Source organism: Mycobacterium neumannii (assembly GCF_048452905.1).
GTDB classification, from domain to species: domain Bacteria; phylum Actinomycetota; class Actinomycetes; order Mycobacteriales; family Mycobacteriaceae; genus Mycobacterium; species Mycobacterium neumannii_B.
This window is the reverse complement of record NZ_JBCGVF010000008.1, coordinates 332,801-388,323: the sequence shown is the minus strand read 5'-3', so window position 1 is coordinate 388,323 and position 55,523 is coordinate 332,801. Positions and strand designations below refer to the sequence as shown.

The following is a 55,523-nucleotide window of genomic DNA, read 5'->3' as shown; positions in this document are numbered from 1 at the left end:
ACCGCTGCGACACAGGCGGCATGGGCGGCGCTGGCCGCCTACTACCACCGGTTACGGACTGGAACAGGCGATTACATCGACTTCTCGCGATTCGAGGCGGTGCTCCAGTCGCTGGATCCGCCGTTCGGATCAGAAGGTCAGGCGGCCGTCGGCGTCAAGAAGACCACCGAGATCTGGCGCGGCAGGCCACGTAACCAGAACATCTATCCGATCTTCGCCTGCAAGGACGGGCATGTACGGATCTGCCTGCTGTCCCCGCGTCAGTGGCGGGGCATGCGCGCCTGGCTGGGTGAACCCGAAGAGTTCGCCGACCCCAAGTTCGACACGATCGCGGCGCGGTATGCGGCATCTCGCGAACTGAACGCCCTGATCGGCGATTTCGTCGCAACCCAGACCATGGACGCTCTGGTCACCGAGGGACAAGAGCAGGGAGTTCCCATCGCGGCCGTGCTCACCCCCACGGAGACGCTGGCCTCCGAGCACTTCCGCGTGGTGGGTGCGCTGACCACCGCCGAGTTCGCCCCGGGCGCGGATGTCGTCGCCCCGGTGGGGCCCTTCGTCGTCGACGGCCGTCATCGCGGCCTGAGGTGGTTGGCCCCCGCTCCCGGCGCTGACGAACCTACCTGGGCCACAACGTCATCGGTGATGGCATGGCAGGGCACGGTCGCGCCGGAGCGTCCTTTCGAGGGGATGCGCATCCTTGACCTCGGCGTCATCGTCGCCGGGGGCGAGCTGGGCAGGTTGTTCGCCGACCTCGGCGCCGAGGTGGTCAAGATCGAGAGCGCCGCCTATCCCGACGGGCTGCGCCAAGCGCCGCCCGGTCAGGTGATGAGCAGGTCCTGGGCGCTGACCCACCGCAACGAGCGGAGTCTGGGGCTCGACCTGCGGACCCCCGCGGGCGCCGACGTGTTTGCCCGCCTGGTCACAGGTGCCGACGCCGTGTTCGCCAACTTCAAGCCGGGAACGCTTGCGTCGCTGGGGTTCTCCTACGACCGTCTGCGGGAGCTGAATCCGCGCATCGTGCTCGCGGAGAGCAGCGCCTTCGGTGCGACCGGTCCCTGGAGCTCGCGCATGGGGTACGGGCCGCTGGTTCGCGCCACCACCGGGGTCACCTCGCTGTGGGCGTCTGCCGACGGCGGCTTCCACGATGCGACGACGATCTTCCCGGACCACGTGTCGGCGCGGCTCACCGCGATCGCCGCACTGGCTGCGCTGATCCGGCGTGACCGAACCGGACAGCCCGCCCACGTACACGTCTCGCAGTCCGAGGCCGCGGTCACCCAACTCGCGACCCGCTACGTCACCGAGTCCGCGCGTGCGGCAGGCCTCCCCGTCGTCGACGACACAGCCACGCACGGTGTGTACCCGTGCGCCGGTGACGACGAGTGGTGCGTGATCTCGCTGTGCTCCGAGAATGACCACGCCGCACTGGAATCGGCCACCGGCGGCGTCGACACCGCGGAATGGACCCGCACCCGCGACAAGACCGCGGTGGCACGCACCCTGCAGGACGCCGGGATCGCCGCCGCGCCGATGAACCGTGCCGTCGATGTTCCGGCCGATCCGCAGGTGCGTTACCGAAAGCTGTACTCCGACATGGAGCATCCGCTGTTCGATACGCCCATGCTCACCGAGACGGGACCGGCGCCGTACACGAACATCCCTCCCGCCCTGCTGACGCCCGCGCCGATGCCGGGGGAGCAGACCAGAGAGATCTGCCGGCAGATCCTCGACATCTCCGCCGGAGAGACCGATCGGCTCATCGCCGACGGCACGCTCTTCGCATACCGAGAAAGGCCGTGATGGAAGACAGGACGCCGGTTTTGGTCGGCTACGGACAAGTCAACCAGCGCGACGAGAACCCCGACGTTTCGCCGATCGACCTGATGGTCGCGGCCGCGCGCCAAGCAGCGGACCCCAGGGTCCTCGAGGCAGCCGACTCGGTTCGGGTGGTCAATCTTCTTTCGTGGCGGTACCGCGATCCGGGATTGCTTCTCGCGCTACGCCTCCACGCCGACAACGCCGCGACCCGCTATACCGGGGTCGGCGGTAATACGCCGCAGTCGCTGGTCAACGAGGCGTGCCGAGACATCCAGAGCGGTCGGGCCGAGGTGGTTCTGATCGCGGGCGGTGAGACCTGGCGCACCCGAAGCCGGCTGCGCGCCAAGGGCGTGCGGCCGGACTGGCCGCGCCAGAACGAATCCGTCCCGATGGCCGAGGGCGCCGACGAAGGGGTCCCGATGGCCGGGCCCGCCGAAATCAAGATCAGCCTGGACCGGCCTGCCTACGTCTACCCGATGTTCGAGCAAGCCCTGCGTATCGCTGCGGGCGAGTCCGACGAGGAGCACCGACGCCGGATCGGTGAGCTGTGGGCACAATTCAGTGCGGTCGCCGCCGGCAACCCGCACGCGTGGGTCCGAGACGCGGTGCCGGCCGAGCAGATCTGGCAGGCCGGACCGGGCAACCGGATGATCAGCTGGCCCTATCCGAAGCTGATGAACTCCAACAACATGGTCGACCAGGCCGCGGTGCTGGTGCTCACCTCGGCCGAGAAGGCCACGCATCTGCAGATCACCCGAGACCGTTGGGTGTTCCCGTACTCGGGCACCGACTCGCACGACACCTACGCGATCGGCGAGCGCGCGGAGTTCTACACGTCCCCTGCCATCCGGATCGGGGGGCGGCGGGCCCTGGAGTTGGCCGAGGTCGGTATCGACGATGTCGGGCTCGTCGACGTCTACTCGTGCTTCCCTTCGGCGGTTCAGGTGGCTGCCAATGAGCTCGGCCTCCCGATCGCAGACCCCGCGAGACCGCTGACGGTGACCGGCGGGCTGACCTTCGCGGGCGGACCGTGGAACAACTACGTGACCCACTCGATCGCGACCATGGCCGAACGGCTCGTCGCCGCCCCCGGCCAGCTCGGGTTGATCACCGCCAACGGCGGATACCTCACCAAGCACAGCTTCGGCATCTACGGCACCGAGCCGCCGCCGCATGAGTTTCGTTGGGAGGACGTGCAATCGGAGGTCGACCGCGAGTCGACCCGAACGGCGCTCGTGGACTGGGCCGGGGTGGGCACCGTGGAGACGTGGACGACGCCGTTCGACCGCGAGGGCTCACCGGAGAAGGCGTTCCTCGCGGTTCGTACCCCCGACGACGAGCGGGTGCTGGCGGTCATCCCAGATGCGGCGGGGGCGGCGGCGACGGTCGACGAGGACATCGCGGGCGCGAAGGTCCAGGTCAATCCGGACGGAACGGCCGCGTTGCTGTAGACGGTACGGCCGCGTTGCTGTAGTCAGTCGAGGTCTGCCAATAGCGCGTCGACGCGCTGGCGGGCCGCCTTCGCCGCATCCGGGCCGACGACGGCATGGACCCGGCCCGCCTCCACCGCGGCGATCGCGGCATCGGCGACCACGGCGGGGCTGATACCGCCGCGCATCGCGTCGTCGTCGCGGTCGTTGGGGACGCTGACCGCCCCGGGCGGGGTCAGGCCCGCCGAGTTGGGCCCGAGAGGCGTGTCCACCATCCCCGGGCACAGCACGGTGGCACCCATATCGCTTGAGACGGAGCGCAGTTCGATGTCGAGCGTCTCCGTCAATCCGACGACGGCGTGCATGGTCGCGTTGTACGGCCCGAGGTGGGGCAGCGGGATGAGCCCGCCCGCGGACGCGGTGTTGAGGAAGTGCCCGGACCGTTGCGCGATGAACAGGGGAGTGAAGGTTTTCACCCCGTGTACCACACCCATCAGCTTGACGTCGATGAGCCACCGCCACGTCTCGATCCGCTGCTCCCACACCGGCGTCTGTTCGCACACCACCCCGGCGTTGTTGCACACCAGATCGACGCGTCCGAAGCGGTCCAAGGTGTGCGCCGCCAGCGCATCGACATCGGCCGCGTCACGCACGTCGATGCGTACCCCGGTCGCTGCCCCCTGCTGACCGGACAGTGCGTCGATCGCTTCGGGTATCGCGTCCTCACGGATGTCGGCGATCACCACGTCGACGCCGCGACGCACCAGATGCGTGGCGAGCGCCAAACCGATTCCACTGGTTCCGCCGGTGACGACGGCGACCTTTCCGGGCTCGATCCTCATGCGGGCCTGCCTTCCTCGTCCCTACGGTGCGTTGGCGGGCACCTCGGTGTATCGCGGCTGAAAACCCTCGGGGGCGAAGGTGAATCCCTTGCCCGTCACCTCGCTCATGCACGAGACGCCCGCGTCCTGCACGTTGCAACGGAACCCGGCGACAGCCAGGATCCGATTGAACTCCAGCACCTTCGCGTCGTCGAGGACGAACTGCGGCTGTTCGAATGCCGCGAAGCGGGGTTCACCCTCGCGTTCGACGGTGATCGCGTTCGGCGCGACCTGCTCGCCGGCGCCGTTGTCCACCGTGTCCGGTTCGCCGGTGATGTTCATGCTGGACAGCGGAGAGGCGGCCGACTGGCAGCCCGCCTTGTCACGCGGTACGACGGCGCACGCCCAGCGTCCACTCGGCGTGGTGAAGAAGTACACGGCCGACCCGTCCGGATGCGCGACGTAGTCGAATGCGTCGACCAGGTGTGCGCTGTTCGGTGGGGGGGGAGGCGGTTCGGAGGTCGTGGAGGTCGGCGACGCCACGAACGGTTCGTCGGTGGTGACAATCCGCTCGGCCGAGCAACCCGCGGCCAGGATCGCGACGGCCGACATCAGACATAGGACACGCATCTCGGGTCCCAAGCGTGCCGGAACCGGTTTTCGTCCGCGCAGCGGGGTGGCGGATCAGCCGGCCAGCATCGCCTTGAGCGTCTGCGCGTTCCAGACCGCGTGCCCACCCAGGTCGTTGTTGAAATAGACCAGGGTCCGTCTGCCTTCGCTCTCCCAAGCCGAGATCCGGTCGGCCCAGCGCCGCAACGCGTCGTTGGGGTAGGAACCCGCGTACATCGAATCCTGGTCGGGGCCGTGCATCCGCACATAGACCAGCTCGCTGGTCGCCCGCGGAACACAGCGCAGACCCGCACCGCTCATCACCACGTAGGCGGCGCCATGGCGCTCCAGCAACGTGTAGACGGCCGGGTCGTCCCACGACGGATGCCGCAACTCCATCGCCACCGGAATGTGATCGGGCATGAGCTTGAGGAAGTGCTCCAAGCGGGCGTCGTCGCGCTCGAGTTCCGGGTGCAGTTGCACGAGCAATGCTTCGCTGCGGTCGCCGAGCAACTCCCAGCACCGGTCGAAGCGTTCGACCCACGGCTCCGGCTCCCGCAGCCGGCGGTAGTGCGTGAGTCCGCGCTGGGCCTTCACCGACATCGTGAACCCGTCGGGCAGCCGCTGTCGCCAACCGGCGAACGCGCTGTCCTTCGGCCAGCGGTAGAAGCTGGCGTTCAGTTCGACCGTATCGAACTCCTCGACGTAGCGGGCCAGCCGTTTGGCCGTCGGCAGTCCCGCCGGATACAGGACGTCCTTCCAATGGTCATACGACCACCCGGAGGTGCCGATCCGGATCACCATCGCGTCATTCCCGCGCCATGACGGCGTTACGCAGGTCGTCGTCGAGCGACACCTTGACCAAGGCGCCGGCGAGCTTTGCACACTTTCGCGGCGCCAGCGCGGCGAGCTCGTCGCTGGCACTTGGCAATCCGAGCTTGCGCGCCGTACTGCTGGCGCGCGCGTCGAAGTAGGGGCGGATCCATGTCCAGGTGTCCTGGACCTCCCGCAGGAAGATGTCGGCACCGGTGTCGCCGATACCCTTGAATCCCTTGAGCGAACGCGTCAGCGCGGTCGCGTCGTGATCCTCGGTCCCATCGAGATTGCGTAGATCCCCACCGTGTTCGTCGACAACGCTCTTGGAAATATCGGTGAGCCTGGTCGCCGAGCTTTCGTCGTACCGAACGTAGTGAGCACGGCCGAAGGCGCGAATCATTTCGGCGCGGTCGGCGTCGAGGACGGCCTTGGGGGTGCGCAGACCCGCGCGGAACAACTCCCGCGCGGCTTCGACCGCGATCGAGGCATCGATCGGTTTGCTCGACAGCATGCACAGGGTCAGCAGCTGAAAGAGCGGCATCGGCTTGTCCGCCAACCGGATACCGGCGTCTTCGGCGTAGGTCGTGCCCGCCTGCTCGAGGAGGCGCTTGACCAGCTTCTTACGTGCTGCGGCGTCCACGTCGGCTGGCGTACCCGCGCTGTTTCGGAGGCAAACTCCTGGCGAAATCGACACCACGGATGACCCACGGCCGCAGTTGCCGCGTGGTCCTGACGCCGTCGGCGGTGATCAGCACCCACCCGCGCATCTCGCGGTCTGCCATCATCATTGGCTCGACGAACCGGCGCGACAGCAACTTCGGGTACTCGTCGAGCGCCACCCGGACCATCAGACCGCCGGTCCCGCTGACGGCGACCGCCATATGGCCGTCGACCAGAAAGGCCAGCCCGCCGAACATGGCCTTCTCCTCGACTCCTTGTTCACCGCTGAGCAGTTCACGAATGCGGTGAGCCAGGTCCTCGTCGTACGCCATGCGACGACGGTAACGCTCAGGGTCGTGACCTGCGATCGATCGATCACGACCCCGAGCGCGGTCCTGTGGTCAGGCGGCCGCGGTCGCCGCCACCTCTGCGGGCTGCAGAGCCTGCGCGACGATGTCGGCGACATCGGTCATCGGCTTGACCTCCAGCGCGTCGAGCACGTCGGCGGGGACGTCATCCAGGTCGGGCTCGTTGCGCTGCGGGATGAAAACCGTTGACAGTCCGGCCCGTTGCGCCGCCAGCAGCTTCTGCTTGACGCCGCCGATGGGCAGCACTCGACCGTTCAGCGTGACCTCGCCGGTCATCCCGACGTCCGCACGGACCTGGCGGCCGGTGGCCATCGACACCAGCGCGGTGACCATCGTCACGCCCGCCGACGGACCGTCCTTCGGCACGGCGCCCGCGGGCACGTGCACGTGGATGCGGCGATCCAGCGCCTTGGGGTCGACGCCCAACTGCTCGGCGTGCGAGCGCACGTAGGACAGCGCAATCTGCGCGGACTCCTTCATGACCTCGCCCAATTGCCCGGTCAGTTGCAACCCGGGCTCACCGTCGGTCGCCCCGGCCTCGATGTAGAGCACATCGCCGCCGAGGCCGGTGACCGCCAACCCGGTGGCCACCCCCGGAACCGCCGTGCGCTCGGCCGATTCCGGCAGGAAGCGCGGACGACCCAGGTACTCAACGAGATCCGGCTCGTCGATGGTGAGGGTGGTGATGTCGCCGGCAGCCAGCTTCGTCGTCACCTTGCGCAGCGCCTTGGCCAGCAGCCGCTCGAACTGACGCACCCCCGGCTCGCGGGTGTAGTCCGCGGCGATCTTGCGCAACGCCGCCTCGGTCACGATCACCTCGTCCTCGGTCAGCGCCGCCCGCTCGCGCTGCCGGGGCAGCAGGAAGTCGCGGGCGATGGCGACCTTGTCGTCCTCGGTGTAGCCATCGATCTGCACCAATTCCATGCGGTCCAGCAGGGCCGACGGTATGTTCTCGATGACGTTGGCCGTCGCCAGGAACACCACATCGGACAGGTCCAGATCCAGGTCCAGGTAGTGGTCGCGGAACGTGTGGTTCTGCGCCGGGTCCAAGACCTCCAGCAGCGCCGCCGCGGGGTCCCCGCGGAAGTCGGAGCCGACCTTGTCGATTTCGTCGAGCAGCACCACAGGGTTCATCGAACCGGCCTCGCCGATGGCACGCACGATGCGGCCGGGCAGCGCACCGACATAGGTGCGTCGGTGGCCGCGGATCTCGGCCTCGTCGCGCACGCCACCGAGGGCGACGCGAACGAACTTGCGGCCCAACGCGCGTGCGACGCTCTCACCCAGCGAGGTCTTGCCGACACCGGGCGGACCGGCCAGCACCATCACCGCGCCCGAACCGCGGCCGCCGACGACCCGCAAGCCGCGCTGGGCGCGGCGCGCCCGCACGGCCAGGTACTCGACGATGCGGTCTTTGACGTCTTCGAGGCCGTGGTGGTCGGCGTCCAGGATCTCCCGCGCCGTCTTCAGGTCGGTGGAGTCCTCGGTGTGGACGTTCCACGGCAGGTCGAGCACGGTGTCCAGCCAGGTGCGGATCCAACCGCTCTCCGGGCTCTGGTCGCTCGCGCGCTCGAGCTTGCCGACTTCGCGCAGCGCGGTCTCGCGCACCTTCTCGGGCAGGTCCGCCGCCTCGACACGGGCCCGGTAGTCATCAGAAGACCCCGTGCCGTCGTCATCTCCCAATTCCTTGCGGATGGCGTTGAGCTGCTGGCGCAGCAGGAATTCCTTCTGCGTCTTCTCCATGCCCTCGCGCACGTCTTCGGCGATCTTCTCGTTGACCTCGACCTCGGCCAGCTGAGCACCAGTCCACTCGATCAGCGCACGCAGCCGTTCGGCCACGTCCGGCGTCTCGAGCAGCTGACGCTTCTGAACCTGGGTCAGGTACGACGCATAACCCGCGGTGTCGGCCAGCGCCGACGGATCGGAGAGCTGGTTGACGAAATCGATGATCTGCCAGGCCTCACGCCGCTGCAGCATCGCCAGCAGCAGCTTCTTGTACTCGGCCGCGAGCTTGGAGGCCTCCTCGGTCACCTCGGATTCGTCGACCACAGTCACCTCGACCCACAGCGCCGCGCCGGGTCCGGTGGCCCCGGTGCCGATGTGGGCACGGCTCTCGCCCCGCACCACCGCGGCGGGTCCACCGACCATGCGCCCGATCTGCACGATCGAAGCCAGCACCCCGTGCGAGGGATAACGGTCCTCGAGGCGGGGAGCGATCAGCAGTTCTCCGGACTCGCTCGCGCGCGCGGCGTCGACCGCGGCGCGCGCGGCCTCGTCGAGCTCGATCGGCACCACCATCCCGGGCAGCACGATCGACTCGCTCAGGAACAAGACCGGAACAGTCTTGGCTTCAGCCATCAATCCTCCAAAGTTTGAGTCTGTTGCGCTCAACCTTGGGATGGGCTGATTTGTTCCCTCACCCGTCGCGCGGTGTACGCGCACCGCGAAACACCCCCGAGACGGCAGGGAGCCTGCCGTTCGGGGTAAACGGCAGGCTCCCTGTGTGGGTGGATCTACGCGGTGCGGTTACGCACTGGCCTGTGCACCCAGCACCCGCTGGATGTCAGGCTTCATCATCTCCAGCTGCTGACCCCAGTAGCCCCAGCTGTGAGTCCCCTGTGCCGGGAAGTTGAACACCCCGTTGGTGCCACCCGCCGCGACATAGTTGTCCTTGAAGGTGACGTTGGTCCGCAACGTGAAGCCTTCGAGGAACTGGGCCGCCATCAGGTTCTGGCCGGCCGCGCCGCCATCGAGATCCGACGGCGTACCGGTGCCGCAGTAGATCCAGATGCGGGTGTTGTTTGCCACCAACTGGTTGATGTTGATCATCGGGTCGTTGCGCTTCCACGCCGGATCCGATGACGGACCCCACATACTCTCGGCGTTGTACCCGCCCGCGTCTTGCATCGCGAGACCGATCAGCATCGGCCACCAGCCCTCGGACGGGTTGAGGAAGCCCGACAGCGAAGCGGCGTAGATGAACTTCTGCGGGTGGTAGATCGCGTACGTCAGCGCGCTGCTGCCGGCCATCGAAATACCCACCACGGCATTGCCGTTCTGCGACACGCCCCTGTTGGCTTCCAGCCACGCCGGGAGTTCCTGGGTCAGGAACGTCTCCCACTTGTAGGTGTAGTCCTGGCCGTTACCCCGCGACGGCTGGTACCAGTCGGTGTAGAAGCTCGACTGTCCGCCGACCGGCATGACCACCGAGAGCCCGGACTGGTAGTACCACTCGAAGGCCGGGGTGTTGATGTCCCAACCGTTGAAGTCGTCCTGGGCACGCAGGCCGTCGAGCAGATACACCGCATGCGGCCCACCGCCCTGGAACTGGACCTTGATATTGCGGTTCATCGCGGGGGAGAACACGTCGAGATACTCGACGGGTAACCCGGGCCGCGAGAACGCTCCGGCAGTGGCCGAACCCCCGGCGAAGCCGATCAGCCCGGGCAGCGCCGCCACGGTGAACGCCGCCACCGCCATTCGGCGAAACAGTTTTGTACCGGTACCCCGGCACCTCTCCAGAATCTTCATAACGGCAACCAACCCACCTTTCATCGCTTCCACAAGCAATTGCCGTTTGCTGTGCGTGGGTAATGAAACACGTACTCGCGCCGCTAATGTCGACCCGACATGCGGTTGCCACATCGCGGTTGGCTAACGATTACGACTCAGCGGGGACTCACGACCACCGAAAACCGGCTGTGACCTGTGTGGCCAGAGTGACTCAGGCGAAATCGCGCGGCGGGTCCGCCATGCCGGGCCGCAGCCGGTGCAGCTGCGTGACGTGCCGCGGGCCGAGCTCGCTCAGCGACCTCACCCCGAGTAGCTGCATTGTCCGGCTGACCTGCTGCGAAAGGATCTCGACGGCCCGGTCGACACCCGCCTCGCCGCCGGCCATGAGCCCGTATAGGTAGGCGCGACCCACCAGCACGAAGCGTGCACCGAGCGCAATCGCAGCGACGATGTCGGCGCCGGACATCACCCCGGTGTCCAGCAGAATCTCGGTGGTGTCGCCGAGCTCGGCGGCGACACTGGGCAGCAGATGGAACGGCACCGGCGCGCGGTCGAGTTGGCGGCCACCGTGATTGGACAGCACGATGCCGTCCACTCCCAGTTCGGCGACGGCCCTGGCGTCGTCGAGCGTCTGAATTCCCTTGACCACCAACTTGTTCGGCCACTGCTTCTTGATCCACACCAGATCGTCGAAGTTCACTGTGGGATCGAACATGGTGTCGAGATACTCGGCAACGGTGCCCGGCCATCGGTCCAGCGACGCAAAAGACAACGGTTCTGTGGTGAGTAGGTCGAACCACCACCGCGCGTGGGGAATGGCGTCGAGCACCGTTCGCAGCGTCAGCGTCGGCGGGATCGACATGCCGTTGCGGGTGTCGCGGTGGCGCGCCCCGGCGACCGGCACGTCGACGGTGGCGAGCAGCGTGTCATACCCCGCGGCGGCGGCCCGTTCGACGAGGGCCATCGACCGGTCCCGGTCCTTCCACATGTACAGCTGAAACCAGTTGCGTCCGTGCGGGTTGGCCTGTTTGACATCTTCGATCGAGGCGGTGCCCAGCGTCGAGAGTGCGAACGGGATGCCGGCCCGCGCGGCGGCGCGGGCGCCTGCGTTCTCGCCCGCGGTGTGCATCAGCCGGGTGAAGCCGGTGGGCGCGATGCCGAACGGTTGCGCGACGGGCCCGCCGAGCACCGTCGCACTGGTGTCGACGCTCGACACGTCACGCAGGATGGTCGGGTGAAACTCGATGTCGCGGAACGCTTGTCGGGCACGAGCCAGCGACAGCTCGTCCTCGGCGGCGCCGTCGGTGTAGTCGAACGCCGCCTTAGGGGTCCGTCGCTTGGCGATGCGGCGCAGGTCCTCGATCGTCAGCGCCGACGCAAGCCTGCGGTGCGTCGCGTTCAGTTGGGGCTTCTTGAACTGCAACAGCGGCGCCAGGTCCCGCGGATGTGGGATGCGACGGCGCGTCATGTTGGCGCCCCTGTCGGCGTGCCGCTCATAGTCGTCATTGAATCGCACAGGTTAGCTTGTCAGACTGGCCGATGACATGGCTAAAGACAGATCGGCATCCGGCGACCCGTTCGACCTGCAGCGCTTCGTCGACGCCCAGGAACGCGTGTACGCCACGGTGCTCGATGAACTGCGCGCGGGCCGCAAACGCAGCCATTGGATCTGGTTCGTGTTCCCCCAGTTGCGCGGGCTCGGTAGCAGCCCGACCGCGCAGCGGTACGGGATCGGGTCCCTCGCCGAAGCCCGGGCGTACCTCGCCCATGACGTGCTGGGTCCGCGCCTGCGGGAGTGTGCGGACGTGGTCGCCCGCAGTGACCAACCGTCGGCCGACGGCTTGTTCGGGAGGCCGGACAACGTCAAGGTCCGATCGTCGATGACGTTGTTCAGCCGCGCCGCCGACGAGCCCGATGACGAGGCGCTGTTCAACCGCGTGTTGACGAAGTACTACGACGGCGATCCGGACCCGATGACCGTCGAACTCCTCAGCGAGGACCGATGACCAGCCAGCCGTGCGGCGCGACCTCGTAGGTGGTGACGACCTCGGACGGCGGTGCGCCCGAGCCCGCGAGGACCTCAGCCCGATCGAATCCAAGGTCGGGCAGCGAGATGGCCAGCGGTTCGTCGCCAATGTTGAGCGCGACGATCAGCGACTCGGCTCCGGCGCGGCTCTGGTAGATGTACTGGCGGTTGGTCAACAGCAGCGGCGAGGTGCGCGCTGTGTGTAGCCACGCGTGGCGTCGGCGCAACCCGATCAGGAACTTGTGCAACCGGAAGACGTCGACGCCGTGTTCGTCGACGTCGAGCGGGGGAGTCGCGAATTCGGGGCGCACCGCGTCGTCGCCGCCGAAACGTTCCTCTTTGATGCCCTGGAACGCGAACTCGTCGCCGGCGTAGATACTTGGCGTACCACCGGTCGTCATCTGCAGCACCAAGGCGTGGTCGAGGTGGCGGATGTCGTCGAGTTGGCTGGCGATCCGGGTGACATCGTGGTTGCCGATGAAGGTCGTGGGCACGAAGGTGTCCAGAAACTCGTTGTGCCGCACCAGCGCCCAGTCCAGCTCGTGGAAGTTGCCGTCGTTGAGCGCGCTCCACGCGGCCTTCCACAGTTCGTACTGGGTCACCGAGTCGAAGCCGGATTCACGCACCTGGTGCGCGTAGTCGCCGTGGATGATCTCGGCGAGGAAGTACGCATCGGGGAACTGTTCACGAACGCGTGGAAGCACCCGTGCCCAGAACTGGTCGGGGACCGCGTAGGCGGCGTCGAGGCGCCACCCATCGGCGCCGTGCCGCAGCCAGTGCGTCATCACGTCGACGACGTAGTCGGCCACCGCCGGGTTGTCGTGGTCCAGCGCCACGAGGTCGCCGTGCCCCTCGAACACGTCGACGCCGTCGCCTCGAGTGCGCAGCCACTCCGTGTGGGCGAAATGGGTTCCCACATGGTTGAAGACGCCGTCGAGCAGGATCCGAAGTCCGCGGCGCCGTGCCTCTTCGACCACCGTGTCGAAGTCGTCGTCGACGCCGAGTCGCGGGTCGACGTGGAGGTGGTCGGTGGTGTCGTAGCCGTGGGTGCGTGAGGAGAAGATCGGTCCGAGCGCGAGCCCGGACGCGCCGAGTTCGATCGCGTGATCGAGCCAGTCAAGGATGCGCAGCAGCCGATGCTCGTCCGGGCCCGGGGGCGGGTCGGCGGGATGCGCGCCGACGAAACCAAGCGGGTAGACATGCCACCAGATCACGTGCTCGACCCAACCCGGTTCGGAGACCGCCGCGGTGTGCGAGAAATCCGTCATGGCTTGAACTTCGCTTCGTAGAGGGTCTTCATCGCCTCGCTGAACTGCTCGGCGGGCCCGTCCACCTCTATGTCGGGGGCGATCGTGGTGATCGGCAGCGACACCACCGGCGGTGGCAGCGCCCCCCAATCGGCCAGCCATCTTGTCAACTGCTCCGACGACGTGGCATATACGATGCGGCCGAGCCCGACCCAGGCGTGGGCCGCCGAGCACATCGGGCAGTGCTCGCCGGAGGTGTAGACGGTGGCGAGGGCCCGCTCTTGCGGTGTCAGGTTGGCTGCCGCCCAGCGCGCGATCGCGAACTCCGGATGGCGCGTGCGGTCCCCGTCTTTGACGCGGTTGCGGTCCTCGAACAGTGTGCGTCCTGCGTCGTCGACGAGAACGGAGCCGAACGGCTCGTCGCCGCCTTCCAGCGCTTCACGCGCCAGCTCTACGCAGCGGCCGAGGCGGGCGAGATCGTCATCGCTGATGGCCACATGTCGGAGTCTACGGATCAGTCGCAGCAGTCCGGGGGCACGTCCAACCGACAGGCGCAGGACGCGCGGACCGGAACGTCGGCGCGCGCCGCTGCGAGAGTGAGCTGTTGGCCGATGATCGCCGCCTCGGCCTCGCGGCCCAGCCGCTGCAGGCATTCGTGATAACCGTGCAGGCTCCACACGTTGTTCGGATGCTGGCACGGCCGGGGCAGCGTGGGATCGAGACCGAGGTCGGCGGCATAGACCGCAGCGGCCTCCTCGACGCGACCCTGTTCGAGCAGCAGCGCACCGTAGGCGTGACGGGTCGGCTGCATCCAGCCCCAGGGTTCGTCGTACGGCAGCGCATCGTCGAGTTCGATCGCCCCCCGCATATGCGCGAATGCGGCCTCGTAATCTGCTGCACGGTAGGCGATCTCACCGTCAAGCATCTCGGCGGCGATCGCCAGGATGTCGATCACGGTGTTGTTGAACAGGTATCGGCTCTCGGGTATGCGGTCGTACGCTTCGGCGAACGCCTCGCGCTCGGCGCGGGCTTGTTCCGGGTTGCCCGTGGCGGCGTGCGCGACGCCACGCCCGTAGTGGATCGTCGCGACGGTGCTGCAGTACAGCTGCCGGTCCTCGGGCAGGGGTTGGGCTATCAAATCGTCCCAGCGGCCGAACCTCACCATCACGTGGGTGCGCAACGGCACGAACGCCTCGAGCCAGTCAGCCATCGGCGGGGACTCGATCACCAGCAGGTCGGGGCTGAGCTGGGCGGCCAGCTCATCCGCGGCGGCGAACGCGGTGCGTGAATTACCTTCGAACATCGCCGAATACACGACGAAGTGCAGGTTGTGCGCCCGGTACAGGGAATAGAAGTTCAGCGGCCCCTCGTGTTCGACGAACCTTCGGTCCACGAGTATGGCCGCCTGATTGGCCACCACCGAGTCGCGGTAGTTGCCGCACAGCACATCGATGTGGCTGGGCATGTGCTGCAGATGGCCGGCGTCGGGCACCAGATCGCGCAGCAGGTCCGCGGCGGGCAGCGCATCCTGCGGGGCCGCCGACATCTCCATAGTGTGCACGTAGAGGTGCAGGACGCCGGGGTGGTTACGGCCCGCCGCGGTGGCCAACGCATCGTCGAGGATCCGTTTGGCCGCCACCACGCGTGAGCCGGGTGCGGGCTCACCGGTTCTGGTGTCCCACAACGCCCATGCCGTCACGTTCACCAGTGCGTCAGCGGCCAGTGCCTGCACATCGACGTCGTCGGGATAGGCCTGCGCCATCGCCGCCATCGTGTCGGCATACTGCGCGCCACCGGTTTCGAGCGCCTGGGCGTCGTCGGGGTCGTCGGTGGGGAATCGGGTCTGCAGCGCGGTGATCAGGCCACGCTCGACGGGTGATGCACGATGCTCGGCAGCCAGTCGCAACTCCATCCTCGCGCGTGCCAGCGACGCCGCCGCATCGACAGGATCGAAGGCGTCCCAACCCTTGTTGTAGTTCGGCCCGACCGCGTACGCGATGCCCCAGCGGGCGATCCCCAACCCTGGGTCCAGTTCAAGTGCCCGCTCGAAGCAGCGGATGGCTTCCTCGTGGTTGAACGCGTAACTCCACACCATTCCGCGGTCGAACCACAGCTGCGCCTGCGGCGACGGGGTGTCAATCCGCCGGTGATACGACCCGAGGTCGTAGTAGGTCTCGTCGCCGAGCGAGATGCTCATGAACGGCACGATAATTCACCCGCGCAGCTGCCGAGCATCTTCTGGGGCCTCAGCGCACGCCCTTGTACGGTTCCCGGGCTGAGATCCGTACCAGCTTGAGCGCTCGCGCGCAGGCGGACGCGTGATTCGACAACCCACACTGCAACGTGTTCTAGTTCTTGCGTGGTGGAGTTCATCGACATCGGCGATGTGTCCGCAGCGGAGATCGACCGGCTGCGCGGTGTCTACGGCCCTCTCGCCGAATCGGTCCGACAGTTGATCGACGCGACGATCCGCACCGAAGTGGACGCCGACACGGTCGCGGCGATCCGCGAGCAGATCGACGGCGCGACAGCTGCTCTACGGTCACGGCAGATCGACGGACCCTTCGGCGTGCGCTTCACCACCGGCGGCGAGCGGCTGCCGTGGGGGAACCCGGTGATCGGACTGCGCAACCCGATCGCACCACCGTTGACCATCGAGCACGGTGACGACGGAACCGTGTACGCCGACTTCGAACTCGGTGCCGCCTATGAGGGCCCACCGGGACATGTACACGGCGGGATCTCGGCGCTGATCCTGGACCACATCCTCGGCGAGGTCGCCGCCAACTCGATAAATCCCCGGTTCACCGGCACCATCACGCTGCGGTACCTGCGCCCGACGCGCCTCGGGCGTCTGCACGCCGAGGCGATGACCACGAGGTCCGAAGGCATCAAGTCCTATGCGACGGGCTATCTCGCCGACGATGAGGGTGTGACGGTGGAAGCCGAGGGCGTGTTCATCGAGCCGAAGTGGGCTCGCGGATAGCGGCGATCCCCGACAAGGCGCGAGTGATCGTGCCGATCTCGGCGACCAGTACGCGCGCGGCCCCGTTGTCACCGTATAGTCCCTCGGCCTTCTCCCGCACCTGCTGATGGGCGGCGGACACGGCCGCGATGTCGCCCGTCCACGGTGTCCCCGGATTCGGCGGCGCCCCTCGCAGCGCATCGACGAAATCGTCGACAGCGGCGACGAACTCAGGAGTCAACGTGGGTGGCGGCCGGTTCGGCAGGTTGGCCTCCAGCGCGGTGCACGAAATGGTGACCGCGTTCAGCGCGGTGCGGTACGACCGCAGCCACCGGCGCAGCTCGCGGGACTCCATCCGGGTCGCACCCGATGCGGCTTCGAAGCCGGCGCGGGCGCGGTACGCGTGTTGCCACGCCGATGACACCGCGTCGGCCGGACGATCGAGGGGATGGACGTAAGCCCTGACCACCGTTGCGGCGTAATCGATCTCGGTTTTGAGGAGCTCCCCGGCGCGGTGATGCAGCCGGGTCAGCGCGTGGTCGGGCAACGCGACGTGCGCCACGACCGCGAGCCCGCCGCCGACGACGATCGAGAACAACCGGTCCTCGAGCGTCGCACCGGAGGTGATGGCGTCGATTTCGAGGAAGAACACGACGGAAGCAGCCACGGCCGCGCTGGTGGCGATGTATCCCGTCCTGGTCGCGGCATACGTCGCGGCGAGGCCCAGCGTGGCGAGTGCGGCAGCGATCAGACCCGTGGGATGGCCCAGCATCACGATCACCGACGCGACGACGACCCCCGTCGCGATGCCCGCGAGCCGACCGACGCAACGCGTATAGGTGTGGGCGGTCTCCGGCCGCAGCACCATGAGCACGGTCAGCGCGATCCAGTAGCCGTGCGCCACGGGAGCGAGTCGGTCCGCGCAGGCGGCGAGCGCGACCGCCGCCGACAGCCGGACAGCGTGACGGAACAGCGGTGACGTCAAGCTCAAGTGGAAACTGACGGAGGTCAGCGCCCCACGCGCGGGGCTGATCAGGTCGGGCCGATACAGATCGGGAAACCGCAACTCCGCAGCTTCGTGCAGTTGCTGGGAAAGCCGTTTGACGTCAGGGCTTTCCGGCTCGTCCAGTGCGGCCGCCGCGGCATCCAGCCGGACCAGACCGTGCTCGGCGTTACGCCGCGCGACGTGGGTGTGGTCGGCGATCGCGTCGAGGATCTCGGCCGCGGCCGCCAACACCCGGGAGACGTCGCCGCGGTCGCCCGCCGGGGTACCACGCAGCATGCGCAGCGTCGCCATGATCCGTTCAGGCAACCGGTGCCCACCTCGGTACGCCTCGGGTCGCCGGCCCGCCTGTGTGTCGATGAACGCATCGCGCAACGACGGCTTCAACGTCGCACCGGTGGGTACCTCCGCGTCGTGGGCGAGCCGGCGCGCATCCGTGGCCAACGCCCCGTATGCGTCGGCAAGGGCTTCGCGTTGAGTGCGCCATCGCTGCGGCGGCCAGAGCGCGATCAACCCCGCCTGCAGGGCACCGGCGACGATCGTCAGGGCGGTCGGGACGAGAACCGACGACACCGACGGGGGCAGCGGCGGCGCGATCACGAGCAGCGCTCCTCCCGCAGCCGCCACCATGCCCGCGTTGTTCCCGACGGCCCATTGCAAGCCGGCCCCAAAGCACCAGAGCGCCAGCACGACGATGAACACGACGTCGAACGAGGAGAGCAAGGACCCGAGGAAAACGGCCGCGCCCATTTGCACGGCGACGACGAGCACTCGGGCGATCCGCCCGCCGGGACTGTCCTGCAAGGCCACAGCGCCGGCGACCGCGCCCGCACCGGCGGCCCAGACCGCGGCGGCCCCGGAGTCCCACAGCAGCGCGATCGAGGCCACCGCCAGCACCCCGAGCAGGCTCCTGACCACCGCCCACGGTTCGGGCATGGCAGGACGGAGGGCCTCGATGACCCTGCTGCGGGTGCTCACCTACTCATTCTGACCCTTGCGCACGGCATCGAAGGGACATCACACGCGTCAATTTATCGATGTTGCGGGGATGTAACCGGCCACTGCCGCGCAGCCCGGCGGCGGGACCTCAAACTTTATGTGCCACAGCACAAACCAGTTCCCGGCGAGAGCTGATCGAAGTCGTCGATTCACCTGCGCCGGCGCGGGTTCGGCGTTAGAGTCAGCCGACGGGTGGGGCGACAGCATCGGAGGTGCCGGTGGCGCATATCGCTGTCGCGCGCGAATCGACAACCGATGCCGGCCCGCGGTTCCGTATCACGAGCATCCCGCCTCATGAGAATCACCGAGTTGATCCGTGCACGTCGACGGTGGCTCGGCCAGGGCAACGAAGGGAATCGTCATGAGCACCGCGGCCGAGCGAGCAGCACAACTCGATCTGGTGGCCCGGTTGAAATCAGCCTATCCCGAACTACCGGATGCGCCGACGCCGGATCTGCTCGATCACAACCGGATCACCGCATATCTGAAACCCGTTCACGACGTCGGCGGGGAACCGGATGCGCCGATGAAGTACGAGAACAAGCAGTACGAACTCTGGGAGCACATGACCTATGTCATCTGCGAAGTGCTGGCCTGGCGGGGCATCTGGCTTTCCGAGGAGCGCCGCCGAATAGGCAACGTCGATGTGGGCCGAGCCGAATATCTGGGGCTGCCGTACTACGGCCGCTGGCTGTTGGCCGTCGCCCGCGTGCTCGTCGAGAAGCACCACATCGGCCTGACCGAGTTGAGTGAGCGGATGGCAGAGGTCAAGACGCGCTACGAAGGTGGGCTGGCAGGCAAGAAGCTGGAGGCCAAGCCGAAGTTCGAAGGCGACGGAGCAGACGTCAAGCGCAACACCCACCACAAACACGCGGTGGGCAAAGGCGACCCACAGGTCTATGCCGGGCAGGCCGACGAACCGAAGTTCAAGGTCGGCGATGCGGTGGTCGTGCGCGAACTACCGGTGATCTTCTACACCCGCACACCCGAATACGTACGCGGCGCACGCGGCGAGATCGCGACCGTCGCCTACGAAAGCCCGGCGGCAGAGGACGAGACGTGGGACCGTCCTGCCAAACCGGAATGGTTCTACGTCGTGCGGTTCAACATGTCGGAGTTGTGGCACGGCTACACAGGCACCGGCGACGACGTCATACAAACCGAGATTCCCGAGCACTGGTTGGAGGCCGCCTCATGACAGATCACGGTCACGATCACGATCGCACGGTGGCGCCGATGGTCGACGAGATCACCGACTTCGAGGTCCTCGAGATCGCGTTGCGCGAACTGTGCATCGAGAAGGGCATCTTCACTGCCGAGGAGCATCGCCGCTTCACCGAGTTCGCCGAACAGATCGGGCCGACGCCGGCGGCCACGCTGGTCGCCAGAGCGTGGCTGGATCCCGAGTTCAAAGAGCTCGCGCTGGCCGAACCCATGACCGCCAGCAAGGAGGTCGGTGTCGACTGGATGGAGCCGACCGGCTTCGGAACACCGAGCGACTTCACGGCTTTCGAAATTCTCGCCGACACACCCGACGTGCACAACGTGATCGTGTGCGCGCTGTGCTCCTGCTATCCGCGGCCGATCCTGGGCAACTCACCGGAGTGGTACCGCACGCCCAACTACCGCAGGCGGATGGTGCGCTGGCCGCGTCAGGTGCTGGCGGAGTTCGGTTTGTATCTGCCCGACGAGGTGACCGTTCGCGTGCAGGACTCCAATCAGAAGCACCGCTTCATGGTGATGCCCATGCGTCCGGAGGGCACCGAGGATTGGACCGAGGAGCAACTCGCCGAAATCGTCACGCGTGACTGTCTGATCGGCGTCGCCCTGCCCAAGGCGGGTGTCACCACCAACGTCATCACCGACACCCGTCCGGCCGTCCATCCGGCCTCGGAAGCATGAGCGGCACACCGGATCCCGGTATCGAACAGACCACGGTCGCTCCCCTCGAAGAGATCGTCGAACGCAATCAGGTCTGGTCTCGGATGGCGGCGAAGTACGGGGTGGAAAATCCTGTGCCGCCGTGGAAGACGAGCCTGGACGGGCTGTGCGACGCGCTCGACCGGGCGGCGTGCGATGCCGATATCCCGGACTTCAAGGCGCGCCGAGACGAAGAGGACGTGTTGGCGGCGACGCGCTACGCCCAGTTGCCCTATCCCGAGAGCCAACTGGTGGCGCTGGCGCACTCGCTGGTCGCCCGGGGCGTCATCGACGAGAACGAGCTGAGTCAGCGACTGGCCGGCATCCGCGAGCGGTTGGAGACCTGACCGCTGCGACGCGGTAGGTTCCCGTCGTGGAGAAAGTCGTCATCACGCTGCGCGGGGCCAACACCGACGACACCTGGTGTGCGCGTCTGCACGACCAGCTCGTCCCGGATCTGCTGAGCCTGGGCATTCCGGGTCTGACGGTGAACGTGCGCGACGGCGTGGTCCGCGACTCGCTGATGACCCTGACCACGCTGGATCCGCCGGTTGTCGGTTTGGTCAGCCTCTGGACCCAGCAGTCGTACGGCGAACAGGTCACCGCCGCCCTGGCCAGACTCCGGCAGGAGGCCGACGACGTGGCCGCCTACCTGGTCACCGAATCGGTCCCGATGACTCCGCCGGACACCGCGCCGGGGGAGCGGACGGAGGGATTCGCCAACGTCGCACTGCTGCGCAGGCCCGCCGACCTGGACGAGACGACGTGGTTGACCCGCTGGCACATCGACCACACACCCGTGGCCATCGACACCCAGTCCACATTCGGCTACACGCAGAACGCCGTCGTGCGGGCCGTCACGCCGGGGGCACCGCCGGTCTCGGCGATCGTCGAGGAGCTGTTCCCCTCCGCCGCGCTTTCCGATCTGCACGCATTCTTCGGCGCGGACGACGACGACGAGTTGCGCAGGCGCATGGAGCGCATGGTGGCCAGTACGTCGGCATTCGGCGCGAACCGCAACGTCGACACTGTCCCGACCAGTCGCTACGTGTACCGGACGCCATTCGCCAAGCCCCCTGCAGCACAAGGAGAGTCATGACCACACTCGACGATGCCGTCGCGCTGGCCGCGGCCGAGAGCGGGCTAGCCGTGGTGTCGACGTTGCGCGCCGACGGCACGATTCAGGCCTCACTCGTCAACGTCGGCAAGCTGACACATCCGGACACCGGGGCACCGGCGCTCGGTTTCGTCACCTACGGCAAGGTCAAGCTGGCCAACCTTCGTGCGCGCCCGCAACTGGCGGTGACCTTCCGCCGCGGGTGGCAGTGGGCGACCGTCGAGGGCAACGCCGAGCTCGCCGGTCCCGACGATCCTCAACCGTGGCTCACCGGCCCCGACAGGTTGCGGTTGCTCCTGCGGGAGGTGTTCCAAGCCGCGGGCGGAACCCACGACGACTGGGCGGAATACGACCGCGTCATGGCCGAGCAGCGCCGCACCGTCGTGCTCGTCACACCCACCCGCGTCTACAGCAACGCCTAACGCTTAATCTGCTGCGGTGGCTGAAACGACCCTGCGGATCGCCGATGACAGCCGGATTCGCACGCTTACCCTGAACCGGCCCGACGTGCTCAACGCGTTCAACGAAGAGTTGTACCTCGTGACCGCGACCGCGCTGAGGGATGCGGCCGCCGACGACGAGGTCGCGGTCGTCCTGCTGACCGGGGAGGGACGCGCGTTCAGCGCGGGCAACGACCTGAACGAGATGCACAGGCGGATCACCGATCCCGCGTTCAACGAACAGGGCAGCCACTTCACCACGATGATCGACGCGCTCGCCGATTTCCCAAAACCGCTGATCTGTGCCGTCAACGGTGTCGGCGTCGGCATCGGGGCGACGATCCTCGGCTACGCCGACTTGGTTTTCATGTCGGCCGACGCGCGGCTCAAGACGCCGTTCACGAGCCTGGGTGTGGCGCCCGAGGCGGCGTCGTCGTATCTGTTGCCGCGGCTGATCGGTCGGCAGAACGCCGCATGGCTGCTGATGTCGTCGGAATGGGTGGACGCGGCCGAGGCGCACCGGATGGGCCTGGCCTGGAAGGTGTGTCCACCCGAGGAGTTGTTGGCCGAGGCACGCAGGCACGCCGAAGTCCTCGCTTCGCGGCCCATCGCAAGCCTCATGGCGGTCAAGCAGACGATGACGGAGCCGACCCGGGAGGGGATCGACGCCGCGACGGCAAGGGAGAACGAACATTTCGCGGTGTTGATGGGCGCGGCGGCGAACGCGAGTGCGTTGGCCGACTTCACCGGCAAACGCGACCAGTGACGCGACGCTAGTGATTCACCGCTCTGGGCGCCGCGTCGTCGGCTTCGCAGTGCGCCGCGATGATCGCCCGCAGGGTGCGCCGGCACCGCCCGCAGTCGCCGCCGGCGCCGCAGGCCTCGGCGACCTGCTTCGACGTGCGTGCGCCGTTGGCCACGCATTCGGTCACGTCGTGGCTGGTGATTCCCATACACAGGCAGACAAACATCGCGCCCCGTCACCCCTGCCCGTCGATGCTCATCAGGTGGGCGAACCGACCGATGAAGTGGCTCGGATACGGACCCAGTCCCGAGCTGGTCATCCACTCCGCCGCCGCGTCTGGGTGATCGATCCACTGCCGGGCGGCGGCTTCATCCTCGATCTCCTGCAGGATCATGACTTCCTGCCCGTCGTCGAGCGCACGGTAGACCCAGATCTTGCGCACCCCGCCGCGCTTGAAGCGTTCGACGCCGTCGTGGATCTTGACCATCAGGGCCGACACGTCCTCGACCGACGACATGACGCCCACGACCACCCGGCCGACGTGATCTGCGGGCGAGGGCGGGTAGAGGTCGATCTTCTCGACCACTTCGCCACCGAAGATCGGCGGGATGTCATCGACCCCGGCGATGTCGAACCACTCGAAAACCGGCGATGACCGAAGGACGTCACGAATCGACCGCGCATTACGAATTCCAATTGTTACCAGGACGCGGTTGGGCTCCCAGATCGACTCATATACGACGACATGATGGGCACCGATTGATTGCAAATTATCGCGACGCTTTTTGAGCCATTTCCACATTCGCTCGACATCGGCGACGCGAAAGTCGCACGCCAAAATCAATGAGTGCAGATCGAACTGACCCATCGATTCTTCCCGTCTCGCTCGTATCCTCGCCAATGGTTAGCGCAGTCTAACCTTACTTAGCCTAGGCAGTCCAGACTAGGCCCCGGATCTGCGCCTCGAGTCGCCGGAGCGGTTGAGAATCCACGCAAAAACACGCGTTGCGCAGGTTTTAAAGCGCGCTTGCGCGGCGTAACTGCACTAGCGTTGAAGGTGCACGACCGACAGCGAGTCTTGACCAGCCCTCAAGTGCCTAGGAGCGATCATGCAAGGCGATCCGGACGTCCTCAAACTGCTCAATGAGCAATTGACGAGCGAACTGACGGCCATTAACCAGTATTTCCTGCATTCGAAGATGCAGGCGAATTGGGGCTTCACCGAACTCGCCGAATACACGCGTAAAGAGTCCTTCGAAGAAATGAATCACGCGGAGGACATCACCAACCGAATCCTCCTCCTCGACGGGCTGCCCAACTATCAGCGACTGTTCTCGCTGCGGATCGGCCAGACCCTGCGTGAGCAGTTCGAGGCCGATCTCGCCATCGAGTATGAGGTGCTCGAGCGCCTGCGCCCGGGCATCATCATGTGCCGCGAGAAGGGCGACGCGATCTCGGCGACTCTGCTCGAGAAGATCCTCTCTAACGAGGAGGAGCACATCGACTACCTCGAGACGCAGCTGCAACTGATGGACAAGCTGGGCGACGAGCTCTACGCGGCCCAGTGTGTGTCGCGCCCGCCGACCGCGTTGTAGCGCACCCACCCGCTCCCGCGCACTGCCTCCATGGGGGCCTCCATGTGGCGCGAACGTGCGCGTATGCACAAGACACGCCGCGCTTTTACAGCGTTTTGTGCACGCTCGCGGCGGCAATTCTCACCCGGTGCGTAACTTTCATAGCCTTTCTAACGATATGGCTGAAGGGTTCGCATCGGAAGGGAAGCAGTGACGAGTCACGCCAGGACATCGGCCGCCGATCCCGCTGCCGGCGGCACTGAGATCGGCCCGCGGCGCCGCAACGCCATCTTCGTCGCGGTGCTGCTCGGGATGCTGCTGGCCGCACTGGACCAGACGATCGTGGCGACCGCACTGCCGACAGTGGTCGCCGACCTCGGCGGCGCGGGCCACCAGTCGTGGGTGGTGACGAGCTACCTGCTGGCGTCCACCATCGTCACGGCCGTCGTCGGCAAGCTCGGCGACCTGTTCGGCCGCAAGAACGTCTTCGCCGCCGCCGTTCTGTTCTTCTTGGCCGGTTCGGTGCTGTGCGGGATGGCCGGTTCGATGACCATGCTCGTCGCCTCCCGGGCTCTGCAGGGCGTCGGCGGTGGCGCCATCATGGTCACCGCGATGGCGTTGATCGGTGAGGTCATCCCGCTGCGCGATCGCGGTCGCTACCAGGGTGCCCTTGGCGCGGTGTTCGGTGTCACCACCGTGATCGGACCGCTTCTCGGCGGATTCTTCACCGACCACCTCACCTGGCGGTGGGCGTTCTGGATCAACGTGCCGGTCGCGCTGGTGGTGCTCGCCGTCGTGGCGGTGGCCATCCCGCCGCTGGCCAAATCCGGCAAGGCCGTCATTGACTATGCGGGCATCGTATTCGTCGGACTGGGCGCCTCCGGGCTGACGTTGGCCACGAGTTGGGGCGGCAGCACTTATCCGTGGTCCTCGGCACCCATCATCGCGTTGTTCGTGGGCTCGGTTGCGGCCCTGGTCGTCTTCGTGTGGGTGGAGCTTCACACCGCCGAACCGATCCTGCCGATCCGGTTGTTCGCCAGCCCGGTGTTCTCCGTGTGCTGCATCCTCGGGTTCATCGTGGGGTTCGCGATGCTGGGGGCGTTGACGTTCCTGCCGACCTTCATGCAGTTCGTCAACGGCGTCTCGGCGACGACGTCGGGTCTGCGCACGCTGCCCATGGTGGCGGGCATGCTGATCACCTCCATCGGAAGCGGCCAGATCGTCGGGCGCACCGGCAGATACCGGATCTTCCCGATCCTTGGCACCGCGACCATGGCGGTTGCGTTCCTGTTGCTGTCGGGTATGGATGCTGCGACGCCGACCTGGCAGCAGTCGCTGTATCTGTTCATCCTCGGCACCGGGATCGGCCTGTGCATGCAGGTGCTCGTCCTCGTCGTGCAGAACACCTCGAGCTTCAGCGACCTCGGCGTGGCCACCTCGGGGGTCACCTTCTTTCGGACCATCGGAAGTTCTTTCGGCGCAGCGATTTTCGGCAGCTTGTTCGCAAACTTCCTCGCGGACCGCATCGGGCCCGCGCTGGCCGCCAGCGGTGCACCGCCGCGCGCAGCGGAGTCACCGCAGCTGCTTCACACGCTGAGCTCGCAGATGGCCGCGCCGATCGTCGACGCATATGCCGACTCGCTGGGTCGCGTGTTCCTGTTCGCGGTGCCCGTCGCGGTCGTAGGCTTCGTCATCTCGCTGTTCCTCAAGGAAGTTCAACTGCGGGAGGTCGAGACGGTGTCGGCCTCGGACCTGGGTGAAGGTTTCGGCATGCCGAGCACCGAATCGCCCGAGAAGATTCTCGAAGTGGCCGTCGGCCGGCTGTTCCGCGACTCGCCGGAGATCCGGCTGCGCAGCCTGGCCCGGGAACCCGGATGCGACCTCGACGTCAGCCAGATGTGGGCGCTGCTTCAGATCTACCGGCAGAACCAGGTATTCGGCTCGGCGACGCTGACCGACATCGCCGAACGACTCCGGGTGCCGCAAGAGATCATCGAGCCGACGTTCGACGATCTCTTGCGACGCGGCCTGGCGCTTCGCACCGACGGACGGCTCTGGCTGACGCAAAACGGGATCCGGCAGGTCGACGCCATCTCGACGGCGATCGTGGGCCGCATCGTCGAGAAATTGGGCACCTCGCCGTCCTTCGAGGGGCGCCCGGACCGGTTCCAGGTCGAGGCCGCACTGGAGCGCATTGCGCACCGAATGCTTCTGCAGCGCGACTGGACCGACGACCGCGCCCAGCTGGTCACCACCGGCTGACTGTCCAGGCTCCCGAAACTAGAACGCGTTCCAATTCGACCGCGGCGAGCGTACGATGCGGCCATGAGTCGAATTGGGGATTTCGCCGACGATGACGCTGCCGCCTGGGTGACGACGTCGCCGGATATCGGCATCGCGATGGCCGGCTTCACCAATGCGGTTTACACGAAGAACCGGCTGCCGATGCGGGTTCGCGAACTGGCGCGCATGGTCATCGCTCTGGACAACGAATGCGTGGTGTGCCAGAACACCCGTGACTCCGAAGGTCTGGCGGCCGGTGTCGACGAGGACCTCTACGACCACGCCCACGAATGGCGAACCTGGCCGGGCTACACCGCGCAGGAGCGGATCGCCGCAGAGTTCGCCGAACGGTTCGCCAGCGACCACACCGGCCTGCGCGACGACGAGGACTTCTGGCAGCGCTGCCGCGAGCACTTCTCCGACGAATTGCTCACCGATCTGGCGCTGTCGTGCGCGATGTGGCTGGGCATGGGCCGCATGCTGCGCACGCTCGACATCGGCCAAAGCTGCAAGATCACGCTGTAAGACACACCGAGTCCGCGCACAATGGCTGTCGTGAATCCAGTGGCAGCCAAACCCCTCGCGGCCGCGGCGATCGCCCAACTCGAGGCCGACGGGGTCGTAACCCTGATCGGTACGGTCGTCAACCCAGCGGGGCTGACACACGCCAAGACGGTGCCGCTGCGGCGGATGGGCACGTTCGCCGACCCGGGCCTGGGCGCCAGTCCCGTTTGGCACGTCTTCGCGATTGATCAGGCCGGCATCGTCTTCGGCGACGCGATCACTCCGGTCGGTGATCAGCGGGTCCGCATCGACCTGGGTGCACTGCGCATCCTCGGCGACGGATTGGCCTGGGCGCCAGGGTGTTTCTACAACGAGGACGGCTCCCCGGACCCGTACTGCAGCCGGGGGGCGCTTCAGCGGGTGGCAGACAGGCTTTCGGATGCGGGCATCAGCGCCGTCGTCGGCCATGAGATGGAGTTCGTGCTGGTCGGTCCCGACGGCAGCCGTCTGCCATCGCATCTGTGGGCGCAGTACGGCTTGGCGGGCGTGTTGGAGTTCGAGGGTTTCGTGCGCGACGTCACCAACGCAGCGACCGCATCCGGGGTCGCCATCGAACAGTTCCACCCCGAGTACGGGGCGAATCAGTTCGAGATCTCACTGGCCCCGCAGCCACCGGTCGCGGCGGCCGATGCGCTGGTGCTCATGCGCATCATTGTCGGGCGGGTCGCGCGGCAGTACGGGATGCGGGTGAGCCTGTCGCCGGTGCCGTTCGCTGGTGGCGTGGGATCCGGTGCACATCAACACTTCTCGCTCAAGCGTGGTGACACGCCGCTATTCTCCGACGGAACGGGCAGTAACGGGATGGCCGCCGACGGCGAGTCGGCGATCGCCGGGCTGGTCGCCGGGCTGCCGGAGGCCCAGGGGGTGCTGGCCGGATCGGTGGTGTCCAGCCAGCGGATGCAGCCCGGAAACTGGGCGGGTGCATACGTCTGCTGGGGTACCGAGAACCGGGAAGCCTCGGTGCGATACCTCGCCGGCGGACCGAGCAATCCGTACGGCGCCAACATCGAAGTGAAAGTCATTGACCCATCGGCAAACCCGTACCTCGCGACCGCCACCATCTTGGGGCTCGCGCTCGACGGGATCGAGCGCAAACTGCCACTGGGACCCGAGACGACGGTCGACCCCGCGACCCTGACCGAGGCTCAACGCCGGCAGGCCGGCATCGCACTGCTTCGCGAAAAGCAGTCCGCAGCACTCGACGCGCTCGACAAGTCCTCACTGATGCGGACGATCCTCGGTGACGCGGTGGTCGATTCCGTGGTCGCTGTGCGGCGCTACGAGCAGAAGAACTACGGTGACCTCAGCGTGCAGGAGACGGCGGACAAATTCCGGTTGGCCTGGAGCGTATGAGTTCTGCGCTGCGCGAGCACGTCGACACCGTGCCATTGATCGATCATCACACGCATGGTTGTTGGCTGCAGGCCCAGGAAAGACCGCGCTTCGAGAACGGGCTCAACGAAGCGAACACCGAGCCGCTGGGCGCCTTCGACTCGGCCTTCGACACCCAGTTGGGATTCGCGGTGCGGTCGCATTGCGCCCCGATTCTCGGTGCGCGACGGCACGCGGACGCCGACGTTTACTGGGCGCGGCGCAGCGACTACACCGAAGCCGACCTGGCGCGGCTGTTCCTGTCGGCCGCGAACGTGTCGCACTGGCTGGTGGACACCGGGTTCGCCGCCGACGTTTCCGATCTCGGCGGGCTCTCCGGCCTGGGGGTCGGCGCCGTCCACGAGATCGTTCGGCTCGAATCGGTAGCCGAAGAGGCGGTGAAGGTTCCGGGGGACTACGCCGCCACCTTCGAGGTTCTCCTCGAGGAGCGGACCGCGAAGGCGGTCGCGACCAAGTCGATTCTGGCCTACCGCGGTGGCTTCGCCGGTGACCTGTCCGAACCGTCTCGCGCTCAGGTGGCCGAGGCCGCCGCACGCTGGCGTGACAGCGGGGGAGGGCGCCTGACCGACCGGGTGTTGCTGCGGTTCGGCCTGCACCAGGCGCTGCGGATCGGCAAGCCGCTACAGTTTCACGTCGGGTTCGGCGACCGCGACTGCGATCTGCGCACTGCCGATCCGCTATACCTGCTGGAATTCCTGCGAGGCAGCGGCGACACCCCGATCATGCTGTTGCACTGCTACCCGTACGAACGCCAAGCCGGTTATCTGGCACAGGCTTTCAACAACGTGTACCTCGACGGTGGGCTCACGATCAACCATCTCGGGGCGAATGCGCCCGGCTTCATCGCACGCCTGTTGGAGATGGCGCCGTTCCGCAAGATCCTCTATTCATCCGACGGGTTCGGCCCGGCCGAACTCCACTACCTCGGAGCCCGACTCTGGCGACGCGGAATGTCGAGGGTGCTCGAAGATTTCGTCGATGCAGGCGATTGGTGCGAACGGGATGCGGTCCGGGTCGTCGATCTCATCGCGCGCGGCAACGCCCGGCGGGTATACCGCCTGGACTGATCCCGGATCAGGCCTCGCGGGAGCCCTCACCTTCGCTGTCACGCCGTGTCGCGTCGTCGTCGGCGGCGAGGAGGTCGTGCAGTGTGGTCGACGTCGTGTGAGCCGCGGACGAGAACGGCTCGAGGACGATGTCCGCGCCGGCGGCGCGAAGTTGCTCGGCGTCGTGGCGGGTATGCGCCGTCAATGCGACGGTGCCGGTGAATTCGTGATGGCGAAGACCATGTAGCAGCGCCACATTCGTCTGGAGGTCAGGGATGGCGCTGATGACGTACTTCGCCCGATCCAGGGGCAGCGCCTCGAGCAAATGGATGTCCTCCGCGCTGCCGAAGAAGGTCGTGACGCCCCGGCGGTGATGCATCTTGACCCCGTGTGGATCGAAGTCGACGCCGAGCACGCGGTGCCCGGCACCACCCAGCCGATCGGCCAGGTGACTGCCGAATCGGCCCAGTCCGAACAGGACGACGTCGAAATCTTCATCGTCGTCGTGGCTCTGCGGCGAGCGCGCGTCCTTGCGTTCGAACACCGACAGCAACTTGCGCAGCCGGTCATAAAGTTGGTGCGAGTACATGATCATGTACGTCGACCCACCGATGGTGATCAACCCGACTACCGTGATCAGGCTGACGGTTGAGTTCGTGATGTGCCCGAGGTTCAGCCCAAGTGCCGCGAGGATCAGCGAGAACTCCGATATCTGCGCCACGGTGAGTCCAGCCAGAAAACCCACCCGCGCCGGGTAGCGCATGAGAGCCATGATCGCCACGACGATCAGCGGGTTTCCGATCAACACGAACGCCGAGAACACGATTGCGTCGCTCACCTGCCGTGCGGCGTCGGTGAATTCGAGCCGGGAACCGAGATCGAGGAAGAAGAACAGCAACAGGAAATCGCGCAGGCTGACCAATCGGGCACCCAACGCATCACGAAACGGTGTGCCAGCCAGCGACACTCCGGCGAGGAAGGCACCCACCTCGGAGCTGAATCCCAGCCACTCGCTCAGCGCTGCGACGGACACGGCGTAGGACACGCCGAAGAGCACCAGTAGTTCCTGCGACCGCGCGATCTGCGGCAACAGGAGCGGAAGGATGTAGCGCATCATCAGCCAAGTGCCGACGAGCAAGGCGGCGCCCTTCAGTAGGACGAGCCCGATCCCGGTGGCCAGGTTATCCCCGGTGTCCTGCCCGAAGGCGGTGAGCGCAATCATCACCAGGACGACGACGATGTCCTGGACTATCAGGAAGCCGACCGCTATGCGGCCGTGCAGCTGCTCGAGTTCACGTTTGTCCGACAACAACTTGACGATGATGATCGTCGACGAGAAGGTCAGGGCCACCGCGATGTATATCGCGGTCACGCTGTCCATGCCCAGGGCCAGGGCGATGAAGTACCCGATGACCGATGTGAAAACCACCTGTCCCAGACCCGTTGCGACGGCCACGGGCCCGGTATGGCGGATCATGTGCAGATCGAGGCGCAACCCGACGAGGAACAGCAGGATCGCGATGCCCAGCCTGGACAGCAGCTCGATCGTGCCGTCGGCGGACACCCACCCGGTTCCGACCGGTCCGACCGCGATGCCGACCGCGATGAACGCGACGATGAGTGGCTGGCGCAGGCGCGTAGCAAGCAGGCCCGCGGCGGTGGCGATCGCCAAGATGATCGCCATGGTGGGGAAGGGATGGAGTTCCATATCAGCCTTCCGACTGGGCGGAGCGCGGGCGGCGCTGTTTGCGCACCCGCGCCGATGGTCAGCCCCTCGTAGCGATGTCTCCGTCCGGGAAGCAGCGCCAGCGTGTGATTCACGTGCGATCGCTGCACGCGCAACTGTGAGTAAGGGTAGCGGGTCGTTGGCATCGTCGGTAGCCTCGGCCAGCCGTACCGTCGACTCCCACTATCCGTCAATCCTGGTCTGCGCCCGCGCTTCTCAACCAGCTCTGTCGTGGGTGACCGGGCAGCACAGACGACGCGGTGCGTCTCTCCCGTCTCGGCCTCCGCGCCGGTGGAAATCCATCGTGGATCGAATCCACGCCGAGCCGCCCACAAGCCGGATCCGAGCCTGAGGACGGTCCGCGTTTCGGCCGGGATGAGGGCCGCCGCGCGCTGCATCCCCCGACTGTTTCATACCGAGGGTTGATCCCAATAGATCATCGTCGGCGCCCGTGGCCAAGGACATCGCTCCTCGCGGATATCCGTCGGCGTGCTAACCGGAAATCGCTCCGAAGGTAGCTTCAGTGGGACTTCTCAGACCAGCCCGGTCGCGTCGAACACCCATGACATGTCGGAGTTGGCGAAGTCTTCCATCCACGTAGCCGGCGCACTATTGGCCAGCGCCCCCATGTCCCAGTAGTCCTTCCACAACGTGATTTTGCCGTCCTCGACGCGATGCACGCTGACGAATTTCAGCACGGCCGATTCACCGGTGGCCCAATGCCATTCCTCGGAATGCTCGTACATGACATCCACACCGTTGTCGACCAGCAACCCCGTGAAGTTCTCGTAGGAGGCCAACGGCTCCAACCCGATCTTGAGCCGCTTGACGATGTCTTCCGGTCCACGAGCAGCGGCCGCCGGACCTACGGGCACGTCAAGGTAGATGCAGTCGTCAGACAGAAAAGTCTTGACCGCCTCCCAGTCGCGCGCCGACAGCGCCTTCCACATGCCCAAAACCGTATCCTCAACCGACACTGGCCAATTCACCTTCCTGCTCGACGAGCGCGGGCGCCTTGTGCGCGGCGCGCAGGAACCGTCCGGTCCGCCGCTTGCCGACGAGATCGGTCGGCCTGCCGTCGAGGAAGACCGCGCGACCGCCGACGAATACACCCGAGACGGTGTCGTCGTTGCGGTTGACCATTCGCGACAGCCCGCCGTAGTGCTCGACCCGCTCTTCTGCGTAGCCGTCGAGCGAGTCGTCGAGGTGCGCGGGGTCGACGATCACGACGTCGGCGCGGTCGCCGATACGCAGGTGCCCGGCGTCCAGGCGATACCAGTCGGCCAGCTCACCGGTGAGCCGGTGCACCGCGTGTTCGACCGTCATGAACGGCTTGCCGGAGCGTTCGGCACTGTATACGTGGCGCAGCAGCCGCAGACCCATGTTGTAAAACGCCATATTGCGCAGGTGCGCGCCGGCATCCGAGAAGCCCATCTGGATGCCGGAATCGGCGGCGAGCTTCTTGAGCACCTCGGGGCGATGGTTGGAAATCGTGGTGCGCCAACGCAGTGCCGTGCCGTGTTCGAGCACCAGGTCGAGGAAGGCGTCGACGGGATGCACGCCGCCGCGATCCTGACCGACCTGTCCGAAGGACTTACCGACGATCGACGCGTCCGGACAGGCGACGATCTCGGCGTCGAAGAAGTCGCGCTGCCACACCCGGATACCGAGCTTGCTCTCGTACTCCTTGCGGAACCGGCGCCGGTAGGCCGCGTCGCGCATGAGCTCGTTGCGCTCGACCTCGTCGCGCAGATGCAGCGCCGCCGCACCGGCGCCGAACTCCTCGAAGACCACCAGATCGATACCGTCGGCGTAGACCTCGAACGGGACCGGCAGATGCTGCCAACGGAAGTTGCCGCCCAGCCTGTTGACCAGCCGGGCGGCCGGACCGAGCGCGTGGATGCTGTACGGGTTCGATTTCACATCCGCGGCCGACAACAAGCTGGTTTTGAGCGGATTGCGGATGAGGCCCAGCGACTGCGCCAGCTGCGAGCCGAGGTTGAGCGGGTTCTCGATGTCGGGGCCGGACTGCAGAACCCGGCCTGCGCGTCGCAGCAACGCCTTCAACCGACGCAGCTCGCGTGGTTTGGCGTAGGTCGACGGCAGGGTCCTCGAGCGGCACACGTCACCGTCGAGCTTGTCGAAAAGCAGCTGCTGCGAGGACATTCCGACGAAGCCGGCTTCCAGCGCATCGGACAGCCAACGCTCCATCTGAGCTTGCTCGGCCTTGGTGGGGCGCTGGTCCTTACGCGTGGCGCGGTCGAGTCCCATGGTCGCCGCGCGCATGTCGGAGTGACCGATGAACGCCGCGACGTTGGGACCGAGCGGCCGGGATTCCAGCGCCTGGATGTATTGCTCGCAGTTCGACCAGGTCTTGTGCTCCTTGACCGCGGCGATCACGTGGTCACGGGGGATCGCCTCGACCCGGCCGAAGATGTCACCGGCGTCGCTGGCATCGACGTGCACCGTCGACAGCGAGCAGGACCCGAGCATCACCGTGGTCACGCCGTGCCGCAGCGACTCGGCGAGGGCGGGACCGTTGAGCACTTCCACGTCGTAGTGGGTGTGGATGTCGAGCATGCCGGGCAGGACCCACTTACCCGTGGCGTCGATGATCTGCGGACAGCCGGTCGCGTCGAGATCGTCGGGGCTGACCGCCACCACACGACCCGAGTGGATTCCGAGGTTGCGGATGGCCGACGGAGCGCCGGTGCCGTCGAACCATCGGCCATTGCGGATGATCGTGTCGTAGGTCACCCCGCCATAGAACAGCCCGGCGATTGCCATGTCAACGAAATCGGTGAACAGATTCTTCAATTTGTCTACTTTGCTTGCTGACGTGCATGTATCCGACGATGCAGCTGCCTTGTGCGAGGGTTCCGGCGGCGTCCTCATCGGGGCATACTCGCTGGGATGACGCCTATCCAGCGGTACATCGCCGAAGAGATCGCCACCGACCACGTCGACGGTCTGCTCTCGCGGCGGGAGGCGCTGCGCCGGCTGGCACTGCTCGGCATCGGGACCGCGGGCGCCACGGCGTTGTTCGCCGCCTGCGGTCAGAACCGGGATCCGGCGACCGACGCCTCCGCCACGTCGAGCGGCGCCGCCACGTCCAGCGCCCCGCCGCCCGGCAACGAGACAGAGGTTCCCACGACACCGGTGACGTGGGCCGGGCCTCGTGGTGAACTGCAGGCCGCCTGGGCCGAGGCGCCGAATGTCCGCGGTGGCGTCCTCGTCATCCACGAGAACAAGGGACTCAACGACTACATCCGTTCGGTGGCGGGTCGGTTCGCCGGAATCGGCTACTCCGCGTTGGCGATCGACTTGCTCTCGGCGCAGGGCGGGACAGTGACGTTCGCCGATCCCGCGGAGGCGACGGCGGCCCTGGGCGAGATCCCGCCGGAGGAGGCGGTCGCGGATCTGAAGTCAGGCATCGACGAACTGCAACGACGCGTACCCGATAAGAAGGTCGCGGCGGTCGGCTTCTGCATGGGTGGCGGATATGTGTGGCGGTTGCTGGACTCCGGTGAGCCCCGACTGTCGGCAGCTGTCCCGTTCTACGGGCCCACACCCGACAATCCCGATTTCTCTGGATCGAAAGACGTTGCCGTGCTCGGAATTTACGCCGCTCAGGATCAGCGGGTAAACGCCACCGAACCCGTCGCACGGGCAGCGCTCGAAAAGGCCGGTCTGGTTTTCGAGTTGGTCACCGAACCCGACTCCAACCACGCGTTTTTCAACGACACCGGCGAGCGTTACAACGTGACCGCCGCGGCCGACGCCTGGCGTCGTGTACAGGATTGGTTCACCCGATACGTCGCCTGATCCCACCGCGCGACCGTCACACCTTCCCCTCCACCTCCCTGTTCCGCGAGCGTGCATTGCTCCTATGTCAAGCCGCGTCGCGGTGATCGCTGTGGTGGGGGTTTCGTCGGGTGTGTTCGTCGGTGTGTAGGCGGGTGAATACGACGCGTGAGAGGCGGCGTTTGAGGCAGCGCAGGGCTTCTGTGGTGGAGTTGCCTTCGGCGAGGCGGTGGCGGTAGTAGGGCTTCGACTGCGACGAAGGTGTGGGTGCGCTTGTGCACATCGGTTCCAATGATCACCATGGACGGTGCCTTCTTTCATCGAGACGTGGATAAGGCAAAGGTTGGACCGGCCGGCTGGACACATCTCAGTGGGGGCGATGCCACGCTCCTATCAAGTCACGCCGGTCGGTCCTTCCCACCTGGAGTCGGCACAACGCACGGATGCCAACCCAAAGGCGGCAGCGTCTGCAGAGCCAGACCCCAGGTACGAAGACCCAACCACCGCAACGCGGCAATCACCACCCTGACACTGAGCGTCTGCACACGACACGCCGCGGAAAATCAGCCTTTTGCGCACCGTCGCCGGCCGACGAATGTGCGCAAACCCCGCCACAGTCCGCACATTCACCGGTAGTTCGTCTGCCCGCCACCGACTCGTCAACGCCAGCACACGGCCCACGGTCACATTCAGCGCATGCGCGTCGTGCAGATCGCCAATTTCTACGGCCCGCGCTCGGGTGGACTGCGCGCAGCGGTCGATCGCCTCGTCGCTGAGTACCGCACGCTCGTTGACCCGCGACGGTGCGCAAAGTGCGGACCGAACGCGGCGTGTCGTCAGCAGACCCGCACGCTCGCGTAAGAGGGATGGTGCACGCTCGCCGAACGGGGCACGCGCACGTGTGGCCTTGGCCTACGATCCGAAGATGATCAGGTCGCTGATGGTCGGGGTCTTCACCCTCACCCTGAGCTGTATATCGGTCACCGCGACGGCAGCCGCGGACCCCGGCGAGTCGCCCTGCTCCTTCGCCCTCTCCGCCCCGCACGTCGTGCACGTAGCGGGAACGGACATGGTGGCGGTGACGATGTCGCCGTCGAACTGCGACGGCGGCACCCCGTATCAGTCGGTCGCCTGCGTCGAACTCCAGGGCAACGCGGGGCCGGAGAACTGCGTGCAGAACAACGGCCTGTTGACAGCGCGGGCGTACTACTCGCCGTATCAACCGGGCGCGACGTACGTGGCGACGGGCCGGGGTTGCTCGACGTCGGGCAATCCGCCCGAGCCGGTCTGCGAGCCGTCCGGACCGTTGACCGCGACGCTCTAGCATCGTCCAAAAGGGGCCCTGACTTCCGCTTCGCGGCAACGCTTTTCGTTGCTCAAACGTGTGGTTTCGTCGGCCGACGGGGCCCAAAACCCGCCTGCCAGACAGCCGCGGTCGAGCCGCCGTCGAATCAGCAAGCGCCCCCGTAAGGCCGCCCCTCAATGACTTATGTCTGACCATCGGCCGTTTAGCCGGATGGCCGCCCGGGCACACGCAGAATTAGCGGGTTCGTCAACGAGCCGGCTCGACAGACCGGAGGAGCCGACATGGATAACAACGCCATCGTGTGGATCATCGTCGCCATCGTTTTGATCGCCGCGATCGTGCTGGTGGCGGTCCTGGCGCGCAATGCACGCAACAAGCGCCGCCGCATGGAAGCCGATCGGCTCCGCACGGAGGTCGACGAAAAGTCGCATCATCTCCACAAGCGCGAGACCGTGGCGCAGGAAACCGAGGCACGCGCCCGCGCCGCACAAGCCGAAGCAGAGGCTAAGGCCGCCGAGGCGGCCCGGCTGCAGGATGCCGCCCACACGCACCGCAACGCGGTCAACACCAAGCGCGACGAACTCGACGAACAACGCGCCCGCGCCGACGCCCTGGACCCCGAAACGCGAACGTCCGACTCGGTCGCCGATACGTCGACCACCAAGACCGACGGTGTGCGAGACGACCGAACCACGCGTCCCGACCCTAACCGGGCCCCCGAGCAGCACCGCCGCTCGTGACCGAGCAAGCCAAGACCGCATCGGCCGTCCTCTTCGATATCGACGGGACGCTGATCGACTCGAACTACCTGCACGTGCATGCCTGGTATCGCGCATTCGAGGAGGCCGGTCACCCGGTCGAGGCCTGGCGCATCCACCGGTCCATCGGGATGGACGGCACGACGCTGGTCAACACGCTGGGAGCAGATGCCGACGAGGAGACCCGTAGCCAGGCCAAGGATCTGCATTCGCGCTACTACAAGGAGTTGGCGCCGCACCTGAGGCGGCTGCCGGGTGCGCGCGGCCTGCTCGAAGCGGTGCACAAGCTCGACATTCGGGTCGTGTTGGCGACCTCGGCGCCGGAAGAGGAGTTGTCGGTGCTGCGCGAGGTGCTCGACAGCGACCACCTGGTGTACGCGGTGACCTCCTCGGAGGATGTGGACACCGCCAAACCCGAGCCCGACATCGTCGAGGTCGCTCTCGAGCGCGCGGGGGTGACGGCCTCACATGCCGTCTTCGTCGGCGACACCATTTGGGACGTGGACGCCTGTAAACGCGCAGGCGTCGACAGCATCGCCGTGCTCAGCGGGGGAGTCTCCCGCAGCGAGCTTGAAAAGGCCGGAGCTCAGCGGGTTTTCGGGCACGCTCTGGAACTGTGCCAACATCTCGACGACACACCGATCGCCGCGCTGGCCAACATCGTCGGTGCCCGCTGAACCGCTCTCGGCGTCAGCGGGGCAGCGCGTAGCGCAAGATTGCGGCGACGCCGTCGGTCGGATCGATGCGCTCGTCGGTGCGGATCAACGCGGCTCCGGTGTTGATCGCCGCCATCGGCAACGCCTCGTCGGCCCGCAGGGTCTGGCTCGGGGCCGCGCCGAGCTCGGACAAGACATTGGCGTTCGGCGCAATCGTGGTCAGGTCATCGCCGGCCACGATGGTCGCGTCGCCGACGTCACCGATGATCAGGGTCTCGACCGCGCCCGCCCGCAAGGCCGCCGTCACGCCGTCCAGCCCTTCGGTCGCCATGCCCTCACCGCGCCCGAGCTCGGCGGTGAAGCGTTGTGCGGCGTCGTCGATGGCTGCCACGCGGCGACGCTGAAACTCCTGGTCGATCGCGTGCTGCAGGTCGGCGTCGTCGAAACCGCTGTGCCGCGCCCCGACGCCCACGTCGACCACCAGCGAGGCGACTCGCTCGGGTAGTTCCGCGATCAGGTCGGTGCGCGACTGAATCTCGCCGACGACGAATACGACTTCGGGTTTGGCGTCGTCGACCAGCGTGGTCAGCTGGCTTGCGACCGCCCGGATGTTCTGTTGGCGCGCCTCATCGCTGGCCCGCTGCGGATCGCCATAACCCGGTGTATCGGCACCCGAAGCCTTGTGCACCGGGTAAGCGTCTCCGTCGACGGTGTCTGACACCGCGGTGCCCTCGCGGTACAGCGTGATGTCGCCACCCGCGTAGTCCACGATCACCACGGCGTACGTCGGCCGGTCGAGTCCGTGCTCGACGACCGGGACGATGTAGGGCAGCGCCGACACCCGGACGACAGGCTCGATAGGCCGAATGAGGTGTTCGTTGACCAGGACACCGTCGGCACTGGCCACGACCGCGCGACCGCTGGGCCCGACGGGGGGAGCCGCATCCGTGATGGCCTGCTCGATGCTCTCTGTCACCGCCGGATCGGCGCCCTGCTCCTCGAGTTGCTCACGCAGCGCGCGCCACTTCAGGTCCATCTGGGCCGCCGCGTCGGCGGTGTTGTGGGAATCGTCGAAGTACACCGACGCGTAGGGGCCGTTCGAAGTCAGCAGATTACGAAAGTGTTCGGGATGCATGGCCGTTGGTTACCCATGGAGCGCCTGACGACACAAGCGATCGCCAACCGGGCCGCGAGCCATGTCACTGCCTGCGGCGCGACGCAGTCGTGAGAGTTCAGCGAGGCGGTGTCCAGGACACCGGTAAGCGCTTGATCCCGTGGATGAACGGCGACAGTAACCGCGCCGGTTCCTCGGTGGCGGCGATGTCGGGTATCTGCCGGTGCAGTTCCTCGAAGACGACGCTGATCTCGCGCCGGGCGAGGTTGGCGCCCAGACAGAAATGCGCCCCACCGCCGCCGAATCCAGCGTGCGGATTGGGGCTTCGCGTCACGTCGAACGTCCAGGGGTCGGCGAACTTGTCCTCGTCGCGGTTCGCCGAGCAGTACCACAGCGTGGCCTTGTCACCGGCAGACATCGTGACGCCGCTGAGTTCGCAGTCCTCGGTCAGGGTGCGGCGCATGTAGTTCACCGGGAACGCCCATCGGACGATCTCCTCGACAGCGGTGGGGGCGACGGTTTCGTAGTCCGCCCACCACCGCTCACGTTCGCGCGGATAGCGGGTGAGCGCGAGCACGCCGTGGCTGATCGCGTTGCGGGTGGTCTCGTTGCCTGCCACCACCAACAGGATGAAGAACGATGCGATCTCGGCCGATGTCAAACGTTCCCCGTCGACTTCGGCCTCGACCAGCGCTGTCGTCAGATCCTCCTGCGGGTGGGCGCGACGATCCTCGGCATGTGCGGTCGCGTAGGCGCCGATGTCCATCGCGACCTTGACGAACTCGTCGTAATCCTGCGCGATGTCTTTGTCGCCGAAGCCGAGGATCACGTTGGTCCAGTGGAAGATCTGCTGATGGTCGTCCTCGGGGATGCCCATCATGTCGCAGATCACCTGGAGCGGCAGCGGTCCGGCCAACTCCGCGACGACCTCACCGTGGCCGTCGGGATGTTCGGCGATCATCTCTTCGACGAGGCGCCGGGCGCGATCTCTGACCGAGGCCTCGGTGCGCGCGACCACCCTGGGCGTGAAGGCCCGGCTGACGATGTTGCGCAGGCGAAGATGACGCGGGTCGTCGGTCACGATCATCGAACCGAAATACTCGGACAACTCCGGGTTGGCGTCGTTGATGGTGATGCTCGGACTGGAGCTGAAAATATGCGGATGTCTGCTGGCGTACCAGACGTCGTCGAACTTGGTGATCGCCCAGTGGCCGGGACCTTCGGCCACACCGGGGGTTTCCAGCGGTGCGTGAAACGAGACAGGCGCTTCGCGGCGCAGCGTGGCGAAAGCGCCGTCACGGAAGTCGTCGGGTTGCACCCAGAACTTCCAGGAACCGAGGTCGACCTCGGACAACGGCACCTCGGGGGGAGGGGTGCCGTTGGCCCTGATCATGTGCGCGCCGAAGGTGGGCGGTGTCGCGGTGTCCACTCGTCCGAGGGTAGGCCGATATTCGCCCGGGGAAGGCCAATCCGCCCGCGTGGCCAATTGATTACGACAATTGCCAGTTCATGTTCTTGGCGAACACGCGGGCCCCGTCGGAGAGGGTGCCCAGTTCGTGACAGCGCTGGATGTAGCCCTGCACCATCACCAGGAAGTTCATCGGGTTATAGGCGTCTTCCTCGTAACTCCACTTCCCGTCACCGGCGTACCTGAGCACCGTGATCACCGGTGTGCCGTGCACGCTGCCGTCGCCCGGATCCTTCATCGTGTTGACGTTGCGGTTGATCACCCATCCCTTGTCGACGTCGATCGAATACCACTCGACCGGGTAGAAGGGCATCTCGCTGCCGGGGAACGTGTTCATCGTCGAGACGATCCAGTCGCGGATGCTCTCTCGGCCGGACATGTCGCCCAGCGCGTGCTCGACGTAGGTCGCGTCCTCGGTGAAGTGATCGGCATAGCTCGACCAGTTCCACGTCTTCCCGATGTCGACGACCGCGTCTTGATAGGCGCGGAACGCCTCGTCGATCTCCTCACGTGACCACTGACCCATTGCAGGCTCCTCGGCTCGCGGCGTACCTGGCATGTGTTCTATCAAAGGTGTCGGCCCCACCGGGGCGGATTGACCACACGGTCAAAGTCCGCGTCTGCGAGCATATCCGGTTTCGCGCTGTTCGAGAGCGCCTCGTCAAACCGACAGGCGGTTCCCAGAACTCAAGCAGCACAAGGAAATCAATGTTGCAGCGACATCACGTCCGAGGCAAAGACAGTGCGTCGAACCCACATCGCAACCACGCCGGGCCGCGATAGTGTGCCCGCATGCCCCTCGGTATCGACGCCCAAGTGCTGGAGGAGATGGCGCCGCTTCTGGCTGCGGTCGGCGACGTCGACCCCGCCCCTGTCGGCGATGTCGACTCGCGGCGAGTCAACGGGCACCGGATGTTCGACACCGTCGCCGCCCAGCGGGCCCACGCGGCAGGCGTAGAACTCACACAGCATTCGCTGACCACTGACGACGGCGCGACGCTGGCGCTCGGCTGGTATCAGCGGGCGGGGGAGCAGCCGGGCAGCGCAGCGCTGTACCTGCACGGCGGCGGAATGATTTTCGGCCTCGAACACGTCGGGAGCCTCTACGACCTCGCAGTGCGGGACTACGTCGCGGCCTCCGGGGTTCCGATGCTGATGGTCGACTACCGGGTCGCTCCCGAACACCCGCACCCCGTACCGGCCGAGGACTGCTATGCCGCACTGTGCTGGCTGGCCGGCAACGCTTCGACGCTCGGCATCGAACCCGACCGGGTCGCGGTCATGGGCGACAGCGCGGGCGGCGGCCTCGCCGCGGGTCTGTGCCTGCTGGCGCGCGACCGCGGCAGCCCTGCGGTCGCACAGCAGATACTGATCTATCCGATGCTCGATGACCGTCCCGGCACACCGGCTCCCGGCCTGCTGCCGTACCTGACGTGGACGTACGACGACAACGCCACCGGGTGGGGCGCACTGTTGGGTGAGGACGCCGGATCGGCCTCCGTGTCGCAGTACGCGGCACCTGCCCGGGCCACGGACCTGAGCGCACTTCCCGACACCTACATCGACGTGGGCGATCTCGACATCTTCCGCAAGGAAGACGTCGCCTATGCGACCCGTCTCGCCGACGCCGGAGTGCCCACCGAACTGCATGTGTACCCGGGTTGCCCCCACGCGTTCGAGGCCCTGGCCAGAAACGCCGGCGTCTCGCAGCGGGCGATCAGCGATCGCGTCCGGCGCCTGCGCAGCCTGTAATCCGCTGGTGGACAACGTTTCTGTCAGCTGCCCTCGGGCGTCTCGACCACCGCCTTGATGCGCTCGAGCGTCTTGCGCATGTCGCGGAGGTTGCGCGTGCGCCGAAGCTGGCCTCCGAACACGGAGAACAGCTTCATCAGCACCGAGTCGTTGAGCCGGAAAGACTCGGTGACATCAGTACCGCCGTCGACGGGGGTGAGCCGGTAATGCCAGTTGTTCACGGGCTTGTCTCCGATGAGCACCGCGAAGCCGAATTCCCGGTTCGGTTCGCAGGCCGTCACCTCACACGTCGTCCAGTAGACGGGCCCAATCTCGTTGCGTTTGACGTGACCGCGGAACCGGGCGCCCAGCGCGGGACCGGTGGCACCACCGAGCCACTCGGCCTCCATGACCTCGGGAGAGAACTTGCCGGTGTTTCGCACATCGGCGATCAGGTCCCAGATCCGCTCCGCCGGCGCCGCCATCGACACCGTCACCGCTCCGTCCACCGTTTCCTCGCTCTCTGACAAGCGTTTTCGAGAACCCTAGCGCCCCGTGGACCGAAGCCGCCCCGAAAGCACGAGTAAGTACGATGTCGGCGACGTGAAAATTCGATTCGGGATCGGGCTCGGCGCCGACATCGGGCCGCAACAGCTGCCGGACATCGTCGACCAGCTGGAAGACACCGGCGTCGACTCGCTGTGGTTTTCCGAACTCGTGTACTCCGAGGCCGTCGACCCGTTCGTCGGAATGGCTTTCGCTCTGGCCCGCACCCGCAGCTTGAAGGTCGGTACGTCGGTCGCGGTGCTACCGGGACGGCACCCGGTGCTCGTCGCCAAGCAGCTGGCCTCACTCGCGGCGTTGGCGCCCAAACGGGTGCTCCCGGTCTTCGGGTTGCGGTCCGCCATCGCCGCAGAGCGCGAGATCTTCGTCGTGCCCGACGGGGCGCGCGCCGCGGTGTTCGACGAGGCGCTGCGGCTGCTTCGTGCGGTGCTCGAACACGACGACGTCTCGTTCGCCGGCGACTACTACACGGTCTCGTCGGCGGCGGTGGCACCCCGGCCCGTCAAGCCGCTCGACATCTGGCTGGGCGGGTCCGCCCCCGCCGCGTTCCGGCGTATCGGCCGCCTGGGCGACGGTTGGCTCGGCAGCTTTGTCACTCCCGCCGAGGCGCGTCGAGCCCGGGAGGCGATCCAGCGCGCGGCCGAGGACGCCGGGCGAGAGGTCGAGCCGGACCACTTCGGCATCAACCTGGCCGTCGCCGACGGCGCAGCGTCGCCGCAGATGCTGGCGGCGATCAGCCGGCGCCGGCCCGATGTCGACCCCTCCGAGCTGATCGCCGGCGGCTGGCCGCAGCTGCACCGGCAACTCGACGCCTATCTGGACGCCGGCCTGACCAAATTCGTCATCCGTCCAGCGGGGCGCATCGCGATGGCCGAATTCGTCGACCAGTTCGTCGTTGAGCTGCTCCCACGGCAGAACTGACCGTCAGCCGTTCGTCTCGCCGCGATCGTCGTCCCCTTCGGCCTGATCGGGCTGCCGCATCGCCTTGTCCTCTTTCATCTCGGGGTCGGCGTCGGGGTCCTGGTCGGCGCGGTAGTCGCTACCGCCGGCTGCATCTGTGCTCATGGCGCGGGCGTACCCGACGCCGAACCGCCGAAACGGTCGCCGCGCACCGCCTCATCGCGACGAGATGTCGCCGTACAGGTCGGGCCAGGGCGGGCGTCGCACCATCGCCACCCCGGCGAGCGCTGAGGTCACCAGCCCGACCAGGATTCCGGCCAGGGTGATGCGGGTCGCGTCGACCGCTGGTCGCCATACCGCGTCGCCGTCCTTGATGACGAACACACCGGCCGGCCGGCTCGTCACCTTGACGTTCGGCTCACCGCCGCGCCTGGCTCGGCCGCGGACTTCGGCGACAAGGATGACGGTGGTGCCGTCGGCTGTCTCGTAGGGCTCGCCGAAGACACGCGAGGCGTTGGGATCGAAGTCGAGACTTTCGAGCAATTCCGGACGTAGATCCATGGCGTCATGCTTACTACCCGCAGGCGAGCGGGGCAGCGGATCTCGTGACGAGGCGCGACGCGGTGGGTTATTCCAGCGGCAGGTCATCGTCGGGGATCGGCACCTCGATCGCCTGATCGACCAGATCAGCCTCGTTTGCGTCCCACGTGCGTTCGCGGGAGATCGCCGAGGTGTCCTGCCAGGTGTCCTGGTCGTCGGGGTACACCGGGGTGCGCTGGTCCGCCACGTCGGCTTCGGGAATGGCATCGCCGAACGCGAGGCCGTCAGGTGTGCTCATGATCGGTCTCCGTTCTCGTTGAGGGTTACCCGTATGGGGTCCAACTTTAGTGCGGGCGCCAGCCGTGCGGCGATACACACCCTTGACCAGGGCAATGACGGCTGCACCCAGGTGCTGTGCGTAAACTGCCTGCGACGGGGGAGGCTCTCGAACCGTGCGGAGCTTCGACCTGACCCAATTCGACGCCAGGGGCTGACCGTGCCAGAAAAAACCACCGATACCGCCCAGGACCTCACGCCGCATTTCGAGGATGTGCAGTCGCATTACGACTTGTCCGACGAGTTCTACCGGCTGTTCCTGGACCCGACGCAGACCTACAGTTGTGCCTTCTTCGAGCGCGACGACATGACCCTCGAGGAAGCCCAGCTCGCCAAGATCGATCTATCGCTGGGCAAGCTTGGCCTGCAACCGGGTATGACGCTGCTCGACATCGGATGCGGTTGGGGCGGGACGATCAAACGGGCGTTGGAGCGCTACGACGTCAACGTGGTGGGCCTGACGCTGAGCAAGAACCAGCAGGCGCACGTGCAGAAGGTGCTCGACGGTATCGACAGCCCCCGCAGCAAGCGGGTCCTGCTCCAGGGTTGGGAGCAGTTCCACGAACCGGTCGATCGCATCGTGTCGATCGGCGCGTTCGAGCACTTCGGTCGCGACCGCTACCCCGAGTTCTTCAAGATGGCATACGACGCGCTGCCCGCCGACGGAGTGATGATGCTGCACACCATCGTCAAGCCCGACGACGAGGAGTTTGCGGAGCGCGGTCTGCCGCTGACGATGACCAAGCTCCGGTTCTTCAAATTCATCATGGACGAGATCTTCCCCGGCGGGGATCTGCCCCAGCCCGTCGCGGTCAAGAAGCACGCGACTCAAGCAGGGTTCAAGGTGGGCCTGGTCCAGCCGTTGCGGTTGCACTACGCCCGCACGCTGGACCACTGGAGCGCGGCACTCGAGGCCCACAAGGACGAGGCGATCGCGATCCAGTCCGAAGAGGTGTACGACCGGTACATGAAGTACCTCACCGGCTGCGCCGACCTGTTCCGCGAGGGCTACACCGACGTCTGTCAGTTCACCCTGACGAAGAGCTAACGGCGCCGCAGGGCCCGCCATAGCCGCAACGGCAGCAGCCCGAGTAGAGGCGCGCGCTTCCCGAGGTCGTCGGTATCGCGCTTGTTGAACGCTTTGGCGTATCTCCGCGCGTCGTCGGCGGTGGCATATTCCTTGGCGCCCTGCGCATCGCCACAACGCTCGCACTTCCACCGCATGATGCGGCCGTCAGCGCGGAACGTCGGATTGTGCCCGAATATGCTGCAGCCCAATGTCATTGCTGTGACGTTTCCGGTGGCATACCGACCTTGCCACGGGGATGTCGGGCGATTCGGTTCTCCGCCAACGCCGCCCGCATCGCCTTGCGAAACTCGCCGGGTCCCCAATACCGCGCACCGACCGCCCTGTGCAGTTCACGTACGGACATCGGTTCGTGCTCGCTCACCGCGCGCGCGATGGTTTCGATCTCGTGGTCGAGCGCCGACTCGGGCACACCGGGCGTCGGCGGCTCACGCCATGCCCCGTACCAGCCGGCCGCCGGGCCGGGCCGGTAGCGCCGCGCCTGGCCGGCTGTCCGCTCACGTTCGGTGCGCTCAGCGATGCGCGCCTGGCGGGCCGCGCGTTCCTCGTCACGCTCCGAAGGCGCTTCGGACTTTTCCTCGTCTTCGTCGGCGGTCGTCAGCGGCATGGCGAGATCTTCGAGTTTCTGACCTTCGGCCTTCACACCGAATATCAGCTCGACGACGCCCCCGACGGCCATCACCGCCGCCCCGATCAGGAAGCTGACCGCGACGAGCCCGCGATCGCCGGATTCGATGAGTTGGCCGAACAGCAGTGGTCCGGTGATACCGCCGATGGCCGTGCCGACCGCGTAGAAGAACGCGATCGCCAAAGCCCGCGTTTCCATGGGGAAAATCTCGCTGACGGTGAGATATGCGGCGCTGGCTCCGGAAGAGGCAAGGAAGAAGCACACACCGAGCACGGTCATGAAGACCCACACGCCGCCCGACTGAGACACGAACAGCACGATCAGCGCCACCGCGACGGCCGCCGAACCCAGATATGCGAACGCGATCATCGGTTTTCGGCCGATCGTGTCGAAGAACCGACCGAGCACGATCGGGCCGGCGAAGTTGCTCAGCGCCCACAGCGCGTAGAAGATCGGGACGGTGCCCGACGCGACGTCGTAGAAGCCACTCAGCAGGGTTCCGAGGTTGAACGTGAAAGCGTTGTAGAGGAACGCCTGCCCGATGAACAGCGCGAGGCCGAGCACGGCACGGCGGGGATACTTCGTGAACGCCACGTGGGCGATCTCCCGGAACGGAATCGCCTTGCGCTGACGCACGGTCAGTGTGCCCTCGGGTTCTTCGAGGGTCTGCCCGGTCTCGCGTTCGACCTCGCGCTCGATCTCGCCGACGATGCGTTCGGCTTCGTCCTCCCGACCGTGGATGAACAACCACCGCGGGCTTTCCGGGACGTTGCGCCGCACGACGAGAATCACGAGGCCGAAGATGGCGCCGATACCGAACGCGATGCGCCAACCGATGTCGGCCGGGAAGATCGCGGTGTTCAACAGCACCAGTGCGCCTGCGGCACCGCCGGCGGCGCCGAGCCAGTAGGAACCGTTGATGATCAGGTCGACGCGGCCACGGACACGCGCGGGGATCAACTCGTCGATCGCGGAGTTGATCGCGGCGTATTCACCGCCGATACCTGCGCCGGTGAAGAACCGCGCTATGTAGAAGTACCACGGCGCGAACGCGAAAGCCGTTGCCACCGTGGCGGCGAGGTAGACCGCGAGAGTGAGCAGGAACAGCTTTTTGCGGCCGAGCCGGTCGGTGAGCTGCCCGAAGAACAAGGCGCCCAGGCACGCGCCGGTGATGTAAATCGCGGCGGCGATGCCGATTTCACCTGCGGTCAACTCGATCCCGCTGCCGCTCTCCGTCAACCGAGAGGCGACGATGCCGACCATGGTGACCTCGAGGCCGTCGAGGATCCACACCGCGCCGAGTCCGATGACGACGCGCCAGTGGAATCGCGACCAGGGCAACCGATCCAACCGGCTCGGAACCTGCGTGGTGATCGTGCCGGTTTGCACCCCAGAACTCATCGGCAGCCTCCTCGACCCTGGCCCAATCGGCTAGGGAGTACCCAACTTGTCGAAAAACATCCGGAGGCGGCCGAAGTCCGCCTCAGGCGAGGAGGCTTCGCTGGAGGAGCAGCGTGTCAAGCCATCGGTCGTGCTTGAAACCGACCGCGGGGTCAACAGCCGGCAGGATGCGATTCGCAGTACGGCGTCGTACCCGGGAAGCGGTGGCGATGACCGGCGACATAGCGGTACACCGCGTCCTGCAACGCACGGATCCCGGGGATCCGGTACACGAGGAGCGGGATCCGAGTTCCCAGCGCGGCCGCCAGTGCGGCGTTCACCGCCTGTGCGCCGTCGTACACATCGCCGGACTGGTCGTGCCACCGCGCGACGTCGAGGATCCGTGACTGGGGGATGCCCAACCGTCCGGCGACGCCCTCACCCTGCAGCGGCGCGGTTCGCAGATCGCCTGTTCGGTTCATCTTCAGGATGAAGTAGACGGCGCGGGTGCACATCCCGCAGTTGCCATCGAAGAACAAGGTTCCGGCCATATCGCTATTGTCTCTCCGGTTTCCCTGCGGTGCACACTGGTGGGGTGGAATTGGTGACGCTCGACGACATCGAACAGGCGGCCGCGAGGATCCGGGCCTTCGTGCTGCGTACACCGCTGCTTCCCGCCCCGTGGGCCGGTGACGACGACCGGCCGTTGTGGGTCAAGCCCGAGAGCCTGCAGTCGATCGGGGCTTTCAAGGTGCGGGGTGCGTTCAATGCGATCGGCCACCTCGACGAATCCGTACGCACCAGGGGAGTGGTGGCATATTCGAGCGGGAACCACGCGCAGGCGGTGGCCTATGCGGCGGCGGTGTACGCGATACCCGCCCACATCGTGATGCCACAGGAGACGCCGGATGTGAAGGTGGCGGCCACTCGAAGCCATGGGGCGACAGTGGTGTTGTGCGGTGCGGGACAACGGGAACGGGTCGCCGCCGATGTCGTCAAGGAGACCGGCGGTGTCCTGATACCGCCGTTCGACCACCCCGACATCATCGCCGGACAGGGCACGATCGGGCTGGAGATCGGCGAGGATCTGCCGAGCGTCGAGACGGTACTGATACCCGTCAGCGGCGGCGGCCTCGCCTCGGGGATCGGTACGGCGATCAAGGCGATGTGCCCGGATGCCAAGGTGATCGGGGTCGAACCGGAACTGGCCGCCGACACCGCCCAGAGCCTGAGCGTCGGACATCGCGTCGACTGGTCCATCGAGGACCGCAACCGCACCATCGCCGACGGTTTGCGCTCGCAGCCATCCGAATTGACCTTCGCCCACCTGCAGCGGGTGCTCGATGACGTCGTCACCGTGACTGAAGACGAAATTCGTTCGGCGGTACGCGAACTCGCTCACCATGCACATCTGGTGAGCGAACCCAGCGGAGCGGTCGCGCTGGCCGCCTACCGCAAAAGGCCGACCCCGGCGGGCCGTACGGTCCTCGTCCTCTCCGGCGGCAACATCGAACCCGCCCTGCTGCAGGAGATTCTGGCCGGTTAGGCGTGCGCGGACGCCGCGATCAATGCACCCCCTCCATATGGCGGCTGATCCACGGCGCGAGCGCGAACACCACCACACCGGCCGCGACCGCGACTGCACCGATGATCCCGAAGTAAGCGAACTCATGCGTCGCCTTGTAGTAACCGGCCAACACACCGGACATCGCCGTGCCGATACCGACCGAGAAGAAGTACAGCGCCATCATCTGGGCCCGGAACGCTTCGGGCGCAAGCTTTGTGGTCGCCGACAATCCGATCGGTGACAGCATCAGCTCACTGATCGCGAACACCGCCATCACACCGACGATGTACAGCGCGGGCACCGCCCGGCCGGTCGTGCCCGCCATCGGCAGAAACAGCAGGAACGCCACGCCCATCCCGATCACGCCGTACGCGAACTTCCGCGGGGTCGTCGGGGCGCGGTTGCCGAGCCTGGTCCACATCGCCGCGAACAGCGGTGACAGCGTGATGATCCACACCGGCTCGATGGAGCCGATCCAATTCGACGGCGCGGTCCACCCGAAGATCGACCAGTTCATTCGCTCGTCGGAGTACACGGCGAGCACGGTGAAGATCTGCTGAAACAGCGACCAGAAAACGGCGTTCGCCACGAACAGCGGGATGAACGCGCGCACCCTGACGCGTTCGACGGTCGTGACGCTGGCGCTGGTCAGCATCACGACGAAATAAGTGACCGACGCCGCAACCAGGACACCGGTGGTGACATGCGACAGGTTCGCCAGCGTCACCACGCCCGTCGCGCACACCATGCCGATAACCACCACCCCCGCCAGCGCGATGGCCGCTAGCCGACCGATTGCGCTGCGCGGCAGGGGATTCGGTACGTTACGGCCGTGGTCGCCGAGATTGCGGCGGAAGACGACGTACTGTGTCAGGCCGAGGGCCATTCCGATTGCGGCGGCGCCGAATCCGTAGTGGAAGCCGACGTGGGTCTGCAGCAATCCGGTGATGAGCGGACCGACGAAGGCGCCGAGGTTGATACCGAGATAGAACAACGTGAATCCGCCGTCGCAGCGCGGGTCGTCCTTGGCGTAGAGCGTGCCGAGTAGGGACGACGCGTTGGCCTTCAGCGCTCCCGAACCGAGAGCGACGAGCACCAGCCCCACGGTTACACCCGCCAGGTCGGGGATGACGGCCAGGGCGATGTGGCCGAACATCACCACGACGCCGCCGTAGAAGACGGTGCGCTCCATGCCCAGGACCCGGTCGGCGATCCAACCGCCGAGCACGGTCGACAGATAGACCAGTCCGCCGTACGCGCCGACGATGCCGGTCGCGGTGCTCTGCGGGAGACCGAGGCCGCCCGCGGTGACCGAGTAATAGAGGTAGTAGCCGAGGATCGTCAGCATCCCGTAGAAGGAGAACCGCTCCCACAGCTCCACTCCGAACAGGTTCGCCAAGCCGATCGGGTGACCGAGCAGCGTGCGACCGCTGGGCCCGCCCTCCGTCTGCTGGACTCCTGCCATGGGTCTTCACATTGCCACGGCGACGCGTGCGCCGCGCCCGATGGCGAACAATCGACCTGGCAAAGCTGCTCGGCCTTCTCTTACAGGAGGTTCAGCGGCGCAGCACATTTCGATTCCGGCCCGTGGCAGCAGCTTTTACCGCAGCGCCCACTCCCCGGGGAGGCGGCGGTCCGTCGTGCTGTTACGGTCACCCCGGTAAGTGGACGTCCGAAGGGGTATGAGTGGACGCCGTACTCGGCTTGTCGGTGACACCGTCGGCCGTCGGCCTTGTCCTCGTCGAAGGGCAGGACGCCGACGGCGCAACCGTCGACCGCGAAGCCATTGAGATCCTGCCGACCCGTCGGTCGTCTCCGCGACACGCCTCCGATGAGGCTGCCGCCGCGGTACTGCGCACCGAAGCGCTTGCCGCCAGCCGCGGTCACCGATTGCACACCATTGGTGTGACGTGGAGCGACGATGCCCAAGCCGAAGCGTCGCTGCTCCTTCGATCGCTACGCGAATGCGGGTTCGACAACGCGGTGGCGGTGCAACTGCCTGAGGCGTCGGAGGCCTTGGCGTGGGGTGTGGCCGAGTTGATCGGCAACGAGGTCACCGCGGTGTGCGTGATCGAGTACGACGCGGTCATAGCGCTGGTCGTCAACACCCACGAGGGGGCCGTGCAGACCGCGGTCAACCACTCGATCGACAGCGAAGAATCGTTGATCCGCTGGTTGAACACAGTGTTCACCAGGGTCGACTGGCGGCCCGAGGCGTTGGTGCTGGCGGGGTCGGGCGCGGATCTGGACGCGATCATGCCCCGGCTGGAGACCGTGTTGTCGGTGCCGGTGTTCGCGCCCGCCGAAGCCGAGTTGGCCCTGGCGCGCGGCGCTGCGCTCGCGGCGGCCGACAGCGGTCCGTCGATGTTCGACGCCGAGCAACCGCTCGAGCGCGCAGGCAGCCAGCCTCGACGGCAGCCCGCCCATGCCGGGCCGCTGGCCATGCTGGCCGCGGGGACGGTCACATTCGTCGTATCGGTCTCGGCGGCGATCAGCATGCAGCTGGCGCCGGACAAGGACACCACGCCCGCCGAGCCGAGCCCGGCCGCCAAATCGTCGCCCGATATCGCCGCAGCGCCCGCGCCCGGCCCGGCCGTTACGCCTGTGCCCGCGGCACCGCCCGCACCGCCACCGGCCGCGATTCCGGCGCCGCCGGAGGAACCGCCCGTGGCCGTCGTCGACGTCCCCGCAGCGGTGGAGGATCCGCTGCCCGCCGCACCGCCACCTGAAGGACCCTTCGCGCCGGTGCCGGGGCCGCCCGCGCTGCCGCCGGAGTCGATGGCTCCTGGTCTGGTGCCTGCAGAGCCCACTCCGGTGCCCGAGCGCCGAGGCTGGTTGCAGCGGATCAGGGACCGGTTCTCCGACGTCGGCGACAACGACCCCGCGCTACAACAGGCACCGGCACCTCCGCCCGTCGATCCCGCGCTGGCTCCACAGCCGGGGGCACCGCTGCCGCCGCCACCGCCCGAGGCGATTGTCGCGCCAGGGCCCGTGGACGTCGCACCCCCGGCCCCGGAACCAGCGCCGCTGCCGCCTGCCTGACTCGCCGATCGCGGATGGGCAAATCCGCGACTCAGGCCGTGTGACGCGGCCTCGGCGGCCGTGCTGCCCACCGGTGTTGCGGACCGCGACACGGTGGTGTGCTGGGCGCATGTGGACCCGCCTGCGGCCGAGTTTGCCGCCCGCTGACCATCTCGCCGCCTCCGCTCGGGCCGAATCGGTGTGAAACGTTCTGAGCAGCGTGTTCGATAACGGTTGTGAGTGCGGTATCCGCCTGTGCTGTGACATGCACGCGCGGGTCCGCCTTGCGATTGCCGGGGGAACTCCACGAGACGACTTAGGATGAAAGTGTGCTGAAGCTACGAAACCTGCTCGCGGTGGCGAGCCTCGCGGTGCTCACCGTGGTCTCCGCCCCGACAAGTTCAGCGGGCATCGCAACGCCCAACGCCGTAGCCAGCATTCAGCCTGCCGGCCAGACGGTCGGTGTGGCGCATCCGATCACCGTGACGTTCAAGCAGCCCGTCGACGACCGGCAGGCCGCCGAGCGCGCGTTCGGTGTGTCCGCGCCGGCGATGCCGCTCAGCACCCAACAGGGAACTTTTTCCTGGCTCGATGACCGCGTGCTGCGGTGGACTCCGGACGAGTTCTTCCCGGCGCATTCCACCATCACGGTGACGGCTGGCGATGCCAAGGCCAATTTCCAGACGGGCTCCACGGTGCTCGCGGTCGCCGACATCGATGCCCATACCTTCACCGTCAGCGTCGACGGCGAAGTCATGCGCGAGATGCCCGCGTCGATGGGTAAGTCGGGCTTCGCGACACCCAAGGGTTCGTTCACGGTGCTCGAGAAGCAGAGCCCGGTGATCATGGATTCCCGCACCATCGGCATTCCGCTGGACGATCCCGAAGGCTACAAGCTCACCGTCTACTACGCCGTCCGCATCAACTGGGGCGGTGTGTACGTGCACTCGGCACCCTGGTCGACGGGATCGCAGGGATACGAGAACGTGAGCCACGGCTGCATCAATCTCAGTCCCGACAACGCGGCCTGGTACTACGACATGGTGAGCATCGGCGACCCGGTTATCGTCCAGGCTTAATCGCCGGACGCACCGACCGGTTGCGCATCGGCATGCAAGTTCTTCACGGTCGGTGAGTTGTGCACCGCGGCCGGGTCGGGATAGGTGCCGAGCACCCTGTCGGCAGTCCCCGAACTGGTCACGGTGAACCAGTAGTGCTCGTTCTTGAAGTGATGATGCCGGTGGTTGCGCCAGATCGACCGATACAGAGCGGTTTTCGGTTTGTAGTCGCTGTGGATCAGGTAGTGCGTCCACTCGTAGACCAGCCCGAGGGTTCCGATACAGACGAGGTATGTAAGCCCCATACCCAACCGCGGGAACGCCAAGAGGCCGACCGCGACCGTCAACGGCAACACCCACGCGGCCAACGACTTCCACGGGATGAAGATCAACGGGACATCCCGCGGATCGCTGTGGTGCGCGCGGTGCTCTCGCGCCAGCAGAGGGTCGACCGTCAACGGGCCCAGCCGTTTCGGCTTCCAGTGCAGGACGAAGACGTGGATGATCCACTCGAAGAACGGAAACAGCGCGAGCATCACCACCGGCACCATCGCATCGGTGAGCTGCCAGTCGCCGACAGCGATACGGGCTATCACCGCGGCGACGAGGGTGGCGCCGATCATCGAGGGGGAGGGGTGTTTCCAGAATTGGCGCAGCGCATCGGTGAGCGTGAAGTCCTTGCGTGCGCGCCGTGTGGTCGTGGTCATCGTTGATCCTTCAGATTGTCGAGGGCGTCCAGTAGCGCTGCTGTCGCCGGTTCGAGGAGGTCCTGGGCGGCCCGCCGGGCCCGCGACGGATCGTGCGCGGAGATCGCGTCGGCCAACTCGCGGTATGCGTGTGGCCTTCCAACCTCGGCGGCCATCACGGTGGCCAAGGCGGGAAGCGCCGGTTCGTAGGTGGCCCGCAGCGTGTTGTACATCAGCCGGAACGCGATCGAGTCGGCGCCGTCGACGATGTGGTCCCAGAACGCCAAGGCGTGGCGTTGCTGCGCGACGGGATCGTCCTCGACGGCCAGATCTCGCAGCGTCTGATCGAGCGCTTCGGCCAGATCGGGACCGCTGCGTTCGGCGGCGAGTTCGGCGACCTTGGGCCCGTTGTGCAACCGCGTCTCCAGGATGCTCCTGACGACGGACGGGTCGAGTTCGCCGGCTCGAATGAGCAGCCGTGGAAGGAGATCCAGACCCGCGTGGCGCCGAAAGTCGCGCACGGTGGTCGCGTCACCCTGCCGCACCTCGACCAGACCCGCTGCGGTGAGTCGCTTGAGCGCCTCGCGAACGGCGGGCCGGGAGACGCCGAGGACCTCGGCCAGTCTGCGCTCGCTGGGCAGGGACTCGCCGGGTTGCATCTGCCCGCTGAGCACCTCGGACACGATCTGTTCGAAGACGTCCTCGGGCACGGAGCGCCGATTAACCGGTTGCAGGGCCATGTGGCCAGCCTGCCACCGGACAGGACAGAGGTCAAGTGGTCAGACCAGTGGATCAGGCTCCCGCCAGTCGCTCCTTCATCGTCTCGGCCAGGCTCAGCGTCGCCGACAACGGGCGCACCATCACGGTGAGCTCGCTGATGGCCCCGTCCTCATCGGTTCGAACGAAATCGCAGCCTTCGATGTCTTTTTCGCCGACTTTCGCCTGGAACACCAGCGCGTGGTCCCGGGCGTCGGCCGCTCCGATCTCGCGGACGTAACGGAAATCCTCGAAGACCTCCATCACCGCCGCGAGGATCGTTCGCAGCGCATCGCGCCCCTCGTATGGTGTGAAGACGACGGGGCTGCGGAACACGATGTCGTCGCGGCACAGCGCGATGACGGCATCGAGATCCCCGGACTCGACCGCCCGACGAAACTCATGCACGACGCAGACCCTCAGCAGTTGGCTTCGATGCGGAAGGTGGCCGTCACCGCGTTACTAGGGTTGTCGGTGAACGAACCATCCGCTGACCCAGTGATGGTGAACGTGCCACCGTTACCTTCGACCTCGGCCTCGCCGATGTTTCCCTGCCAGAAGTTGCCGGTGAAGCCGCCGAAGTCGTGGAAAGTCACCGACTCGACGGTGACCTTGTCTCCGGTGCCGACGTTGGCCGTGAAGCCCTTGTTCTCGTCGGGGGTCTCGATCGTCCACAGCCACCCGGACTGAGTGCATGACACGGCGTGCGGTCCACCGGTGCTCTCGCCGTTGATGGTTACCTTCGCAGTCGTCCCACCGAGTGCCGCGGGCGGTGTGGAGCAGCCCGCGACCCCGGCACCGAGAATGACCGCCGTCGCCGCAACGAGTCGGATGTCCATGACGCCAGACTCTATTGGTGTTTGCGGCCGCATATGCGCGGTTCGGTCGACTACCGATCCGGCGTGTTCGCGTAGTTGGCGGCCGGAACCCCGTGTACTCGGGATTGGGTGGGACCGACAGCGCGGTGCCGATCCGGATGGTCGCGCCGATGAACGCGGCGATCGCGATGCCCTCCAGGATTCGATGATCGCCGGCTCTCACCGCAAGGCGGCTGCGGTGGCCTCGTCGGCGGGCAGGA

Annotated in this window: 59 protein-coding genes and 1 pseudogene (2 of these 60 running past the window's edge); 26 read left to right on the top strand and 34 right to left on the bottom strand. The window is 66.5% G+C overall.

Annotated elements, in window-relative coordinates; all coding sequences use genetic code 11:
* Positions 1-1,803: the 3' portion of a CoA transferase gene (locus AAHH99_RS24660; protein WP_418771060.1), read on the top strand. Its footprint begins 504 nt before the window's first position; 1,803 of the gene's 2,307 nt are visible here — the last part of the coding sequence; its start codon lies off the left edge, out of view; its stop codon occupies positions 1,801-1,803.
* Positions 1,803-3,272, top strand: coding sequence for an acetyl-CoA acetyltransferase (locus AAHH99_RS24655; protein ID WP_418771059.1), 1,470 nt, complete (start codon positions 1,803-1,805; stop codon positions 3,270-3,272). The genes AAHH99_RS24660 and AAHH99_RS24655 overlap by 1 nt, the downstream gene beginning before the upstream one ends.
* Positions 3,273-3,295: 23 nt before the next feature.
* On the opposite strand, the gene AAHH99_RS24650 is transcribed toward AAHH99_RS24655, so the two are convergent.
* From AAHH99_RS24650 to AAHH99_RS24615, 8 genes are all read right to left on the bottom strand, one after another.
* Positions 3,296-4,093, bottom strand: coding sequence for an SDR family NAD(P)-dependent oxidoreductase (locus AAHH99_RS24650; protein WP_418771058.1), 798 nt, complete (start codon positions 4,091-4,093; stop codon positions 3,296-3,298).
* A gap of 21 nt (positions 4,094-4,114) precedes the next feature.
* Complete coding sequence (locus AAHH99_RS24645) at positions 4,115-4,684, bottom strand: hypothetical protein (RefSeq protein WP_418771057.1); 570 nt, start codon at positions 4,682-4,684, stop codon at positions 4,115-4,117.
* A 72-nt stretch (positions 4,685-4,756) separates the two neighbouring features.
* A complete protein-coding gene (locus AAHH99_RS24640) occupies positions 4,757-5,485 on the bottom strand; it encodes a DUF72 domain-containing protein (protein WP_418771056.1) in 729 nt (242 codons plus the stop codon).
* A 4-nt stretch (positions 5,486-5,489) separates the two neighbouring features.
* The gene (locus AAHH99_RS24635; RefSeq protein WP_418771055.1) at positions 5,490-6,137 is read right to left on the bottom strand and encodes an endonuclease; all 648 of its coding nucleotides are present in this window, start codon (positions 6,135-6,137) and stop codon (positions 5,490-5,492) included.
* Entirely contained in the window at positions 6,118-6,489 is a 372-nt protein-coding gene (locus AAHH99_RS24630) for a TfoX/Sxy family protein (protein WP_418771054.1), read from the bottom strand. Before AAHH99_RS24630 ends, AAHH99_RS24635 begins: the two co-directional genes overlap by 20 nt.
* 69 nt (positions 6,490-6,558) lie before the next feature.
* On the bottom strand, positions 6,559-8,883 hold the full coding sequence (gene lon / locus AAHH99_RS24625; protein WP_418771053.1) for an endopeptidase La: 2,325 nt from the start codon (positions 8,881-8,883) through the stop codon (positions 6,559-6,561).
* Between the two features lie 168 nt (positions 8,884-9,051).
* Positions 9,052-10,056, bottom strand: coding sequence for an esterase family protein (locus AAHH99_RS24620; protein WP_418771052.1), 1,005 nt, complete (start codon positions 10,054-10,056; stop codon positions 9,052-9,054).
* A 193-nt stretch (positions 10,057-10,249) separates the two neighbouring features.
* Positions 10,250-11,506, bottom strand: a complete 1,257-nt coding sequence (locus AAHH99_RS24615; RefSeq protein WP_418771129.1) for an alpha-hydroxy acid oxidase — start codon at positions 11,504-11,506, stop codon at positions 10,250-10,252.
* A gap of 76 nt (positions 11,507-11,582) precedes the next feature.
* Here AAHH99_RS24615 and AAHH99_RS24610 point away from each other — a divergent pair, with 76 nt between their 5' ends.
* Positions 11,583-12,044, top strand: coding sequence for a DUF1810 domain-containing protein (locus AAHH99_RS24610; protein WP_418771051.1), 462 nt, complete (start codon positions 11,583-11,585; stop codon positions 12,042-12,044).
* Here AAHH99_RS24610 and AAHH99_RS24605 read toward each other — a convergent pair.
* From AAHH99_RS24605 to AAHH99_RS24595, 3 genes are read right to left on the bottom strand one after another with little or no spacing between them, the layout of a single operon-like run.
* The gene (locus AAHH99_RS24605) at positions 12,028-13,332 is read right to left on the bottom strand and encodes an alpha-amylase family protein (protein ID WP_418771050.1); all 1,305 of its coding nucleotides are present in this window, start codon (positions 13,330-13,332) and stop codon (positions 12,028-12,030) included. The genes AAHH99_RS24610 and AAHH99_RS24605 overlap by 17 nt on opposite strands.
* Positions 13,329-13,808, bottom strand: coding sequence for a nucleoside deaminase (locus AAHH99_RS24600; protein WP_418771049.1), 480 nt, complete (start codon positions 13,806-13,808; stop codon positions 13,329-13,331). The genes AAHH99_RS24605 and AAHH99_RS24600 overlap by 4 nt, the downstream gene beginning before the upstream one ends.
* A 17-nt stretch (positions 13,809-13,825) precedes the next feature.
* Positions 13,826-15,508, bottom strand: coding sequence for a tetratricopeptide repeat protein (locus tag AAHH99_RS24595; protein WP_418771048.1), 1,683 nt, complete (start codon positions 15,506-15,508; stop codon positions 13,826-13,828).
* A 162-nt stretch (positions 15,509-15,670) separates the two neighbouring features.
* Here AAHH99_RS24595 and AAHH99_RS24590 point away from each other — a divergent pair, with 162 nt between their 5' ends.
* Positions 15,671-16,297, top strand: coding sequence for a PaaI family thioesterase (locus AAHH99_RS24590; protein ID WP_418771047.1), 627 nt, complete (start codon positions 15,671-15,673; stop codon positions 16,295-16,297).
* Here the strand turns inward: AAHH99_RS24590 and AAHH99_RS24585 are convergent.
* Positions 16,269-18,257, bottom strand: a complete 1,989-nt coding sequence (locus AAHH99_RS24585; RefSeq protein ID WP_418771046.1) for an FUSC family protein — start codon at positions 18,255-18,257, stop codon at positions 16,269-16,271. The two genes, AAHH99_RS24590 and AAHH99_RS24585, sit on opposite strands and share 29 nt — an antisense overlap.
* Positions 18,258-18,639: 382 nt before the next feature.
* Here AAHH99_RS24585 and AAHH99_RS24580 point away from each other — a divergent pair, with 382 nt between their 5' ends.
* The 6 genes from AAHH99_RS24580 to AAHH99_RS24555 are packed head-to-tail and all read left to right on the top strand — an operon-like array spanning position 18,640 to position 22,521.
* Positions 18,640-19,476, top strand: a complete 837-nt coding sequence (locus AAHH99_RS24580) for an SH3-like domain-containing protein (RefSeq protein WP_418771045.1) — start codon at positions 18,640-18,642, stop codon at positions 19,474-19,476.
* A complete protein-coding gene (gene scnC, locus AAHH99_RS24575; protein WP_418771044.1) occupies positions 19,473-20,180 on the top strand; it encodes a thiocyanate hydrolase subunit gamma in 708 nt (235 codons plus the stop codon). The genes AAHH99_RS24580 and scnC overlap by 4 nt, the downstream gene beginning before the upstream one ends.
* Positions 20,177-20,545 carry a thiocyanate hydrolase gene (locus tag AAHH99_RS24570; RefSeq protein WP_418771043.1) on the top strand — a complete coding sequence of 123 codons (369 nt, stop codon included), beginning with the start codon at positions 20,177-20,179 and terminating at the stop codon, positions 20,543-20,545. The genes scnC and AAHH99_RS24570 overlap by 4 nt, the downstream gene beginning before the upstream one ends.
* Positions 20,546-20,571: 26 nt before the next feature.
* Positions 20,572-21,297, top strand: a complete 726-nt coding sequence (locus AAHH99_RS24565; protein ID WP_418771042.1) for a hypothetical protein — start codon at positions 20,572-20,574, stop codon at positions 21,295-21,297.
* Positions 21,294-21,737, top strand: coding sequence for a TIGR03618 family F420-dependent PPOX class oxidoreductase (locus tag AAHH99_RS24560; protein WP_418771041.1), 444 nt, complete (start codon positions 21,294-21,296; stop codon positions 21,735-21,737). The genes AAHH99_RS24565 and AAHH99_RS24560 overlap by 4 nt, the downstream gene beginning before the upstream one ends.
* A 16-nt stretch (positions 21,738-21,753) precedes the next feature.
* Positions 21,754-22,521 (top strand): enoyl-CoA hydratase/isomerase family protein, encoded by a 768-nt coding sequence (locus AAHH99_RS24555; RefSeq protein ID WP_418771040.1) that lies wholly within the window; start codon positions 21,754-21,756, stop codon positions 22,519-22,521.
* A 7-nt stretch (positions 22,522-22,528) separates the two neighbouring features.
* On the opposite strand, the gene AAHH99_RS24550 is transcribed toward AAHH99_RS24555, so the two are convergent.
* Positions 22,529-22,726: a (2Fe-2S)-binding protein gene (locus AAHH99_RS24550; protein ID WP_064393752.1), complete on the bottom strand. Its 198-nt coding sequence runs from the start codon at positions 22,724-22,726 to the stop codon at positions 22,529-22,531.
* A 9-nt stretch (positions 22,727-22,735) separates the two neighbouring features.
* Positions 22,736-23,368: a fatty-acid--CoA ligase gene (locus AAHH99_RS24545; protein ID WP_418771039.1), complete on the bottom strand. Its 633-nt coding sequence runs from the start codon at positions 23,366-23,368 to the stop codon at positions 22,736-22,738.
* A 241-nt stretch (positions 23,369-23,609) separates the two neighbouring features.
* Between AAHH99_RS24545 and bfr the strand changes: the two genes are divergently transcribed.
* From bfr to AAHH99_RS24520, 5 genes are all read left to right on the top strand, one after another.
* Positions 23,610-24,095, top strand: a complete 486-nt coding sequence (gene bfr, locus AAHH99_RS24540) for a bacterioferritin (RefSeq protein ID WP_064418619.1) — start codon at positions 23,610-23,612, stop codon at positions 24,093-24,095.
* Positions 24,096-24,284: 189 nt separating this feature from the next.
* Positions 24,285-26,336 carry a DHA2 family efflux MFS transporter permease subunit gene (locus AAHH99_RS24535; RefSeq protein ID WP_418771038.1) on the top strand — a complete coding sequence of 684 codons (2,052 nt, stop codon included), beginning with the start codon at positions 24,285-24,287 and terminating at the stop codon, positions 26,334-26,336.
* A gap of 63 nt (positions 26,337-26,399) precedes the next feature.
* The gene (locus AAHH99_RS24530; protein ID WP_418771037.1) at positions 26,400-26,882 is read left to right on the top strand and encodes a carboxymuconolactone decarboxylase family protein; all 483 of its coding nucleotides are present in this window, start codon (positions 26,400-26,402) and stop codon (positions 26,880-26,882) included.
* Between the two features lie 30 nt (positions 26,883-26,912).
* Positions 26,913-28,274, top strand: a complete 1,362-nt coding sequence (locus AAHH99_RS24525) for a glutamine synthetase (RefSeq protein WP_418771036.1) — start codon at positions 26,913-26,915, stop codon at positions 28,272-28,274.
* Positions 28,271-29,380 carry an amidohydrolase family protein gene (locus AAHH99_RS24520; protein WP_418771035.1) on the top strand — a complete coding sequence of 370 codons (1,110 nt, stop codon included), beginning with the start codon at positions 28,271-28,273 and terminating at the stop codon, positions 29,378-29,380. Before AAHH99_RS24525 ends, AAHH99_RS24520 begins: the two co-directional genes overlap by 4 nt.
* 7 nt (positions 29,381-29,387) lie before the next feature.
* On the opposite strand, the gene AAHH99_RS24515 is transcribed toward AAHH99_RS24520, so the two are convergent.
* The 3 genes from AAHH99_RS24515 to AAHH99_RS24505 form a co-directional block, all read right to left on the bottom strand.
* Positions 29,388-31,067: a cation:proton antiporter gene (locus AAHH99_RS24515; protein WP_418771034.1), complete on the bottom strand. Its 1,680-nt coding sequence runs from the start codon at positions 31,065-31,067 to the stop codon at positions 29,388-29,390.
* A gap of 551 nt (positions 31,068-31,618) precedes the next feature.
* The gene (locus AAHH99_RS24510; protein WP_418771033.1) at positions 31,619-32,035 is read right to left on the bottom strand and encodes a nuclear transport factor 2 family protein; all 417 of its coding nucleotides are present in this window, start codon (positions 32,033-32,035) and stop codon (positions 31,619-31,621) included.
* Positions 32,036-32,051: 16 nt separating this feature from the next.
* The gene (locus tag AAHH99_RS24505) at positions 32,052-33,872 is read right to left on the bottom strand and encodes an N-acyl-D-amino-acid deacylase family protein (protein ID WP_418771128.1); all 1,821 of its coding nucleotides are present in this window, start codon (positions 33,870-33,872) and stop codon (positions 32,052-32,054) included.
* Positions 33,873-33,998: 126 nt separating this feature from the next.
* Here AAHH99_RS24505 and AAHH99_RS24500 point away from each other — a divergent pair, with 126 nt between their 5' ends.
* From AAHH99_RS24500 to AAHH99_RS24480, 5 genes are all read left to right on the top strand, one after another.
* Positions 33,999-34,910: a dienelactone hydrolase family protein gene (locus tag AAHH99_RS24500; RefSeq protein WP_418771032.1), complete on the top strand. Its 912-nt coding sequence runs from the start codon at positions 33,999-34,001 to the stop codon at positions 34,908-34,910.
* Positions 34,911-35,585: 675 nt separating this feature from the next.
* Positions 35,586-35,750, top strand: a complete 165-nt coding sequence (locus tag AAHH99_RS24495; protein ID WP_418771131.1) for a hypothetical protein — start codon at positions 35,586-35,588, stop codon at positions 35,748-35,750.
* Positions 35,751-35,814: 64 nt separating this feature from the next.
* Complete coding sequence (locus tag AAHH99_RS24490) at positions 35,815-36,213, top strand: hypothetical protein (protein WP_418771031.1); 399 nt, start codon at positions 35,815-35,817, stop codon at positions 36,211-36,213.
* 263 nt (positions 36,214-36,476) lie between these two features.
* Positions 36,477-36,935, top strand: a complete 459-nt coding sequence (locus AAHH99_RS24485; protein WP_418771030.1) for a hypothetical protein — start codon at positions 36,477-36,479, stop codon at positions 36,933-36,935.
* Positions 36,932-37,630: an HAD family hydrolase gene (locus AAHH99_RS24480; RefSeq protein ID WP_418771029.1), complete on the top strand. Its 699-nt coding sequence runs from the start codon at positions 36,932-36,934 to the stop codon at positions 37,628-37,630. Before AAHH99_RS24485 ends, AAHH99_RS24480 begins: the two co-directional genes overlap by 4 nt.
* 13 nt (positions 37,631-37,643) lie before the next feature.
* On the opposite strand, the gene AAHH99_RS24475 is transcribed toward AAHH99_RS24480, so the two are convergent.
* The 3 genes from AAHH99_RS24475 to AAHH99_RS24465 all read right to left on the bottom strand — a co-directional run bounded on the left by AAHH99_RS24475 (position 37,644) and on the right by AAHH99_RS24465 (position 40,717).
* The gene (locus tag AAHH99_RS24475) at positions 37,644-38,744 is read right to left on the bottom strand and encodes a hypothetical protein (RefSeq protein WP_418771028.1); all 1,101 of its coding nucleotides are present in this window, start codon (positions 38,742-38,744) and stop codon (positions 37,644-37,646) included.
* Between the two features lie 97 nt (positions 38,745-38,841).
* The gene (locus AAHH99_RS24470; protein ID WP_418771127.1) at positions 38,842-40,116 is read right to left on the bottom strand and encodes a cytochrome P450; all 1,275 of its coding nucleotides are present in this window, start codon (positions 40,114-40,116) and stop codon (positions 38,842-38,844) included.
* A 97-nt stretch (positions 40,117-40,213) separates the two neighbouring features.
* Positions 40,214-40,717, bottom strand: a complete 504-nt coding sequence (locus AAHH99_RS24465; RefSeq protein WP_418771027.1) for a nuclear transport factor 2 family protein — start codon at positions 40,715-40,717, stop codon at positions 40,214-40,216.
* Between the two features lie 266 nt (positions 40,718-40,983).
* Between AAHH99_RS24465 and AAHH99_RS24460 the strand changes: the two genes are divergently transcribed.
* Positions 40,984-41,943, top strand: coding sequence for an alpha/beta hydrolase (locus tag AAHH99_RS24460; RefSeq protein ID WP_418771026.1), 960 nt, complete (start codon positions 40,984-40,986; stop codon positions 41,941-41,943).
* A 23-nt stretch (positions 41,944-41,966) separates the two neighbouring features.
* Here the strand turns inward: AAHH99_RS24460 and AAHH99_RS24455 are convergent, their stop codons facing one another.
* On the bottom strand, positions 41,967-42,431 hold the full coding sequence (locus tag AAHH99_RS24455) for an SRPBCC family protein (RefSeq protein ID WP_418771025.1): 465 nt from the start codon (positions 42,429-42,431) through the stop codon (positions 41,967-41,969).
* A 94-nt stretch (positions 42,432-42,525) separates the two neighbouring features.
* Here AAHH99_RS24455 and AAHH99_RS24450 point away from each other — a divergent pair, with 94 nt between their 5' ends.
* Positions 42,526-43,407 carry a TIGR03854 family LLM class F420-dependent oxidoreductase gene (locus AAHH99_RS24450; RefSeq protein ID WP_418771024.1) on the top strand — a complete coding sequence of 294 codons (882 nt, stop codon included), beginning with the start codon at positions 42,526-42,528 and terminating at the stop codon, positions 43,405-43,407.
* Positions 43,408-43,410: 3 nt separating this feature from the next.
* Here AAHH99_RS24450 and AAHH99_RS24445 read toward each other — a convergent pair whose 3' ends face one another.
* The 3 genes from AAHH99_RS24445 to AAHH99_RS24435 all read right to left on the bottom strand — a co-directional run bounded on the left by AAHH99_RS24445 (position 43,411) and on the right by AAHH99_RS24435 (position 44,224).
* Entirely contained in the window at positions 43,411-43,551 is a 141-nt protein-coding gene (locus AAHH99_RS24445; RefSeq protein WP_418771023.1) for a hypothetical protein, read from the bottom strand.
* Positions 43,552-43,602: 51 nt separating this feature from the next.
* On the bottom strand, positions 43,603-43,947 hold the full coding sequence (locus AAHH99_RS24440; RefSeq protein WP_418771022.1) for a hypothetical protein: 345 nt from the start codon (positions 43,945-43,947) through the stop codon (positions 43,603-43,605).
* Positions 43,948-44,014: 67 nt separating this feature from the next.
* Positions 44,015-44,224 carry a hypothetical protein gene (locus tag AAHH99_RS24435; protein ID WP_066843777.1) on the bottom strand — a complete coding sequence of 70 codons (210 nt, stop codon included), beginning with the start codon at positions 44,222-44,224 and terminating at the stop codon, positions 44,015-44,017.
* Between the two features lie 198 nt (positions 44,225-44,422).
* Here AAHH99_RS24435 and AAHH99_RS24430 point away from each other — a divergent pair, with 198 nt between their 5' ends.
* Positions 44,423-45,310: a cyclopropane mycolic acid synthase family methyltransferase gene (locus AAHH99_RS24430; RefSeq protein WP_418771021.1), complete on the top strand. Its 888-nt coding sequence runs from the start codon at positions 44,423-44,425 to the stop codon at positions 45,308-45,310.
* On the opposite strand, the gene AAHH99_RS24425 is transcribed toward AAHH99_RS24430, so the two are convergent.
* The 3 genes from AAHH99_RS24425 to AAHH99_RS24415 all read right to left on the bottom strand — a co-directional run bounded on the left by AAHH99_RS24425 (position 45,307) and on the right by AAHH99_RS24415 (position 47,908).
* Positions 45,307-45,546 (bottom strand): DUF1660 family phage protein, encoded by a 240-nt coding sequence (locus AAHH99_RS24425; RefSeq protein WP_418771020.1) that lies wholly within the window; start codon positions 45,544-45,546, stop codon positions 45,307-45,309. The two genes, AAHH99_RS24430 and AAHH99_RS24425, sit on opposite strands and share 4 nt — an antisense overlap.
* Positions 45,543-47,378: an MFS transporter gene (locus tag AAHH99_RS24420; protein WP_418771019.1), complete on the bottom strand. Its 1,836-nt coding sequence runs from the start codon at positions 47,376-47,378 to the stop codon at positions 45,543-45,545. Before AAHH99_RS24420 ends, AAHH99_RS24425 begins: the two co-directional genes overlap by 4 nt.
* Positions 47,379-47,530: 152 nt before the next feature.
* Entirely contained in the window at positions 47,531-47,908 is a 378-nt protein-coding gene (locus AAHH99_RS24415) for a thiol-disulfide oxidoreductase DCC family protein (protein WP_418771018.1), read from the bottom strand.
* A 44-nt stretch (positions 47,909-47,952) separates the two neighbouring features.
* Here AAHH99_RS24415 and AAHH99_RS24410 point away from each other — a divergent pair, with 44 nt between their 5' ends.
* The gene (locus tag AAHH99_RS24410) at positions 47,953-48,903 is read left to right on the top strand and encodes a threonine ammonia-lyase (protein WP_418771017.1); all 951 of its coding nucleotides are present in this window, start codon (positions 47,953-47,955) and stop codon (positions 48,901-48,903) included.
* A 19-nt stretch (positions 48,904-48,922) separates the two neighbouring features.
* Here the strand turns inward: AAHH99_RS24410 and AAHH99_RS24405 are convergent, their stop codons facing one another.
* Positions 48,923-50,389 carry a peptide MFS transporter gene (locus AAHH99_RS24405; RefSeq protein WP_418771016.1) on the bottom strand — a complete coding sequence of 489 codons (1,467 nt, stop codon included), beginning with the start codon at positions 50,387-50,389 and terminating at the stop codon, positions 48,923-48,925.
* Between the two features lie 221 nt (positions 50,390-50,610).
* Here AAHH99_RS24405 and AAHH99_RS24400 point away from each other — a divergent pair, with 221 nt between their 5' ends.
* Positions 50,611-51,966, top strand: coding sequence for a DUF7159 family protein (locus AAHH99_RS24400; RefSeq protein ID WP_418771015.1), 1,356 nt, complete (start codon positions 50,611-50,613; stop codon positions 51,964-51,966).
* A 308-nt stretch (positions 51,967-52,274) separates the two neighbouring features.
* Positions 52,275-53,024: a L,D-transpeptidase gene (locus AAHH99_RS24395; RefSeq protein ID WP_418771014.1), complete on the top strand. Its 750-nt coding sequence runs from the start codon at positions 52,275-52,277 to the stop codon at positions 53,022-53,024.
* On the opposite strand, the gene AAHH99_RS24390 is transcribed toward AAHH99_RS24395, so the two are convergent.
* The 6 genes and pseudogenes from AAHH99_RS24390 to AAHH99_RS24365 all read right to left on the bottom strand — a co-directional run.
* A complete protein-coding gene (locus tag AAHH99_RS24390; RefSeq protein ID WP_418771013.1) occupies positions 53,021-53,710 on the bottom strand; it encodes a sterol desaturase family protein in 690 nt (229 codons plus the stop codon). The two genes, AAHH99_RS24395 and AAHH99_RS24390, sit on opposite strands and share 4 nt — an antisense overlap.
* Positions 53,707-54,429 carry a FadR/GntR family transcriptional regulator gene (locus AAHH99_RS24385; protein ID WP_418771012.1) on the bottom strand — a complete coding sequence of 241 codons (723 nt, stop codon included), beginning with the start codon at positions 54,427-54,429 and terminating at the stop codon, positions 53,707-53,709. The genes AAHH99_RS24390 and AAHH99_RS24385 overlap by 4 nt, the downstream gene beginning before the upstream one ends.
* Before the next feature lie 52 nt (positions 54,430-54,481).
* Entirely contained in the window at positions 54,482-54,853 is a 372-nt protein-coding gene (locus AAHH99_RS24380; RefSeq protein WP_418771011.1) for a nuclear transport factor 2 family protein, read from the bottom strand.
* 11 nt (positions 54,854-54,864) lie between these two features.
* Positions 54,865-55,284: a lipoprotein LpqH gene (locus tag AAHH99_RS24375; RefSeq protein ID WP_418771010.1), complete on the bottom strand. Its 420-nt coding sequence runs from the start codon at positions 55,282-55,284 to the stop codon at positions 54,865-54,867.
* 88 nt (positions 55,285-55,372) lie between these two features.
* Positions 55,373-55,474: pseudogene (locus AAHH99_RS24370) on the bottom strand (peroxidase); the annotation flags it as partial.
* Between the two features lie 8 nt (positions 55,475-55,482).
* Positions 55,483-55,523, bottom strand: partial view of a helix-turn-helix domain-containing protein gene (locus AAHH99_RS24365; protein WP_418771009.1) — the end only. It continues 736 nt past the right edge of the window; 41 of the gene's 777 nt are visible here — the last part of the coding sequence; its start codon lies off the right edge, out of view; its stop codon occupies positions 55,483-55,485.

Bases quoted from the DNA above. Each gene is read 5' to 3' on its own strand.
- AAHH99_RS24655 (WP_418771059.1), top strand. From the start codon at position 1,803: ATGGAAGACAGGACGCCGGTTTTGGTCGGCTACGGACAAGTCAACCAG.
- AAHH99_RS24650 (WP_418771058.1), bottom strand. From the start codon at position 4,093: ATGAGGATCGAGCCCGGAAAGGTCGCCGTCGTCACCGGCGGAACCAGT.
- AAHH99_RS24645 (WP_418771057.1), bottom strand. From the start codon at position 4,684: ATGTCGGCCGTCGCGATCCTGGCCGCGGGTTGCTCGGCCGAGCGGATT.
- AAHH99_RS24640 (WP_418771056.1), bottom strand. From the start codon at position 5,485: ATGGTGATCCGGATCGGCACCTCCGGGTGGTCGTATGACCATTGGAAG.
- AAHH99_RS24630 (WP_418771054.1), bottom strand. From the start codon at position 6,489: ATGGCGTACGACGAGGACCTGGCTCACCGCATTCGTGAACTGCTCAGC.
- lon (WP_418771053.1), bottom strand. From the start codon at position 8,883: ATGGCTGAAGCCAAGACTGTTCCGGTCTTGTTCCTGAGCGAGTCGATC.
- AAHH99_RS24620 (WP_418771052.1), bottom strand. From the start codon at position 10,056: ATGAAGATTCTGGAGAGGTGCCGGGGTACCGGTACAAAACTGTTTCGC.
- AAHH99_RS24615 (WP_418771129.1), bottom strand. From the start codon at position 11,506: ATGACGCGCCGTCGCATCCCACATCCGCGGGACCTGGCGCCGCTGTTG.
- AAHH99_RS24610 (WP_418771051.1), top strand. From the start codon at position 11,583: ATGGCTAAAGACAGATCGGCATCCGGCGACCCGTTCGACCTGCAGCGC.
- AAHH99_RS24605 (WP_418771050.1), bottom strand. From the start codon at position 13,332: ATGACGGATTTCTCGCACACCGCGGCGGTCTCCGAACCGGGTTGGGTC.
- AAHH99_RS24595 (WP_418771048.1), bottom strand. From the start codon at position 15,508: ATGAGCATCTCGCTCGGCGACGAGACCTACTACGACCTCGGGTCGTAT.
- AAHH99_RS24580 (WP_418771045.1), top strand. From the start codon at position 18,640: ATGAGCACCGCGGCCGAGCGAGCAGCACAACTCGATCTGGTGGCCCGG.
- scnC (WP_418771044.1), top strand. From the start codon at position 19,473: ATGACAGATCACGGTCACGATCACGATCGCACGGTGGCGCCGATGGTC.
- AAHH99_RS24570 (WP_418771043.1), top strand. From the start codon at position 20,177: ATGAGCGGCACACCGGATCCCGGTATCGAACAGACCACGGTCGCTCCC.
- AAHH99_RS24560 (WP_418771041.1), top strand. From the start codon at position 21,294: ATGACCACACTCGACGATGCCGTCGCGCTGGCCGCGGCCGAGAGCGGG.
- AAHH99_RS24550 (WP_064393752.1), bottom strand. From the start codon at position 22,726: ATGTTTGTCTGCCTGTGTATGGGAATCACCAGCCACGACGTGACCGAA.
- AAHH99_RS24545 (WP_418771039.1), bottom strand. From the start codon at position 23,368: ATGGGTCAGTTCGATCTGCACTCATTGATTTTGGCGTGCGACTTTCGC.
- bfr (WP_064418619.1), top strand. From the start codon at position 23,610: ATGCAAGGCGATCCGGACGTCCTCAAACTGCTCAATGAGCAATTGACG.
- AAHH99_RS24530 (WP_418771037.1), top strand. From the start codon at position 26,400: ATGAGTCGAATTGGGGATTTCGCCGACGATGACGCTGCCGCCTGGGTG.
- AAHH99_RS24520 (WP_418771035.1), top strand. From the start codon at position 28,271: ATGAGTTCTGCGCTGCGCGAGCACGTCGACACCGTGCCATTGATCGAT.
- AAHH99_RS24515 (WP_418771034.1), bottom strand. From the start codon at position 31,067: ATGGAACTCCATCCCTTCCCCACCATGGCGATCATCTTGGCGATCGCC.
- AAHH99_RS24510 (WP_418771033.1), bottom strand. From the start codon at position 32,035: ATGTGGAAGGCGCTGTCGGCGCGCGACTGGGAGGCGGTCAAGACTTTT.
- AAHH99_RS24505 (WP_418771128.1), bottom strand. From the start codon at position 33,872: ATGGCAATCGCCGGGCTGTTCTATGGCGGGGTGACCTACGACACGATC.
- AAHH99_RS24500 (WP_418771032.1), top strand. From the start codon at position 33,999: ATGACGCCTATCCAGCGGTACATCGCCGAAGAGATCGCCACCGACCAC.
- AAHH99_RS24495 (WP_418771131.1), top strand. From the start codon at position 35,586: ATGCGCGTCGTGCAGATCGCCAATTTCTACGGCCCGCGCTCGGGTGGA.
- AAHH99_RS24490 (WP_418771031.1), top strand. From the start codon at position 35,815: ATGATCAGGTCGCTGATGGTCGGGGTCTTCACCCTCACCCTGAGCTGT.
- AAHH99_RS24485 (WP_418771030.1), top strand. From the start codon at position 36,477: ATGGATAACAACGCCATCGTGTGGATCATCGTCGCCATCGTTTTGATC.
- AAHH99_RS24475 (WP_418771028.1), bottom strand. From the start codon at position 38,744: ATGCATCCCGAACACTTTCGTAATCTGCTGACTTCGAACGGCCCCTAC.
- AAHH99_RS24470 (WP_418771127.1), bottom strand. From the start codon at position 40,116: ATGATCAGGGCCAACGGCACCCCTCCCCCCGAGGTGCCGTTGTCCGAG.
- AAHH99_RS24465 (WP_418771027.1), bottom strand. From the start codon at position 40,717: ATGGGTCAGTGGTCACGTGAGGAGATCGACGAGGCGTTCCGCGCCTAT.
- AAHH99_RS24460 (WP_418771026.1), top strand. From the start codon at position 40,984: ATGCCCCTCGGTATCGACGCCCAAGTGCTGGAGGAGATGGCGCCGCTT.
- AAHH99_RS24445 (WP_418771023.1), bottom strand. From the start codon at position 43,551: ATGAGCACAGATGCAGCCGGCGGTAGCGACTACCGCGCCGACCAGGAC.
- AAHH99_RS24440 (WP_418771022.1), bottom strand. From the start codon at position 43,947: ATGGATCTACGTCCGGAATTGCTCGAAAGTCTCGACTTCGATCCCAAC.
- AAHH99_RS24435 (WP_066843777.1), bottom strand. From the start codon at position 44,224: ATGAGCACACCTGACGGCCTCGCGTTCGGCGATGCCATTCCCGAAGCC.
- AAHH99_RS24425 (WP_418771020.1), bottom strand. From the start codon at position 45,546: ATGACATTGGGCTGCAGCATATTCGGGCACAATCCGACGTTCCGCGCT.
- AAHH99_RS24420 (WP_418771019.1), bottom strand. From the start codon at position 47,378: ATGAGTTCTGGGGTGCAAACCGGCACGATCACCACGCAGGTTCCGAGC.
- AAHH99_RS24415 (WP_418771018.1), bottom strand. From the start codon at position 47,908: ATGGCCGGAACCTTGTTCTTCGATGGCAACTGCGGGATGTGCACCCGC.
- AAHH99_RS24405 (WP_418771016.1), bottom strand. From the start codon at position 50,389: ATGGCAGGAGTCCAGCAGACGGAGGGCGGGCCCAGCGGTCGCACGCTG.
- AAHH99_RS24390 (WP_418771013.1), bottom strand. From the start codon at position 53,710: ATGACCACGACCACACGGCGCGCACGCAAGGACTTCACGCTCACCGAT.
- AAHH99_RS24385 (WP_418771012.1), bottom strand. From the start codon at position 54,429: ATGGCCCTGCAACCGGTTAATCGGCGCTCCGTGCCCGAGGACGTCTTC.
- AAHH99_RS24375 (WP_418771010.1), bottom strand. From the start codon at position 55,284: ATGGACATCCGACTCGTTGCGGCGACGGCGGTCATTCTCGGTGCCGGG.